The organism is Enterococcus sp. CSURQ0835, assembly GCF_902706605.1.
Taxonomy (GTDB): Bacteria; Bacillota; Bacilli; order Lactobacillales; family Enterococcaceae; genus Enterococcus_A.
Genome location: NZ_CACSLH010000001.1, coordinates 173,015 through 230,685 on the forward strand (window position 1 = coordinate 173,015; position 57,671 = coordinate 230,685).

The window sequence follows — 57,671 nt, forward strand, 5'->3', positions numbered from 1 at the left end:
TCACGAATAATTGCCCGAGTTCGGCGTGACCGCCACGTAATACATATAATGCGATATAATACAAACTGTACGAAAAAGCAAACAGCACGAAGATCTCCAATAGATTTGAAATCAACGACTGGGCATTTTCATTGGAAACGATGCTGCTGATCTGAGAAACTGCTCCCACTAACAAGACACTTAAAAATAAAATCCCCGCATTGATTCCCCACTGTCCCGACAATCTATCCCGAGCGATTTTTTTGTACTCTCCTACTTTCATAAAACTCCTCCTTGATAAAAAATTTTTAAGACCTTAAATCAAAGTACACGACCAATAACGGCCGACACCTCATTTCCCTAAAGTATACCATTCTCAAAATGAAAATCGTAATAAAAGTGCTGCTTGGCTATGGAAAGTTTCACAAAAATAAGAAATCTAAAAAAAAAATTTCCTAATCTATTCGGGTTCCGCGTTGCACACTCTTCTGCACTTCCAGCTCCAACCGCTTTGCTAACGCTTACAACACTAAAACCACAGAAACCAGTAATGTTTTGACATTACTGGTTCGCTGCTTATTCGACTTGACTCGGGTCCATTTTTTGCCATTCCCGACTCAAGAAATAGCGATCATTCAACTGATACGTGACCGGTTGAGCGGTTTTCTTTTGTAAAAATGGCGCGATTTTTTGATCCGCTTTGAGCCAACCTTTCCAACCCATATGGATCGTGTCCGCCATAAAGTAATTCGTATCTGCTTGGTTAGTAAAATCTGCTACGTGATTAAAGCCTTGTGACTTCAGCTGGTATTTGATCTTTTTGGCAAATTGATCCAGCATCGTTTGCGAGATTCCGGTGTAAGTCGCCCACCGACCATTGACTGGCGGAATGATGAACAAACACTCAGTATGTTCTTTCGCCAATTGGTTCAACGCTAATTGGAAATCAGAAAACTCAGGCGAGTAACGATAATCCCAGCCTTTTTGTGAATCTCTCAATTGATCTAACCGCGGCGCGATCCGGCGTTTATAAAAATTATTTTGAATCGCAAACTCATTCCCACCGGTTTGCTTTTCACCTAATTGAGCGGCTAAGTCATTCAATTCATCTAGATCATATTGCGCGGGTAACTCTTTAGTCGCATGATCAATCTGCTTTTGTCGACTGACCATCCCAATCGTACTAAACAATTGATCTTCTCGATTTAACATATTCAGTTTTAACTGGCTGAACCGTAGATCATTTTTCTGTGGTAAATTGCCAGCTTGGATCGCTTGTAACATACGTTCCAACCGATCATCTTTGCGAACGATCCCATAATGTAACAGCCGTGTCGCTAAATACTGATCGCTGGGCGTTACTTTTTTCAAGTTGACGACCCAGTTGAACGTTTGCTCAGGTGAGTAGTACGCATCGAAATAATCGCGTTTGATCCCTTCTTTAACAAACCATTGAGGCGAGATGATGAACACCGCTTTTTTATTTTTTAAACCGTTCCCCATTGACTGCATCATCATAAACTGGGTCAAGGATTGGGTTCCTGGTGCGCCCATCAAAAATGGTGTGTAGTCCCGATCATATTTTTGAGCTAACACAGATGGGTGAAACGGGCTGATCCGACTAAGCTCAGATGAGCCGAAAAAAGGTACGTATTTTCCAGATTCCATGGCCTCTGCTTTAATGTCATTGCCTCTCAAGACATTCCCTGACATCGAGCTGGCAGCTTTTTGGATCAACGTTTGATTATTCGTGTTGATCTTGATGGGGGAAAAGAACAAGAGTAGCAACAAGACCGCGGCTAAAACGATCGGTCCAAAGATCCCGAAAAGTTTTTTCTTCATTAGCCTTGCAATGCTTTCACTTGCGCGATGATTTTATTTGGCGTGTTCCATTGGTCGCGGTCAAACTCAGAAACTGGAACTTGGACGCCTAGTTGGCCTTCGATCTCAACTAATAATTGAACTGTTGCCAGTGAATCCATCAAGCCTTCTTCAAATAGATCGACATCGGGATTTTCCCGTACTTCATCTGTTCCTGTAATGTCTTCTAAAATATTAAAAATCGTATCTTCCATAATAAATCGCTCCTTTTTTAATTACATATGATGGAAAAATAATTTGTCTAAGAAACCTGAGAAAATCAAAAAGCTGAGACAAACAGCGTGAAAGGTCAAAACAACGGCCAATCCGTGAGTAAATTTATTCGATGGTAATTGCTTCTTGTGTTTTTTCTTAAAGCGCAACCACACATCAGTCAAGCAGATCAACGTGGCATGATAAAGTCCGTAAACGATATAATACCACGTCAGACCGTGCCAAAAGCCCATGATCAAAAACAAGGCGAAGTAGCCGATATTAGAGGCTACGATCCGGCTTTTGAAAACTTTTTTCTTGATCAGCATAAACATCAAACGCATGTAAATATAATCTCGGAACCAAAACGAGAGTGTCATATGCCAACGATTCCAAAATTCTTTGATATTCCATGATAAAAATGGTTTGTTAAAGTTCGGCGGTGTCTCGTACCCCATCAACTTCGAAGTCCCGACCGCAAACAAACTATAACCAGCAAAGTCAAAGAACAAATACATACTGTACACGTACATGTAACCTACTAACGGCCATGAGATCCCGCCACGTTCCATTGCCAAATGATCCACGACTGGCAGTAAGACTTGGCCGAAGTAATAGCCGATAATAAATTTGTACAAAAAGCCTAAGAAGATCTGATGAACACCTTGCCCTAACAACTCGACATATTTCTCTTTAGCAGGTGGCTGATCGAGATCTTTCACAAAGCGACGATACCGATCGATCGGACCAGAAGAGATCGTCGGGAAGAACAGTAAGAACTGGATATACTTGATCGGATCATATTTTTTGATCATCCCATCGCGCATCTCCATAATGATCTGCACCGACTTAAAGGTCAAATAAGAGATCCCTAAAAAGCCAAAGATCGAATTCGTCCCCGCTGCTAAAAACGGTGTGACTTTTACAAAAATCAACGGCAAGATACTTAAAAAGACCGCCAGATAAAAGATCCAATTTTGATTTTTCTGTTGCCGATAATGATGGTAACACCAAACTAATACACTTTGATAGATCACATAGCCGATCAAAGCCAGACCTTGTTTATAATCTACCCCACCAAAGGAGATGTATAAAAAGCCTAACGTGATCAATGCTTGATACCAATTGATCCGTTTGCCTCGCAACACTAAACTAATGATCAGCGGCGCTAATGCAATCAGCAGTAAAATAAAATACTTTGGTGACGCGTAAGGAACCATATGCGGGATAATCATTTAGAATTCACCTCATTTAGAATCCCTTTACGGTCGATCTTACCATTTGCCGTGCGAGGAAGTTGGTCGAGATAGACAAAACGTTGGGGGATCATATAATCCATCACGCTTTGGGCCAGTTCTTCTTTGATCGCTTTAGTCAATTGGAACGTTTTTTCAAATGGATTCTCATTAGCAACGACATAAGCGACTAACTGCTGGACTTTATGATTTTGATATTTGGGAACGACTGCCGCTTGTTTCACGTAAGAAACTTTTTCTAAATGATGATCGATGTCTTCTAATTCGATCCGAAAACCGTGAAGCTTGACTTGAAAATCAATTCGGCCATCATAAAGCAACAAACCATCGGCAGTCATTTTTCCAGCATCCCCCGTTTTATAAGCCGGCTGACCTGCTGATTCAAAGAAAGCTTTTGCTGTCTTCTCAGGATTATGCATATAGCCTTTTGAAACACTCGGTCCTTTGATGATCAGCTCCCCGATCTGATCGGCTGTGACCAGTTGACCTTCAGACAAGATTTGGACCTCAGTGTCCGCTTTGACATACCCAATAGGTACGCGATCGTATTGTGCTAAAACTTCCGGCGTCAATTTGATTTGCGAGATCGCAACCGTCGCTTCAGTTGGCCCGTATGTGTTAAAGATCCCAGCATGAGGGAAACGCTTCAATAATTCAGTCGCTGTTTTATGGGGCAATTCTTCCCCGCAAAATTGAAAGATTTTAAGCGAAGGAACATGTTTTGCATCAAAAGTTGGTTCCATCAAACAAATATCCATGAAAGACGGTGTTGAGACCCAGACTTCGATATCTAGTTTAGGTAAGAACGCAAACAACTTTTTAAAATCATTGATCACGGCTTTTTCCATTGGTACTAGGGTCCCGCCCGTTGTCAGCGCTGGATAAATACTCATCACCGACAAATCAAACGAATACGGTGCTTGAGATAAAAAGCGCATCTTTTCGGTGATCCCAAAATCAGCCAAATCCCAATTCAAAAAGCTCAATAAATTTTTATGACTGATCTGTACACCTTTTGGTACCCCAGTCGTTCCAGAAGTAAAGATGATGTAATAGTTCTCATCTTCTTTCACCGGCGTCAATGGTTTAGCCGCAGCTGTCGTCTTAAAGATCTGAGCTAACTCAGTTGGTGTGAGTACCGGAATTTCCGTGACGATTTTTTCCGGCCAAGGTAACACACTGATGATCAGCGCCGGTTGGGCTACGTTTAAGATCAATTCGATCCGTTCTTGTGGGGTAGTCGATTCAATGGGAATATAGGCGTGTCCAGCTTTGGATGCACCTAAAAAGCTGGCTAGCATCTCAAATTCTAGTTCACCAAAAACTACCACCGGGGCTTTTGGTGCGATCCGATCGGTCAAATGATAAGCTAAGTGATCGGAATATTGCTTTAACTCCGCATACGTGAATGCGGCCGTCTCTGATTGATACGCCAATTGATCGGGGGCTTTTTGCGCCCACGCATCAATTGTAGTCATGACATCGTTCATCTGCATGTCGCTTCCTCCTAAAACTCATTATAAATAAAGTTGCCGCCTTGGATACTCTTATAATGGTACAAATAAATCAAGACGAGTAAGATGCCGAAGTAAAGAATCGTTTTACCGGCAAACGTCAACCAATAGCGGGTATTGGGCCGCTTAAAAAACTCGCGCATCATGATTTCCTCCTAAATAACTACTGTCATCAGTATAGTTTTTTTCTCTGGGATTTGACATTGATTTTTCTTACACGTGGCGCTTTCAAACTAACAATTTTGTCACTTGCTTATTTTTGCACGATTTTTTTCTGATACAAACAAGTCAACCAGTAGAAACTGCCATAGACTGCAATCAAGATACCGCAAAACAAATAGACGAACCAGTAATTTGCATTTTGGACGATTTGAGTAAAGACCCGGATCGCAAACACACTATGAATGATCCCTAAGATCGCCGGCGGAAAAAAGATACTCCGATTTTCTCGATAGATCAGCTGATCGATATTTTTTTCGGGAATCCCTAAACGATAAAGTAACTCGTACTGGCCTTTTTTTCGTTCGGCTTCTGAGATTTGCCGCATGCTGACGGTACTAGCGGTGGTGATGATAAATGTCATCGCCACAAAGGTCACGATAAACAATAGCAGACCAGCACGATGGCGAGTTTGACGATACGTATCTAACCGAGCGATATAATTCGTGCGATAAGTGGTGACGATCTGCTTGTCTTTTGCCTCACCTTTTTGGACCGTACCGTGTAACTTGTGATTTTGCCATTTCAAATCGGCATGAATCGGCGCGATCCAATTACTTTTGATCGTTTGGTGCAATTTTCTAACAACTTTTTCTTCTTGGTTTACCGGTACGTTTAAAGCAGTCAAATGATAGTCTTGCCCATTTGTCTGGTCAAAGACTTCCGCTGAAACAACCAGCATATTTTCACCATAGCGAAGCGTTCGATCCCCTAAATAATTACTTTCCAAACTTTGCAATTGCAATGTCTGGTTTTGCAGCTGGATCTTTTTAGCATAGTGAACATAGTGCCGTAAAATCGTTTGAAACGGGGTCAACAGTACTGCTGAATCAGAACTTTTTAACTTCAATTCTGGCAGATAAGGATTCAACGCTTGAAATTTTTGATATTCCGGCAAAGCAATCAAATCGATCACACCGGGTTCATCATCGCTGCCTTCACCTGTAATACTCATCTTTTGTTTAGCTGGAATCACTTTAAACGTCAGCGTTTGTTTCGTGACTGCGATCCCTTTAAGTTGCGGAGCAAATGTTTGATATGCTCCTTGATCCATCATCAATGTGACGGGTGCGGCTTCATTGACTCCATTCATTTGGATCGAGACCATCGCTGCCACACCACCTAAAATAGCTAGTGCCAATCCTAAAAAAATCGTGACCGTCCCTAAAAAATTCCATTCACTTCCTAACCGCAGTTGAAAATCGCTGCGTGACAGGAGGCGTAAATTTCGATACGTCAGCGGATTTTTTTGGCTCGCGTAATAGCGTAACGTCTGAGCAAAAAAGAGATACGTCCCAATGACACATAAACTAAAAATGACCAGCATCGCAATAAAATTAGCTTGCAGCAAACTGGTTGTTTTCGTCAGCTGTTTGACTAATTTTAAATAATTTAACGCTAGCACCCAACCACTAAGTAACACGATCCCACCGAAAATCGCCACGACTTTTTGCCATGTGACGAGTTTTCTCGTTCTCATGACGGGGCGCTCTTTTAGCTGGGTCACTTTGTAACCGGCAATCTGCCAAATCATCTGGAGTGAAACAACGAGTAAAATAAAACCCATCACTAACGCAGTGCCAGCGATCGCATCAAATGAAAGAAAAAAATCGACTTGTAACGGCAATCCCATCGCTTTGACTAAGATCATGCTGAACAATTTCGAAGTCAAGATACCCAAAACGATTCCCGCGACAAACGCACTACTACCTAAAATCAACAATTCAAATAAAAAGAGACTTGCGACTTGAAAAAGTTTCCAACCGTTCAAGCGAAAGATCGCAATATCCTTTTGGCGACTTTCTAAAAAAAAGCGGCTCATGCTCGTCATAAAAAACAACAAGATCAGTACCACCGTGATACTGCCAGTAGCTAAAGTGCTGACTAGCCGGGTACTTTGTCCAGCACCTCTGATCAAAGGCTGCTCATACGTCATCGCGGTAAATGAGTAATAGACCATTACAGCAAACACCATGCTGAAAAAATAAAACAAATAGTTTTGAGCATGTTTTTTAAATCCACGCCACGCGATCTTAGCGAGCATTGATCCTGCCACCTCCTCCAATCGCGGCTTGCATATCGATCACTTTTTCAAAAAATTCTTTACGGGAAGAACGCCGAACGATCTCAGAAAAAAAGCGCCCGTCTTTGATGAACAACACACGATTACAATAACTAGCCGTGTACGGATCATGGGTCACCATCAAGATCGTCATGTCTTCTGACAAATTCAGTTCCGCTAAGTAATGTAAAAACTCCGCCGCAGCTTTTGAATCAAGTGCGCCGGTCGGTTCATCAGCAAATAAGATCTCCGGTTTGGTGATCAAGGAACGCGCGGCAGCAGTTCGTTGACGTTGCCCGACTGAGATCTCTTCAGGGTAACGCGTCAAGATCTCGGTGATCCCAAACGTTTTTGCTAAATGAGCCAATCGTTTTTTCAATTCGGTCGTCGGTAATTTGCTGACTGTCAGCGGCAATAAAATATTATCTGCCACCGTCAGTGCATCGATCAAACTAAATTCTTGAAAGATAAAACCTAATTTTTCGCGTCTGAAATCGGTCAGCTGATTTTCATTTAACTTGGCAATATCTTGACCCGCTAATTTGACTTCACCCAGTGTCGGCAATAAGATCGTCGCTAAAATATTCAGTAAGGTTGTCTTACCTGCCCCGCTAGGTCCCATGATCCCGACGAACTCGCCTTGATCAATCGTGAAGTTTAAATCATTTAACACATTGACTTGATTGAAACGATTGCCATAATTTTTGCTGAGATGAGAGACTTCGATCATTTTTTTCATTTGTTACCTCTTTTTAATGTCTGCTGGATTTCTTTTATGGTATCATATTTTGGTTGATTTGCATTTCACTAAGCCTTTCCCTCCACTTTTTTTATTAAATATTTTTCCGTTATTTTATCATCTAACAAAACCTTTTACTATCAGCTTTCACATCCTTTCAGAATACCCAACCACTACATATAGTATTGTCACACTCAACCTAACCTTAATAACACTACATCTAGTTGTAATATTTTCAAAAATCCCGTATGATAATAAGTGAACAAAATCAGAAAGGAGTTGGTTGGGATGATGGAAATCAAGACCAATGAACATTTGACACAAGCTGTCCAACCAGCCTTAAAAGAAATCAAAGTCGTCAAGCGTGACGGCCGCCACGTGATATTTGATGATCAAAAAATTTATGATGCGCTCGTCAAAGCGGAGACAAAGATCCACGGTACGCTAGATCCACTGGCTTTTGAACGAATCCAATCGTTAGTTGAACGGGTAGACGCTGAGATCGCCCAACGTTTTGCTGATAACGTTAAAATTTATGAGATCCAAAATATCGTTGAACACACGTTACTGGAAAACAACGAATACGAATTAGCTGAGGAATACATCAACTACCGAACACGACGTGATTTCCAGCGCAGTAAAGCAACAGATATCAACTTTACGATCGGCAAACTGATCAATAAAGATCAAAGCGTCGTCAATGAAAATGCCAACAAAGATAGTAACGTTTTCAATACGCAGCGCGATTTGACAGCAGGGATCGTCGGCAAGTCGATCGGACTAAAAATGTTGCCGCCCCATGTAGCAAATGCCCACCAAAAAGGTGACATTCATTACCACGATCTGGATTACCATCCTTATACGCCCATGACCAACTGTTGTTTGATTGATTTCAAAGGCATGTTGAACAACGGATTTAAAATCGGGAACGCCGAAGTGGAAAGTCCGAAGTCGATCCAAACTGCCACAGCTCAAATTTCTCAGATCATCGCAAATGTCGCGTCTAGTCAATACGGTGGCTGTTCAGCGGATCGCGTCGATGAACTGTTGGCACCTTTTGCCCAGTTGAACTACGAAAAGCACATGAAAGATGCCGATGAATGGATCGAGACGCAAGCAAAACGAGATGCTTTTGCTAAACAAAAAACGCAAAAAGATATTTACGATGCGATGCAAAGTTTAGAATATGAGATCAACACCTTGTTCACTTCAAATGGTCAGACGCCTTTTACGTCTTTAGGTTTTGGTCTAGGGACAAATTGGTTTGAACGCGAGATCCAAAAAGCGATCTTACAAATCCGGATCAACGGCTTAGGTAGTGAAAAGCGAACCGCGATCTTCCCAAAATTGATTTTTACATTACGGCGCGGAACAAATTTAAATCCGGAAGATCCAAACTATGACGTAAAACAATTAGCGCTAGAGTGTGCTACAAAACGGATGTATCCCGATGTTTTGAACTATGATCGGTTGATTGAACTGACGGGTAGTTTTAAAGTACCGATGGGCTGTCGTTCCTTTTTACAAGGCTGGAAAGATGAAAATGGCGAAGAGATCAATGTTGGCCGGATGAATCTCGGCGTTGTGACGTTGAACTTGCCGCGGATCGCGATGGAAGCAGATGGCGACCAAGCAAAATTTTGGAGCTTGTTAGAAGAACGTTTAGCTATCGCAAAAGACGCTCTTGTTTTTCGAGTTGAGCGGTGTAAAGAAGCAACGCCAGCTAACGCACCGATCTTGTATCAATACGGGGCATTTGGTAAACGTTTGAAACGTAACGGTTCTGTGGATGATCTGTTTAAAAACAAACGCGCGACTGTCTCACTGGGGTACATCGGACTTTATGAAGTGGCGTCGGCTTTTTATGGTGGTGCTTGGGAACATGATCCGGCAGCCAAAGCCTTTACCTTAGATATCGTGAAAAACTTGAAACAACACACCGATGCTTGGGGCGATGAATATGGCTATCACTTCAGTGTCTACTCGACTCCAAGTGAAAGTTTGACCGATCGTTTCTGTCGTTTAGATACGGAGAAGTTTGGGATCGTCAAAGATATCACGGATAAAGAATATTACACGAACAGTTTCCATTATGACGTGCGGAAAAATCCAAGTCCGTTTGAAAAATTAGATTTTGAAAAAGACTACCCGCAATATTGTTCTGGCGGTTTTATCCATTACTGTGAATATCCAATGCTGCAACAAAATCCAAAAGCTTTGGAAGCTGTTTGGGATTACGCCTATGACAAGATCGGTTACTTAGGAACCAATACACCGATTGATCACTGTTACGCGTGCGGCTTTGAAGGAGATTTCAAACCAACTGAGCGCGGTTTTGAATGTCCGCAATGCGGCAATCACGATCCCAAAACGTGTGATGTCGTGAAACGAACTTGTGGCTACTTAGGAAATCCGCAACAACGGCCGATGGTTCACGGACGGCACCAAGAGATTGCTTCCCGTGTTAAACATATGAAATAAAATTTTGTAACAAAACAAATCGTGTTGTAAGCGCGGTGTTTAGCTAAATGATCTAAGAAGAAGGAGTGGGGTGTTTTATTCTCACTCCTTTTACTAAAAAGAAAAGAGTGAAAGTTATGCGAGATCCAAAACCAAATGAATGGTTAGCCAGTGAGCTGAGTCAAAATCGGATCGCTGATTACAAAGCCTTTAATTTCGTTGATGGTGAAGGTGTCCGCAATAGTTTATATGTTAGCGGCTGTCTATTTGCTTGTGAGGGCTGCTTCAATGTTGCCGCGCAAAATTTTAACTATGGCAAACCTTATACAAAAGAACTAGAAGATCAAATCATCGCCGATACTGCGCATTCTTATGTCCAAGGTCTCACCCTGTTAGGCGGGGAACCTTTTTTGAATACGAATGTCTGCTTGCAATTGGTCGATCGTCTCCATGCAGAATTTGGGGACACTAAAGATATTTGGTCATGGACTGGTTATACGTTTGAAGAATTACTGCAAGATAGCGACGACAAATTGGAACTATTGAATAAGATCGATATTTTAGTCGATGGTCGCTTTGACCTCAGCAAAAAAAATCTTTTACTCCAATTTCGCGGCAGCTCGAATCAACGGATCATCGATGTTCCTAAGTCACTACAAGCCGGCCAAGTCGTGTTATGGGACAAACTGCACGATTCTGAAAAAGCCTTTGAACAAATTAAAAAGAGCGATCTAATTTGAGCGCTCTTCAAACAATGGTAAAATAATATTTTCATATGCGATGGGATCTAGATTGGTCAAGGTGACACCGACCAATCGGATCCCTTTTTCGATGCCGCCGATCTCTTCCCAAATTTGTTTGGCTTGAAAAAATAATTCTTCTTTCGTGCGGACATAATAAGGTAAAGTCGCTCGTCTAGTAACCGTCGTGTAGTCTGCATAGCGGATCTTGACGACGACTGTCTTACCATGACGCTGCACACGACGTAACGCACCTTCAACTTTTTCAGCTAGCTGACGCAATTGAGTCAAGACTTCCTCTTCGGTCGTCAAAGGTTTGCCATAAGTATGTTCTTTCCCCACTGACTTGCGTTCACGGCTGACTTTTACTGGTGCATCATGGATCCCGCGAACTTTTCGATACAATGAATAGCCCATTTTTCCAAACTCTTGGATCAACGTCATCTCACTTTGTTCATACAATTCCGCTCCAGTAAAAATCCCTAACTCGTTCATCTTCGGTACAGTCTTTTTTCCTACCCCGTGAAATTTTTCGATCGGCAAGGCTTTTAAAAATGCGACTGCTTCTTCTGGTGTGATCACCGTCAAGCCCCGCGGTTTTTGATAATCAGATGCCAGCTTGGCTAAAAATTTATTATAACTGACACCAGCTGAGCACGTGAGTTTGACTTCATGCCAAATATCTTGTTGGATCATCCGTGCAACTTTGATTGCAGATAGATGCGCTAATTTATTTTTCGTAACATCCAAGTAAGCTTCATCGATCGAAACCGGTTCGATCATATCCGTATATCGTGCAAAGATCTCCCGCACTTGGCTGGAGACTCGCCGGTATTTTTCATGATCACCTGGCTTGAAGATCGCTTCTGGACACAACTCATAAGCTTTTTGTGCGCTCATAGCCGAGTGAATCCCAAACTGGCGCGCTTTATAGTTTGCGGTCGTCACCACGCCTTTGCCCCCAGTATCAGATGGATGACGCGCGATCACTAAAGGATGGCGCGCAAGTTCTGGGTCATCGCGTTCTTCCACTGAAGCAAAAAACGCATCCATATCAATGTGGATAATCTTGCGTGATGTATCATTTTTTAATGGAAAAACTAGCCCCGCCATCTTGCTCACCTCTCCCTCATTATACTCGAACGTGCGTTTGGATTCAATCACTCAAACGTAAACGACACGAGTCCCCACGCCCATAAAAATCAAATCCTCACTTACCACTAAAAAAAGAACGAGCCGCTTAGTTAGCAGCTCGTCAAAATTTAAATGTATTGCAATTCTTTTGTCGCTTGATACGCGTGATCGATCAAGCCACCACCAAGACATTCTAAGCCGTCGTAAAAAACAACTGCTTGTCCAGGTGTGATCGCGCGAACTGGTTCATCAAAGATTACTTGTGCTCGGTTGCCTTCCATCAAACGGACAGTCACCGGGACATCTTGTTGACGATAACGAAACTTCGCCGTGCATTTGAATTCAGCTGGCTTGTCAGTTCCCGTCGTAAAATGGATCTCGCTTGCATCTAAGCTAGTCGCATAAAGCGCAGGATTGTGGAAGCCTTGATCAACATACAATGTATTCGTCGTTAAATCTTTTCCCACTACAAACCATGGTTCTTGCGTTTTACCGCCGCCGCCGATCCCAAGGCCTTGTCGTTGGCCGATCGTATAATACATCAAGCCATCGTGTTCTCCTTTGACTTCACCGCTTGGCGTGACCATCTTCCCTTTTTTAGCTGGTAAATAATGGCTCAAGAAATTTTTGAAATTTCGTTCACCGATAAAGCAGACACCAGTCGAATCTTTTTTCTTGGCTGTCGCCAGACCTGCCCGTTCAGCGATCGCACGGACTTCTTTTTTCTCCATGCCGCCTAATGGAAACATCGTCTTAGCTAATTGTTCTTGTGACAACTGACTTAAAAAATACGTTTGATCTTTATTATTATCGACACCTCGCAACATGTGGACGACACCATTTTCATCTTTTTCCACTTGTGCATAGTGTCCCATTGCAACATAATCTGCATCCAGTTCCAGCGCATAATCTAAAAAGGCTTTGAACTTGATTTCTTTATTACACATCACATCTGGATTCGGTGTACGACCAGCGCGATACTCAGCTAAGAAATATTCAAAAACACGATCCCAATATTCTTTTTCAAAATTGACTGAGTAATACGGGATTCCGATTTGCGCGGCGACTTTTGCAACGTCTCTATAATCTTCCGTTGCCGTGCAGACACCATTTTCATCCGTATCATCCCAATTTTTCATGAAGATCCCGATCACATCATACCCTTGCTCTTTTAAAAGCAGTGCTGTGACTGAAGAATCAACGCCGCCACTCATACCGACGACTACGCGTGTGTTGCTGTTTGACACAATATCACCATCATTTCAATTAGATTCCGAAAACTTCTACGATTTGAAGGTCGCAACTTTTCAGTATCATGCATTATACAACACATTTCTTAAATTTTCGACTACTAATTCTTGGTATTCATTTAAATTGCCTTTTTGTATTAGTTGTATTAATATAAATAATACAAGGAGGCGATAGAATGATCTTAGAAATCGATCCTCAGTCCGCTGAACCGATCTACCGCCAATTGCGGGAACAAATCATCATCGGGATCGCCACTGGGGAACTGAATCCTGGCGAGCAGCTACCGACTGTGCGGCAAATCGCAGACGAATTAGGAGTCAATACGATGACGGTCTCAAAAGGTTATCAGCAATTAAAAGAAGAAGGCTACTTGATCACCGATCGGCGTAAAGGAACGCTCATCAATACACTGCCCGTCAAAAAAAGTGATCCAAAAGAACAGCTGACCTTGCTGTTAGCAGAATTATTTCTTCAAGGTCACAGTAAAAAAGATCTGCAGCAGACTGTCGCAAAATTGTTGGACTCATTTAGAAAGGATGATCTGTCATGATAACATTTTCAATTATCGGGATTTTGTTCTTCGTCAATTTCGTGATGGCTGCGGTCTGTTCATTAGCTGCTAAGCCTCACAATCATGTCGTGTTAGAAAATACATTTCCTAAAGAGCAGCTCGATCACCCTGAGACTTTAGCTTTACGCAAAACCTACAAAAAACGACAATTCCAATTAGCAGCGGGCTTAAGCGGATTAGATTGTCTACTGTTCATTCCAATGAAAGATTCGTTGTTCATGCTCTTATTTTTTATTTTACTGATCATTACGTTAGTCGCTAGTTTTAGTTTACAAATTCGCTACATCCGAAAAGCACACGAACTGATCATTAAACATGATTGGCAACTCACGCCCCAACCGATCCGTGTCGATACCAAAACCGTCTTAACTAAAAATCGACGGATCTTGTCAAAAAATTGGTTTTGGTTATCGTTCGCTTTGTTTGGCATTATGAATCTGTTCCTTTTTTTGATCGTACAAGGAACACTTTCGTGGGTCATGCTGATCACCAGCCTGATCACGTGGCTATTGTTTTTAGCTGGCTGGTACGCGGTTGCTCATTTACCGGTCCGCAGTATCACAGATGATGACTCGATCAACCAACACTACAATGATCTGACAAAATTCTATTGGTCACTGCTAATGGTGAGCTCTAGCTTTACTTTTCCAGTCATTATTTTTATTCCATTGATCTCGTTGTATGTAGCACCTACCCTTTTCATGCCGATCACTATCGTGGAATTACTATTATTGATCGCATATATCGTTGGGACTTTCGTTTTACTTTTAACCTTACGTAAAAAACAAGATCAGTTGTTGAACCAAGCACCTAGTTATCGTTATTATGGAGATGATGAATATTGGCGTTACGGTATTTATAACAATCCCAATGATCCGCGTCTCATGATCCCTGATCGAATCGGGATGAATTTATCCATCAATCTCGGTAAGCCAGTCGGGAAAATTTTAGTCGCTTTAATCGGAATCATCATGCTTTTTGCCATGCTCATTTCAATCGTTCCGTTATATATTTTAGATTATCATCCCGATCCGCTGACTGATCGCGTGACCGATCAAGCAGTCGTATTAGATGGTCCCATGACTCAAAAAAGTACGATCCCGCTAGCCGACATCACAAAAGTAAACTTGATTGCACAGATGCCGCAACAGACTGTTAAAGAAAATGGTCTAGCTACACAACATTATGCGTTAGGGAAATTTCGCGTCGCGGATCGCAGTGCGTTGCTATATGTAAGCTATACCAGTCGGCCTGTCTTAAAAATCACAACTAAAAAAGTGACGTATTATTACACGAATAAGCAACCGCGAAAAACGAAAGCCGCCTATCAAAAAATTTTAACGGAAAGAAGCGAGTAACATGATTACAAGCCAAGCGATTTTCTTGATGGGATTGGCTGCTCTTTTGTGCGTCATTATCCCGCTGAGTGGATTTTTATTATTACGACGGCATCACGAAATCAAACTCTCCCCCATTTTATTCGGCGCCTTATTTTTCATTTTATTCGTGCTAGTCTTAGAGCCGGTGATGCATCAACTTGTCTTACGCCCACAAGCCAATGGTACTATCTCATTGATCAAAACGGCACCGGCGCTTTATGTGTTATACGGTGTGCTAGCCGCAGGGATTTTTGAAGAATCCGCACGTGGGATCGCCTTTACTACCTTAAAATCAGTTTATCAAACACAAGATAGCGCGTTAGCTTACGGGATCGGCCACGGTGGAATCGAAGCGCTGCTTTTAGGTGGCTTGAGCAGTCTCAGCAATCTGATCATCAGTCTGATGTTAAATACTCACCAAGCTTTACCATTACCAAAAGCGACCGTCACGCAACTTACACAGTTGCCCGCTTGGCAATTCATTTTACCGGCGATCGAACGGCTACCAGCTTTTGTGATCCAAGTGTGCCTGTCAGTGATCGTCTGGCAAGCGCTCAAGCAGAAAAAAATCCGTTTGTTTTTCACCGCGATCGCGATCCACGCTATCATCGATCTGCCTAGTGCCATGATGCAAGTCAGTTGGTTGCACAATTACTTTATTTTGTATGGTTTGCTATATGGAATGGCTGCTCTTTTAGTCTACTTTACGTTCAAAACTTATTTTTAAAAACGAATTTAAACAGCAAAAGGGAGTGGAACAGTTGATTGTTCCACTCCCTTTAGTTTAGTTCAAATTTATTTCAAGCGTCGGATCTCTTCTTCTTTGGCCGCAGCTATGACTGGAATCAAATTTTCAGAAATTGGTGCGCCAAAAGGTAGTTTCTCCGTCAAAAAATCACGTTCAGGTGCATCGACTCCAACATTGATATCTTCGGCGATCGGCATACTGTAATGATGGATATGCCCGTGAAGATTGCGGATATTATTCGTCTGGCCTAACAACATTGGATAATGCGTCAAATAATATTGAAAGTGATTGAACTTCACTAGTACGCCGACATCGTGAAATTCAAACTTTGGCGAACCGTCTGCTAGTCCAGGATCATTTTCTGTTAAATATTTAAAAAAGGCGCGACTATCATGGTTGCCCTTGATGAATATGATTTTGCCATTCAATTGCCGCAAATAAGCTAGGACTTCACCGTTACCGCGTTCATATTGCGGATGCATCGCGACATCGCCTAAATGATAGACGACATCATGCTCTTTGACGACTGCGTTCCAGCCAACCACTAATTGCTGATTCATCGCGTCGACCGTGTCAAATAAACGCGGCGCAAAATCATTCGCACCTAACAAATTTGCATGGAAATAATGGGTATCCGAAATAAAATATTTCATTTTTTCACCTACAAGACGTCTAAGGATTGTTTACTAACAGGTTTTGGAAAGACTTGATCCAGTTGCGCGTATTCAGCCGGACTTAACTGGATCTTACCAGCTGCGAGATTATCTAACACATGGCTTTTTTTACTAGACTGCGGAATCGCGATCGTCTTGCCATCGCGGATCGCCCAAGCAAGTAAAATTTGAAAAAGACTCGCTTGATGTTGCTGCGCGATCTGACGCAAAATCGTATTTTGAGATAAATTTGCACCGAGACTGTCCCCTTGAGCGATCGGTGAGTAGGCGATCAACGGCATGTGATGTTCTCTTAGCCACGGTTTCAGATCAAAGTCGATCCCGCGGCTGGATAAATTGTACAACACTTCATCGGTAGCACAGTTACGACCATTTTTCACGCTGAACAGTTCTCGCATATCACGCGTATCAAAATTCGAAACACCCCAGTTACGAATCAAACCAGAACTTTTCAAGCGTTCTAGCTCCGTCACCGTTTCAACCAGCGGGATCTTCCCGCGCCAATGAAGCAAATATAAATCTAAATAATCTGTCTGCAACCGTTCTAAGCTATCACGTAATGTCGACTCGATCTTATTTTTACCCGCATTCCAAGGATAAAATTTCGAGATCAAATACAGCTCTTCACGTTCATACGGTTTGATTGCTTCTCCCACCAAACGTTCTGAACGACCTTCTCCATACATCTCAGCAGTATCGATCACGCGCGCGCCGGCTTCGATCCCAGTTTGCAACGCTTCGATCTCTTGCGCTTTTTTTGTTGGGTCATCACCCATATGCCAAGTCCCTAGCCCGATTGCCGGAACTTTCATTTTGCCTAATAACACATCCATCTTGTTCACCTCGTTACTAGCATAATCGAAAGTCCGTCACGCTTCAACTTTTAACGTCGAGAAATACTTGAAAACTTCGGCTAGCACTTGCACCTTCAAGCTGCGAGTGATTCAATTTTTGCCGACAAAAAGACGACTGGTCTCCCAGCCGTCTCCTTGCTTATTCTGCTTTCACGAACAAGCCGCGATCGATCATGCCGTCCATCAAGAAATAAAATTTTTCTTGCAGCATCTCATGCGCACTCGCTTTAAAAATATTCACCGGCTTCAAGCCATTAGCGGTCGTCACCGACATCTTCACTTGCTTGATGTCTTTTGAAACAGTGACTTTCAATTTGAAACCTTCTTTACTTTGGGGCGTTGCTTGCAAAGGCTGGATCAATTGAAAATTTCCCGCTGATGTTTCTTTAAAGCCGTTATCACGTAATGTGTAGCGCTTAGCAGTCGGTGCTAATTTGTATTTCACTGCTGCGCCTTCGATCGTTGCTTCCGTACTAAATGCCATTGTCTTCCACCTCATTGTCTCATTTACTTGTAATTATAGAGGTTTCACAGCGCGGCTTCAATCAATTTTTCTTTAGTTCTTTGATCACTGTCACTAATGTTTCACTGAAGCGTTCGATTTGTGCTTGCGTATTCCCTAGACCAAAACTGATGCGCAATGATTCTTTGATCGCAGGTGAACTTTTTCCATACAAAGCTTCTAGGACATGGGATGGATCGACAGTACCGGCTGTACAAGCTGAACCCGTCGACACGGCGACTCCTTTTAAGTCTAATTTCATTAATAATAAATCATTGATGATCCCGTTAAAACGCAGATTCAACACGTGGGGCAATTTCTGCTCCAGGTCCCCATTCACGGAAAACTCAATCTCATTTTCTTTTAAAGCCGTTAAAATCGTGGCCGTAAACGTTTGATAGTCCGCTGCACGTTTGGCGCGTTCAGTCGGTGTTAAAAGCTGGACCGCTTTGGCCAATCCACAAATCCCAGCCAAATTTTCCGTACCAGCTCGGCGTTTTTCTTCTTGCTCTCCTCCATGGAGTAACGGTGGGAGATCAACTCCATCGCGTTTATACAAAAAGCCAACGCCTTTTGGACCATTAATCTTGTGGGCAGAAATACTCAACAGATCGATTCCTAATTCTTGCGGACGGATCGTTTGATTGCCATACGCTTGGACAGCATCGGTGTGAAAATAAGCTGGATGATCTGCTAAACGTTCCCCGATTTCTTTGATCGGCATCAAGTTTCCCGTTTCATTATTCCCGTACATGATAGACACTAAAATCGTATCATCCCGCAGTGCTGCATCAAATTGATCTAGCCGCAAGTGACCCTGCTCATCCACATCTAAAAACGTCACTTCAAAGCCCAATGTCTCTAAGTACCGCATCGTCTTCAAGACTGCCGGATGTTCGATCTTGGTCGTGATCAAATGCTTGCCACCGGCTTGACGCGCAAGAGCTGTCTCCATAATCGCTGTATTATCGCCTTCTGTGCCGCCGCTGTTGAAAATGATCTCATGGGGTTTGACCGCTAAACTTTTGGCGATCACCTCACGCGCAGTTTCTAACTTTTCGTGGGCAACTCGGCCAAAGCTGTGGATGCTTGACGGATTCCCAAATGTTTCGGTCATTACATCGCTCATCGTTTGGATTACATCTGGGTGCATCGGACTGGTCGCCGCATGATCTAAATATATCTTTTCCACGCCTTCTCGAACCTTTCTAAACTAGTAGTAGAGTCATTCTAGCACAATTGATCTTGAGAAACAAAACTGCACGCTTTGACAACGTAAAAAGACACGGAAACCATTTCCGTGCCTTTTAATGTGTTAACTTTTCATCCACGCTTTAATCAAAATCTTTTTTCTCGACTGTGAAGAGCGGGCTGACCGAAACATTTTCGTGAGTCCGTTTAACGGCTTCTCCCATCAACTCAGCACAACTAACGATCGACAGATTTTCTGGATGACGGCTTTCATCCGTCAAAACGGAATCCGTAATACAAATATCGGCAATCGCAGCATTATCTAGCATCTCTTTAGCCGGCGGTGACAATAAGCCATGGGAGGCACACGCAACGACTTCTTTGGCTCCCGCTTTTTTCAACGTCTTAGCTGCTTTGCTGAAGACTTCACCGGTATTTAAAATATCGTCTACCATGATACAAAAACGACCTTCGACATCACCGATCACATAACCGGAATCTGGATCGCCTTCTTCGGCTTGATCAACGATCGCGATCGTTGAATCCAAATATTCAGCTAAGCTGCGAGCACGCTGGACACCGCTATTTTTAGGCGAGACGACAACATAATCTTCTCCTACCATGCCACGCTTACGGTAATAATGAGCAAACAGTGGCATCGTAAATAAATTATCCACTGGAATATCAAAGAAACCTTGGACTTGAACGGTATGCAGATCTAAGGTCAACACGCGCGTAGCACCAGCGTCAGTCAAAAGGTTCGCCACTAATTTGGCGGTGATCGGTTCATGAGGCTTAGCGGTGCGGTCTTGACGCGCATAGCCATAATATGGCAACACGACATTGACGGTCTTGGCACTGGCCCGTTTCATCGCATCGATCATGATCAATAGTTCCATGTAATGATTGTTGACCGGCTCATTTGTAGATTGGACGAGGTAAACGTCACAACCGCGGACCGTCTCTTCGATATTGATTGCGATCTCGCCATCACTGAAATGTTTGACTTCGCACTTTCCTAATTCTTTTCCACAAACTTCCGCGATCTTTTTCGCTAACGGCTCATTTCCGTTTAAACTGAAAATCTTCATGTTCGTAGCGCTTTTTTGTTCTGACATGGTGTCCCTCCAAGCATTTTTCTACCCATAGTGTACCATATTTTTTCGATTTTGCTAGAAACGTAAATCTGGCGCAAAACTGATCGTCCCATTGGCCCAGCTAGCCGGAATGATTTTATCACTGTGACCCCAATTATCATGGATCTTGAAAAATCGTTCACCGCGTTCATTTTCATAAAAACCATAGGCGACGACCCAGTGATTGCCATACGTGCTGCCTAATAATTTCAACAAGCCGATCATGACCGGCTGACCGCTAGTAATGCGTTTAACCGCGCGATACCAACCGCCGACACTGGTAAAACGCACACGAGGTGCTGCCTGACTGTAACGCGCTAAAAAATGATTCAACAAAACCGCGATCTGCGCTGGGATTGTGGGCAAATCTACCGGTTGTAAAACTGGCTGTAACACACTGATCAAACGATCTGGAGCAGCTTCACCTGGGGTTCGGATCGTTTTTGGTAGTAAATCTGGCTGCAAGTGGTCTTGGGTGTATGCCAGTAAAACTGCTGCCGCATACGTTCCACACAAAAAACCGCTGGGAGTCTGCCAAGACGTGTAACGCACAAAATTTTCCGGGGACAACTCGACCCATTTGTTTTTTGGATAATACATTGACTCACTTCCTAAGTCATTTTGGTTGGCGCTTTTTTTCAAATATACCATAATAGAAGGTGAAAGTTAAAAAAAGGACGTGATGCAATGGATACAAGTTTGATCAAAGAAGATTTCTATGAAGCAGTCAATGGACAATGGCTCAAAGAAGCGACGATCCCAGCCGATAAACCGGCGACTGGCGGCTTTCAAGACTTAGTGGATCAGATCGATGATTTATTGCTGGAAGAAACGGAAAAATTCCAGCTTGATCCAACTAAATTGAACGCGGCGATGCAAGAATACGTCAATTATTTCCAATTAGCTAGTGACTACCAGACGCGAGATGCTCAAGGTGCCGAACCAATGAAGCCGTTACTACAACGCGTCGAAGCGTTACAAGATTTAACTGATTTGAATGATCAGCTAGCTGACTGGTTACTGGCGGGATTGCCTTTGCCATTTGGCTTAGACATCGATGCGGACATGAAAAACGCGCAACGTAACGCGCTGTTTGCGGCAGCTCCAAGCTTGATCTTGCCCGATAAAACGTATTACGAACCAGAGCATCCGCAAGCAGAAGCGTTAAGCGAAATCTTTAAACAGATGACCTTACAGTTGTTTGCTTTAGCTGACTACGATGCGGCGGCCGCTCAAACGATCACTGAAGACGCCCTTGCCTTTGACCGACTATTAGCGCCTCACGTAAAAAGTGCGGAAGAAAATGCGGATTATAGCAAAATGTACAATCCACAAACATTGGCAGAATTTACCAGTCACTCCCATTATTTGGCGTTTGATCAGTTAATCCTAGCTGTGATCGGTGCAAAACCAGAAAAAATCATCGTAACAGAACCCGCTTATTTCGCAGCATTCGATCAATTGGTCACTCCAGAAAATTTCACCTTGTTGAAACACTGGATGCTCGTCATGACCTTAAATGCTTTGACCGGTTACTTGAGTGAAGATTTTCGGCAAACTGGCGGGATCTACTCCCGAGCATTGTCAGGAGCAACCGAAGCGCGTCCCAAGAAAAAAGCCGCTTTTTATTTAGCTCGTGGTCGCTTTGATCAAATCGTTGGCGACTATTATGGTCAAACTTATTTCGGCCAAAAAGCCAAACAAGATGTAACGCAAATGGTGGAAACGATGGTGGACGTCTACAAACAGCGGCTGCAAACTACCAGCTGGCTCAGTGAAGCGACTCGTCAAAAAGCGATCGTTAAATTAAATACATTAGGCATCCAAGTCGGCTTTCCTGATGAGATCCCTGCGATTTATCACCAGTTCAAAGTCGATCCGGCAAAAAGTTTGCTGGAAAATGCCTTACATTTTAGTTTCTTAGTCCGACAAGATCAATTCAGCAAATGGGATCAACCGGTGGATCGCAATGAATGGGAGATGAGTGCTGACACGGTCAACGCTTATTATCATCCGTTTCGCAATCTGATTGTCTTTCCAGCTGCCATCTTACAAGCACCGTTTTACAGTTTGAAACAGTCCAGCAGTCAAAATTATGGCGGGATCGGAGCGGTTATCGCCCATGAGATCTCTCACGCTTTTGACAACAATGGCGCCTTGTTTGATGAATACGGCAACTTGAATAATTGGTGGACAGAAAAAGATCAAGCAGCCTTCAAACAATTAGCCCAAGATATGGTCGCAGAATTTGATGGCCTTGAGATCGCGGGCGGCACCGTGAATGGCAAGCTGACCGTTTCGGAAAATATCGCCGATGCCGGCGGATTGAGCTGCGCGCTCGAAGCCGCTAAACGAGAATCAGATGTCGATCTTTCCGCCTTTTTCATCAACTGGGCCACGATTTGGCGGATGAAAGCACGTGCTGAATACACGCAATTGCTGTTAGCCGTTGACGTTCACGCGCCCAATAAACTTCGAGCCAACGTTCAAGTCAAAAATTTGGCTGATTTTTATGAAACCTTTGACATCCAGCCTGATGATGGCATGTACTTGCCACCAGAAAGCCGGGTTCAGATCTGGTAAGTATCAAAAGCTAACAGAACCGGTCAGCTCTCGAAAATTAAGCCGAATTTGACGCATGATGCGCTTTATCAGGAGTCAAACTCGACTTAATTCTTCTGAGAGTTGGTTCTGGAAGCTAGACAACTTTATCATCCCTTAGGCTATAAAAAAAGTTACTCAGCTCAAAGCCGAGTAACTTTTTTAGGATTGTTCGGAATCTTTATCATCCATTGCTTTGATATTTAAGATCGTTTGGTAATTGATTGCAAAAAGATATTAACCTAAAATCAATGTTAGTAAAAACTATCCTGTGATAAAAATAGTTAGGTTTGGAAACCTATATACCAAGTTCCGTATTTACTAAATCAAGAAAAATTTTAGTCCTACCCAGCATTTTTCACATTTTTGTGAACTAAGTAGATACTGTTTAATATCTGCTAACTTTACTTAACATCTATAATTCAATGAAATATATAAACTGTTTAGGTGCATCAATCCAATATGCATAAATTTAATACGAATTTATTTTTTGCTCAGTATTGCGTTTATTGGCACGCTCACAGATATAAAATAACTTTAAAAAGACAAACTAGCCCATGATTATTATGAAACCTTAGTAGATTGATAACTGTGTACCAAAATTAATTGGAAACGCTTTATACCCCTATTATAATTACTGACAAATGTAGAAAAACTCATTAACATAGACATATATCTATGCTAATATCAAGGTGCTTCAATTACTAATTGTAAAGGTGATAAATTATTATGAAGTCAAGAAAAAAAAACAACGTTGCTCTGTCTTTTAACTACATTACTCATGTCAACTGCTCCCTTGCTGAACTTTGGAATTAATGCTGATGCTGTCTCTGCTTCAGAAAACGTTCCCTCAGAAAAAACATATATACCTAACAACCAAGACGCTATTTCACAGGCTCGGCAAGCTGGAGAATCCTTTACTAAAAAACGGATAGCTTCTGGTGATTTAGTTGTGGATGCTGAAGGAAACTTACAAGTTACTCAACATTGGATTGAAAAAATAAAGAAAAATATCTCCCCTAATTATGACGTTATTGCTGAAGGTGCCTCAATAATTCTAATAGACAAAACTAATCTCCTACTACGAGCTGGCGGAGGTGTAACTAAAATCGTTAATACTTGGAAAGGCTTTGACTTATACCTAAAAGACTCTGATGCTAAAAACGTTCCTGACGCACAACAAATAGCGGGTATCATAGCTCCTATAGTTGGCGGTCCTTTAGGAGCTGTACTTGGAGGTTTAGCTGCAGCAAGTGGCAGTAGTAATTAATAGGGTCAATAATGGAAATGGCGTAATTATAGCTTTTTTAGGAAATCAATTAAAGCCTCCCCCAATAGTGCATTGGATTGCCGCACAATAATTATTTGAAAGTTGGTTATAACATGATTGACCCAGTATTTTTATTATCATTTGGTATATTCCTGGTAGTTCTATGTTTAGGAGCTGAATATAATCCTATTATAAAAAAATACCCTATAATACAGAAAGTTATTTTAGTAATTACTGGTATATGCATGTTACTCTCACTCTTGAAAATACGATAAGACATTTATTAAGCAAGTGTAAATTTCAGCCACTTGGTAAAATTTATTAGTTATTCAGAGTTTAGTCTATTGATCATATTTTTGGCAATCAAATCTATGTTTAATAGAATTAGAGCAAAAGTGTCTAGTCAGCTGATTCACAATTAGAAGAAGATTCCCACATATATCTTAACCTCAGTCTTGGACTATTCGCTTGAATTTCACTCTGTACTTGATTTTATGACATTCACAAATTACGTCATCGTAATTCCTGTATTATTGATTGTTAGTAACTTCAATAATACAAGAGATTTTACGATGACGTTTTTGTATTTCACTAGGGTGTTTAGACTGTGCATAAAGTTTATTAATATTTTTATTTATCAAACACACCAATCAGATTCTATTCCGCTCTCCTTTCTAAATTTATTTCTGACCCTTATCATCCATCGCTTTGATCTTTAAAATCGTTTGGTAATTATAATACTGCCGAACCAGTTCTTTTTTGAAATTATTTGCAACTGTGTTAAAGATCCCATATGGTACTGCCCCACTGCGATCATCTCCAGAGACTTCCGTTTTTAAATCCGAAAGCAATTCTTTTCGCTCCAATAAATTTTTGATCACGGAGATGAACATCAAACCCGTGACATATTCAATAAAATAATTTTGATAATACATCTCGGCCAAATCAACTCCGCGATCGACATTTTGTTGGATACTCGTCTCATAACGGTTCAGTAAAGCCTGCGAATGATTGACTTGTGAGATCTTTTGCGGATCAAGCCAGCTAAGGAGTTCATCTTCAGTCACGGTGGTAGTATCACCAGTCAAAATCGCTTGTTTCAATTGATCTAAGATGATGATATTTCCTTCTGAGACATACAATAATTTTTCCGCGCTTGCTTTGACTGGCTCCGTTGCTTGGCTAATCGTCTGTGCCTCACCTGCGATCTTTTCCGCCATCGGCAATAAACGTTGCGGAGCTTCTAAAGCATTCGACAAAAAATCATTTGCTAAATTACTGACGATCATTTCAAATTGGGTCGTTTTTTCCATCTTATTTCACCTCGCTTACATTATAAAGAAAAAGCTTACATCTGGAAAATAATTGTTCTCACTCTTTGGAACGAATTTTTTTGATCAGCTGCGGTCCTTTCAAATAGCTCGTCAACCCCACCAATAAAGCTAGATAGATCCCAATCAATAGTAAGCGGACAAAGAGATGGTCGACTACTAAAAAAGAAAGTGCAAAAACGAAAAACATCCCGCCAAACATTTTGAGCAAACTTTTAGTCGAAAGCTCTTTGGTGACGAACGGTTGAATGTAACGCTGATAATTTTTAGAAGCAGTGAAACGCTGATACAACTTTTCTGAACTGCGTAACCAGAAAAAAGCAGTTGCTAAATAAAGTGGCGTCGTAGGAATTAACGGTACAAAGATCCCGATCGTCCCGATCATAAAAGTCAGCGCCCCCAAACTAGTAAAGATCACCTTTTTCATCGCGCCCCTCCTCGTAAAACTTTCACTCGCCGTGCTAGTCCTTAACTAGACCCGCCCCTATAAAATGAATAAACTATGATATAATTATGATATAATAATTATAAACTATTTAGAAGGGAGTTGCACTTATGTCGCTAGAAACCTTCGAAACGCTCCAGCACACGACCATTCGTCAAAAAGTGCTTGGCAGTTTGATTCGTTCCCAGGCCTTTGATGAAGCATTTTATTACGATGGCCCCCTCGGTGCAAGTTACACAGCTGAACAAACTACTTTTCGCGTGTGGTCACCACTAGCTGCGAAAGTCGAACTTATCTGTTACCAAGACGCGACACCAAATAGCCCCATCGCCACCGTTCAAACGATGACAGAAACTTATTTGGGGACCTTTGAAGTCACATTACAACAAGATTGTCGCAATCTCGTGTATAGTTATTTGATTTATTATGCGCCGCACGCCTCAGTTTACAGTCAAGATCCCTATGCTACGGGTGCGACAGTCAATGGGCAACGATCAGTCGTCATCGCACCTGATGACGTCGCGCTCAAAAATTTCAAGCGTCTAAAAGGAATCCCGCCGACTGATGCGGTGATCTATGAGTTGCACATTCGCGATTTTTCCATTGACCCAAACAGCGGGATCAGCCAAAAAGGAAAATACTTGGGCGTAGTTGAAGAGCAGACCACTACCCCCACGGGTCAGGCGACTGGATTTGATTATTTAAAAGAACTCGGTGTCACCCACGTCGAAATTTTGCCTTTTTATGATTTTGCGACAGTCGATGAAACACACTTAGCAGAAGCGCAATACAATTGGGGCTATGATCCTCTGAATTACAATGTCCCAGAAGGCTCTTACAGTACTGACCCTTACGATCCTTTAGTACGCATTCGCGAGTTAAAACAAATGATCAAAAAATTACACACTGCTGGGATTCGAGTGATCATGGATGTCGTCTACAACCACGTGTATGAACCAAAAGAACATCCGCTCCACAAAACATTTCCGGGCTATTATTTCCGCTATCAGGCAGATGGTGAACTTGCTAATGGAACTGGTGTGGGCAATGATCTCGCTTCAGAACGCAAGATGATGCGTAAATTCATCGTGGATAGTGTCGTGTATTGGGCTAAAAATTTCCACTTGGATGGCTTCCGATTTGATTTGATGGGCAATCTTGATCTAGAGACGATGCAAGCGATCCGAAAAGCCTTAGATGAGATCGATCCGACCATCTTACTTTTAGGTGAAGGTTGGGATCTAGCAACTACTTTACCGGCTGAAAAAAAAGCGATCCAACAAAATGCCCAGCAGATTCCGCGCATCGCCTTTTTCAATGACCGTTTGCGAGATCAAATCAAAGGCGATGTCTTTTCAGATCAACATACCGGCTTCATCAACGGCGGCGTCTTATTTGAACCCGATCTAGCTCAGCAATTATTAGCTGGCGCCTTTACGCCTACAACACCTTACACTAGTCCACAGCAAATCATCCAATATGCAGAAGCCCATGATAATCTGACTTTGTTTGATAAACTCGTTAAGACGAACCCCAACGATACACCGCAACAGCGTATCAAACGAAACACGTTAGGGACCAGTTTAGTCTTACTAGCGCAAGGCATTCCTTTCATCCAAGCAGGTCAAGAATTTTTACGGACAAAACAAGGTGATCCTAACAGCTACCGTTCACCTGATAATATCAACCAGTTGGACTGGGAGCAAGCGGCCAGTTTACACATCGTCACGAATTATTTTAAACAACTGATCGCATTGCGCCGAACGCATCGTTTGTTTCATTTAAAAAGTTACGAAGATATCCGCCATCATGCACGACTTGTTGCAGCGTATGATCAATTGATCGTGATCCGGCTATTTGATCGGCACAATGAATTTCTCCTTGCCTTCAATGCCAGCACCGCTACTCGCAAGCTTCCTCTGATCGATTTCAAACGGGCGGAGCTACTGTTGAGTAATGCGTTGCCACAAGAAAAGATCGCTGAAAAAAAAGCGCATCGTCACCAGCAATTATTACCACTTAGTGCGACTATTTTTTATCATAGCTTTTAATGTGAACTAATTATCAGCTTCAATCATTTGTTTGCGCTACTAAAAAAATCTGCTGATCGAGCTGATCAGCAGATTTCTTGTGGTTGAATTATGCATGGCCTTTTACATACGAAGCAAAATACGGAAACGAGACAAAGCCGACGCCGCCTAAAATATTGCCGAAATAAACGGGAATGATATTTTTAAAAAAGTCCACTAAGCTGATGTGGCCTTCAATGATCGCATCAGATAAAACGAACATGTTCGCCACACTATGTTGAAGGCCTAATAAAACAAAGATCATGATCGGAAACCAAATCCCTAAGATCTTACCGGCAGAGTCTTTACAGCCATAACTTAACCACACGCCAAGGCCGACAAACCAATTACAGCCGATACCTGAGACAAAAGATTGAAGCGGCGTGGCAGCAAGTTTACTGTCTGCTACATGCAACATCTCGTGTAAATAATCTCCACTAGCAGTCAATCCGACCAAATGCCCGAAAAAATACGCGACAAACACAGCACCGACTAGATTAGCTAGCGTGATCACCGCCCAATTTTTTACGACTTCCCAGCCGCTGACTTTTTTATCCAGCCACGCGATCGAGACAGCGACCATATTGCCCGTCACTAATTCCCCACCAGCTAATAAGATCACCACCAGTCCAATCGGAAAAACGGCAGCCCCTAATAACGTTCCTAAAAAACCTAACTCCACTGGTGCGGTGGCTGCGACTTTCATGTAAGCTAGATAACCTAATGAGATCATCGCGCCACCGATAAAACCTAATAAACATTTAGCAAGTAAATTCTTTTGTGTCTTTTCGATCCCTTTATGGATACAAACTGTTGCGGTTTCTGCTGGAGAAAACATTCGTTCACTTCCCTCGATTTTTTGACTGGATTTATCATACAATGCTTTCACTGATAAAAAAAGAAAGTTTTTGAGGAAGAAACAGCTTTTTTTATTGGAAGCTTTTTCATCAATTGTCACAAATTCTAATCTGTGCTAGGATAAAGGCGGCTTCGGCCAAAAAAATCAGAGTAGGAAGTAAAGCGTTAAGTGCTGAAAGGATGGGATGTTGCCTTTTGGACGAAAGAATTTTTTTCTGCGGTTTTACTTTCGCATTCGCTGCATGCAGATGTAGCAGCTCTTAAAAGGAGATGCTCACAATGAAAAAACACCTCGATGCGCGTAGCATCACGACGATGGCCTTATTGATCGCGATGATGGTCGTCATGTCTCGGCTTTTCGGAATCGAGACACAATTTTTGAAAGTCAGCTTTACCTTTGTTCCAGAGATGATCATGGGGATGTTCTTTGGTCCGTTATGGACAGGCATCGGCACGATGATCGCCGACCTAGTAGGGATGTCACTTTTTGCGAAAGCGCCGTTTTTCATCGGTTTTACGATCAACGCGTTTTTAGAAGGTGCGATCTACGGCTTTTTCTTTTATAAAAAAGAAATCACTTGGAAAAATGCGATCGGTTCAGTTCTTGTAACCACGGTCGTGATCAATTTGATTTTGACCCCGCTATGGTTAGCTATGTTATACCAAGTACCGCTGACTAGTTGGGCGATCTGGACTCCGCGGCTGATCAAATCAATCATTTGGGTCCCTTTGCAAAGTATCACGACTTACTTTTTAGGAACCGTGTTACCGTATAAACAGTGGCTCGCACGTTTTACATTGCACAGTCACTAACGAAAAAAGGAGTGGGACATTCGGCATGTCTCTCTCCCTTTTTCTATCTCTTCATGCTATTTTTTCGTTTCATAAACCAGTTGCTTTTGTTTACTTAACTTTTAGCTTACAATTAAGAAAAACTGCGGGAACCCGCAAAAAATTTATCCGATTGGAGAGTGATCGTGTGTTAAAAGAAGAACGGTTCGAAAAAATCTTAACTTTGGTCAATCAAAAAGGAACGGTCAAAGTTAACGAGATCATGGATCACTTGGATGTTTCAGATATGACTGTCCGGCGCGATCTGACTGAACTAGATCGCCAAAAAAAATTACGCAAGATCCACGGTGGTGCTCAAAGTCTCCACAGTTATAAATATTTGGAACTATCTCATACAGAAAAGAAAATTTTGAACATCGATGAAAAACAAGCGATCGTTAAAACAGCACTCTCGTTGATCAATGATGAAGATACGATTTTTCTAGGACCTGGTACGACGATCGAATTATTGGCTGAACAGATCGACCAACGAAATTTAAAAGTCGTGACCAATAGCTTGCCGGTCTTCAATCATTTGATCCATCATGAAGACATCAAATTATATTTGTTAGGCGGGGCGATGCGGCAGCGAACCAATGCATTTTACGGTGAACTAGCGAATGTGAATCTCGCGCAAATGTTTTTCCACAAAGCCTTCATCAGTTGCAACGCGATCGAAGACGGCAATGTGATGACCGCAAGCTTTGAAGAGGGTCAAACCCAAACGATCGCCTTTAATAATTCCCAAGAACGCTTTTTACTTGCTGATACTTCTAAACTCAATCAACGCGACTTCTATGCGTTTTATCAGCTCGATCAGTTAAGTGCCGTCGTGATGAACCAAGACCCTGAACAAAGTTATTTAGAATTAGCGGAGCAAGTCAAAGTAATCACCGAACCCATCACTAAAAAATAACGAATATCCGCTAGCACGAAAGCACGAACGTTGTCTTTCGTGCTCTTTTTTTGTAGATTTTTGTTTGGTTTATCCCCAAAAAGAAACCGTTTACGCCAATAAAATTTAATTTTTCTTTATTTACAACTATTTCAAACAAAAAAAACGAAAAACGTGTTGACTATTGTTTGAAAACGATTTATTATGAACTCAAGAAAAATAAATCAATCATATTTCAACAAATAATTTGAAATGTAATCGGTTTAAGGAAAATTTTTTAGGAGGAACAAGAATGAAGAAGGAATTGAAACAGCGGTTGGCTTATGCGTTTGGAGCATTCGGACACGACACGTATTACGTAACACTCAGCACTTATTTTATGATCTTTGTCACTAGTTGTATGTTTGCTGGTACCGATGCAAAAACAAATGCTAAAATGATCGGGATCGTCACTAGTTTAGTTGTTGGTATTCGTTTGATCGAGATCGCCTTTGACCCGATCATCGGTGGTGTGATCGATAATACGAAAACAAAATTTGGAAAATTTAAACCGTGGTTAGTCATCGGCGGATTGGTCAGTGCCGTCTCACTCGTTGCGATCTTCACCAATTTCTTTGGTTTAGCAACACACAACACGACCCTTTTCATCATCGCTTTTGTAATCGTTTTTGTCATTTTGGATGCGTTTTATTCATTTAAAGATATCGCGTTTTGGTCGATGATCCCAGCGATCAGTACCGACAATAAAGAACGTGAAAACTTGGCAACTTTCGCGCGTTTAGGCTCTTCACTCGGGGCAAACGGTACGACGTTAGTAGTGGTTCCTTTAGTTACATTCTTCACCTTCATGATGACTGGTAACCGTGACCAAGGGGCTTCAGGTTGGTTCTGGTTTGCCGTGGTGGTCGCTGTCATCTCAGGTGGTTCCGCTGTCGTTGCGGCTTTATTCACGAAAGAAAATGATAGTGCGATCCGTCAACAAAATGCTGATGAAAAAGCTGGGATCAAGCAAGTCTTTGAAGCAATTTCTAAAAATGATCAATTATTATGGTTAGCTTTGTCGTATATCGGCTTTGCCATCGCCAATGTAACGACGACAGCCGTTTTACTTTACTTCTTCAAATATGTGTTGAACATGGCAAATAAATTCTGGTTAGTCGGCTTGATTGCTGCAGTTTTAGGGTTCATCTCCGTCTCACTATTTCCGATCTTGACGCGGGTCTTAACCCGGCGAATCATTTACTTAGGCGGGATCGCCATGATGTTACTGTCTTACGTCTTCTTACATTTCGGAGCAAGTCACTTATCAATGGTCATCGTTGGTTTAGTCTTATTCTACTTCCCGATCCAGTTAATCTTCTTGTCGGCTTTAATGACCTTGACTGACTCAGTGGAATACGGTCAATGGAAAAATGGGACTCGTAACGAAGCTGTCACGTTATCGATTCGGCCTTTACTAGATAAAATCGCCGGTGCTTTATCAAACGGGATCGTCGGATTCGTTGCTGTTGCTGCCGGTATGACTGGAAATGCAACCGCTCATGACATTACATCAAAAGGTGTTGCAACCTTTGAATTCTATGCTTTCTTAGCACCTGCGATCTTACTGATCATCTCAGCTGTGATCTTCGCCAAAAAAGTTACGCTGTCTGAAAAACGCCACGCTGAAATCGTTGCGGATTTAGAAGCGTCACTTTCAAAAGAAAACAGCCAACATGTAACAGCTGAAACTAAAGAAGCCGGCAACTTGGCTTAAGCTTAATAAACAGGACTAAAAAAGGATTCTCCGCAAGTTGGAGAATCCTTTTTTAATTGACTGAAAACTGACTAGCTTTAACAACGCATTCATTGGCGTTTACCCAGTCAATCACTCAATCACTTAAATAAATTTTCTGTAATGCCTTCAATTGCTCGTGATCAAAACCTAGCACTTGCGCATAGTGTTGAAAGGTCCCAAATTTTTTTTCGATCAATTGGAAAGCCGAAACTAAATAATCTTTTTTGACTTGCAGCGTAGTTTCGATCACCGCTAGTTTTTTAGGGTCAAAGCCTTGTCTTTCTAAAACTCCCAGCAATTCTAAATTCGCTTGGCGGCGTGCGTGGTTCGTTGCCAAGTAATCCTCAAAGATCACTCGTGGTTCAACTTCCAGCAAAGCCAGTAACAAAGCAGCCGCAAAGCCCGTCCGATCTTTCCCAGCAAAGCAATGGAACAACAGCGCGCCTTCTTCCATCTCTAATGCATGTTCTAAAAATTCGCGCCATCCTGTCTGAGCAGCTGGACTCAAGATAAGCTCCCGATAAACACCTAATAGGTAGCAATCGACTTCTTCAACTGATGAAAGCTTTAAGAAATCAGTGAAACTAGCATTTTTAGCATCGATCCGACTTAGTAGATCGATATTGACGTAAGTCGCACCTGGCAAGACCGTATCCGGCGCGTACTCAACTTCAGCTGCCATCCGAAAATCAATGATCTTCCGTAAATGATAGTCTTCTGTTAGCAACTGCCGATCTTCTTTACTGACATTAGTGAGTTGACCTGAACGGATCAATTTTTTATCTTTGATTTTTTGGCCTTTTTGATTGCAGATCCCGCCGAGGTCTCTGAAATTGGTGATTGAAATCTCCATAGCTTAGCTCCTTTGACTCAGGCCTCTTGATGTGATTTTATTGCTATGTAATAAGAGAACTGTTGATTGAAAGAAAGTCCTTTCATTGGGAATGTTACTGGGGTGAGCAAAAGAAGTAAATGTTCTTTTTTAGATTCTATTTAAATTCTTTTTACTTTTTCAGCAACCTCTCGAAACTTTTTATAGAATTAAAAAAAACAAAAAAAGCGAAACATTTCTGCTCGCCTCTTTCTATCAGATCTACGGTGTGTGATCAGCAAATCTTTATTTAGTCGCACGCTTCAAATACGTACCTTCTTGCGTATTGATCTCCAGTAATTCGTCAGTCTCGATAAAATCCGGTACATTGACGACTAAACCGGTTTCCATCGTAGCAGGTTTGCCAGAACCAGTCACCGTTGCACCTTTGATTGAAGGTTGCGTTTCAATGACCCGTAACACTACAGTCGTTGGTAATTGGATCCCAATCACTTCTGAACCGAAAAATTGGATCTTAGCTTCCATGTTTTCCAATAAATATTTCATGTCTTCTACGATGGTAGCTGTTGGGATCTCATATTGTTCATACGTTTCCAGATCCATAAAGATCGCCATATCATCTTGGCTGTACAAGTACTGCACATTTTTCGTATCGATCATCGCTTTTTCAAATTTTTCATCTGGTCGCAAAGTCGTATCATACGTCGCACCCGTCCGGACATCACGCAATTTCATCCGCATCACGGTATTCCCTTTTCCTGGTTTGTGGTGACTTGCCTCTAAGACTTTGATCAGTTTGCCATCTTGGACAAACGTCATGCCAGAACGTAAATCATTTGCTGCAATCATAGGACACTCTCCTTTTTCTATCAATCATTTCAAGCTTTCTTATTGTAGCAAATAACACGAGAGCTGACTAGTTAATCTCTGACAAAACAAAACTGATCTGAGCTAATAAGCTAAAAAGCTCCTACTCAGATCAGTTCAATCAACTAATAAATCATTATTAAACTGCTAGCGGCAGAAAAACTAAGCTAAAGCAGCTTTGTCTTCTTCAGCTAACACATCGTTCATTCGACCAGATTTGAAACCATCAACATCAATGGTTACATAATTAAAGCCTAGTTCTTTCATGTAAGCAGAAATTTCTGCTTTTTGATTCAACAATGAAAGCAATTGATTTTCTGGCACTTCGATCCGAGCTAAATCATGATGGACCCGAACTCGTACAGTCGCAAAACCAGCTTCGCGTAAATATTTTTCCCCGGCAAAGACTTGATCCACAGCGGCTTGCGACAATTTTGTTCCATAAGGGAAACGAGAAGCTACGCTGCAAGATGCGACTTTATTCCAGTTCGCTACACCAGCTGTTTTCGCTAACTCGCGAATCTCGCGTTTATAAAGATTGGCTTGTTGTAATACGCTCAGCACGCCTTCTTCATCCCGGGCTTTAAGACCTGGACGAAAATCAGCGTTGTCATCCATGATCATGCCATCGACGATCACTTCAAAGCCTTCTTTTTCAGCGTAAGCCCGAATCGTTTGATACAATAATTTTTTACTGAAAAACCAGCTGTCAGGAGTGTTAGCGGCAATTTTACTGTCGGCTAGTTCACTCATTTCAAGCCCTAACACTTGTGCGCCCATTTCATCAGCTAAGTCGACTGCTTTATTGAATTCATCATCGGAAAATAATTCAGAATTGACGACGACCGCTAAAACATTTTCAGAACCTAAAGTATCAAGGGACACTTTCAATAAATATGAGCTGTCGATCCCGCCGGAATACGCGATTGCGACTTTACCTAGTTCTTGGATTTTTTGGATTAGATTTTCTTCTTTTGCTTTTGCGAAACTCACATGAAACATCTCCTAAATTTTTACTGATTGACGAGTGTAAGTATATTGAAATCTACGGCTAGTGAAAACCGCCATTGATAGTCACAATTGTTACTACCATTTTTAAAGTATCAGCTTAATAGTTGATCAGCTGTTGATACAGTGTCGAATCAGCGGTGATCTCTTCAGTCGAATATTTTTTGATTGGATCGGTGAACAATAAAACCGCGTCGGCTTCGTGGGCGATACTCACGTAATCATGGGAAGATAAAATGATCGTCTTGCCTAACTGCTGGAGCTGTTTCAAGATTTGCTTAAATAATTTTTCGGTTTCTTTCGTCAAGCCATTGAACGGTTCATCCAATAAATAAACAGCCGGATTCATTGCTAAGATGCTCGCGAACGCAACTTTCTTTTTTTCACCACCAGACAATTGATACGGCACACGTTTTTTTAACGGTTCCAGTTTTAGCAGTGCCAGACAATCATTCACCCGTTGCTCGACTTCTTCCGGTGCTAATTGTAATTGACGCGGACCAAAAGCAATCTCATCATAGACGGTGGAATTAAATAGCTGACTGTCGGTTTCTTGAAATAAAATTCCTAAGTGACTGTAAAATTTCTTTTTTTGAACGGTATTTGCTTGCCACTTGGTCAAATCTTTTCCTTCAAACCAGATCTCGCCAGTTGCCGGCGTCAAAAAACCGGCTAGTAAATTTAAAAAAGTTGATTTGCCGCTACCATTTTCTCCCATCAAGGCCAAATATTCTCCCGACTCGATCGTCAAATCAAACGCAGGAAATACTTCCGTTTGGTAACGATACGTTAGAGCTTTGATTTGATACATCTTAAATCCTCCCGATCCAAAGTAATCCAATAAACAACATACTGTGTGCTAGGACGAACAACTGATCTTTTTTGCGCAACGGTTGACGCACACCATAATATTCACCAGTAAAACAGCGCGCCGTCATCGCCCGATCCAATTGTTTTCCATACGCGATCGCTTTTAAATAAATCAGGCCGATCAAATTGCTGCCAACTGCCAATTTGATTTTCCCGCCTACAGCTCGGGCTTCCACCGCTTGTAACATCTCAAGGAGCAAATGACCAAATAAATAAATATATTTGATCGTGATATCCAGCTGCAGCAAAATGACGTTAGGCAAATGTAGCCGTTTCAACGTCACCAATAATTCATAGACACTGGTGGTCTCCGTGTAATTAGCGAGGGTGATACTCAGTAACGGCAAACGCAATAAAAATAAATGACTACCTTGATTGAACAATAAAGTCGGTAAATAAATCATTAGCGGCATCACAAGCAAGAGGCCAGCTTTTTTGCAGACTAGGCGCAAACTGACGGGATCAAGGAGCAGTAGCAAGCCACCTAAATATAATCCGATCAACCATAAGACGATGACTTGTCGCGTCAAGCTGATGAGGATGATCAAAAAGAAAACAGTCAATAATCGGACGGTCGGATGGATCGTCCGCAGCGGATTTCCAGCTGTCTCTTCCTTTTTTTGAAATTTACGCAATAGAAAAAGTAAGCCTTTCTGATTTTTGATCAGAAAAGCCTCTTTTTTATTCGGAGTGAATTCAACTTGCGTTTCTTTCAGCCAATCAGGCATTAATTTTTCCTTCTTTCAAAGAGCAAGCGGTACACTAAAAGAAATAGAACAACCGCCGTGGCCGCACTCAATACATAACCCAGAGTCACGGGCAGACCGGGGATCGAGTAATCACTGAACAACGAATGAAACGAAAAACCATGGACCATCCCTTTTGGTTGAACAGCAGGTAAGTGATAAGCTTTCAACGTTTGCGTCAATTCCGAAAGATCCCACTCTCCCCAAGCGGTCCCTTGTGCTAACAGCCCCAGCGGTGACAACACGACGAGCACTAATAATAATTCTTTTAAGCGGTGTAATTTCGTTTGAGTCTGTTTTTCTTCAGTGTATAACGAATTACTTGAAACATTTTTGACCAACTGGTAGACCCCTACGGTAAAGAGGCCTTCCACAACACCAATGACTAACAGATGGACACTCATCATCGCTGGGATCGTGATCGCTAGCCCATACGGATTATACAGCGGTGTCCCATTGGCTTCATGAAACAGCAGTGGCTGGATGCCTAATAAGACTGACGTCGAAAACGCCGCGACATTTACCCCCACATAACCGCCTAAAAAAGCACCGACTTTAGACCATTTCGATTGCGCGAACAAACGATAGATCCCATAACCGACAAACGGCATCACAAAAGCCATCGAAAACGCGTTGGCACCAAAGGCCAAAATCCCACCATCACCAAATAAAAAAGCTTGCAGTAGCAACGCGACCGTCACCGACAGGCACGCCGCCCACGGCCCCATCAAGATTGCTAATAGTACCGCGCCAACTGCATGAGCGGTGGTTCCGCCAGGCACCGGTAAGTTGAACATCATGATCAAAAAAGATAATGAAGAGGAGATACCCAGCATGGGGATCGTCTCTTTTTTTAATTTGATTTGCGTTTCGACTTTGCGAACTGATTTATACCAAACAGGGACCATCACCCCGGCCATCACGGCACACGTTTGGGGACTTAAATAATTTTCTGGAATATGCATAATACGCTCCTATCTTGCAGTGTAATCGGCCAAGTATTCTTGGTCGTAGATGATGATTTTTTGTTTTTCGATCCCAATGACTTGTTCTTGTTTCAAGTCATGGATGATCCGGTTGACACTATTACGGGTAGAGATTCCGCAAAAGCCAGCGATGTCTTCATTAGTTACTTGGAAATCAATCAAAAGACCGTCTTTAGTTTTGACACCAAACAGCTGGATCAATTTATAAATGAACGCACAAACGGCACCTTTTTTGCCATTCATCGTCATGTTTTGCAACGCCTCGATATTTTCCGATAATTTTTGACGGTAGTAATCGCGGACATAATCTTGCAAAACATTATCTTTTTTGACATATTCCCAAAAAACCATGCGCGGCACGCGATAAAAACTTGCTTCTTCCGATTCGATGCGGACATTGAAAGGTGAAGACGTATAATTTGAAACTTCATCGCGTAGTAATGAAATAATATCTGGTGACACAATATAAGCTAAATTAAATTCACGACCGTCCTTCAAAATAATACTCGTCTTCACAACGCCTTCTTTCAGCACATACGTGTAGGCTTCTTCCAACCCATGATAGGTCAAATATGTATGGCGTTTTTTCTTGATGATCGGCGTCTGTCGTTCTTCTAAAACTGAAACAAGATAATCTGACTCCATTTTTACTTCCACTCCTTTTTCACACTCAATGTAACAATTTTTTTGATAAAAAATTCTACCGCTGTTCAAGCCGTATACCATTCGGCTGCTACACTTTGTTACGCATACAGAAGCCACTAATAAAACCAAAGTGGCACTAGCATAACTTGCTAAAGCAGGCAGACGAACTGGCATCCTTTTTCACACTCAATGTAACAATTTTTTGGTAAAAAATTCTACCGCTGTTTAGGTTGCTACCCTTTACTCACTATTTTTGGAAAATATCCGTTTCCTATTATCTACGTTTGACAAAAACGCTTGTTATCAATTGTTACTACCAATCGTGTGAACGTAGATTTCTCAATTCATTATACTGGTTTTCGTCAAGATTTTAACAAGGAGATGACTGTTGTGGTAGAAATTAAACTGCCCTATGACAAACAAATGATAACAGCCGAAATTCCGGATAAGAATTTCGCTGGGCTTTTAGAATCGAAAGCCGAAAGTTTTTCCAATCCGCTTTCTGAACAAGAAACGGTGGAAAAATCAATGGATAATCCCATTGGTAGCCAATCGCTAGAAGAATTAGCGAAAGGTAAAAAAGATATCGTGTTGATCAGTTCCGATCACACGCGTCCAGTCCCTTCTCATATCATCACACCGATCATTTTACGACGGATTCGGTCGGTCGCACCAGATGCGCGCATTCGAATTTTAGTGGCGACTGGTTTTCATCGCCCTTCTAGCCGCGAGGAATTGATCAATAAATATGGTCAAGAAATCGTCGACAACGAAGAGATCGTGATGCACGTTTCTACTGATGATGCTGCGATGGTCAAAATCGGTCAATTGCCTTCTGGTGGTAATTGTATCATCAACCGAATCGCTGCTGAAGCAGATCTACTATTAGCAGAAGGCTTTATTGAATCGCATTTCTTCGCTGGTTTTTCTGGCGGTCGTAAATCTGTTCTGCCTGGGGTCGCATCTTACAAAACGATCATGGCCAACCACTCCGGTGAATTTATCGATTCGAACAAATCACGGACTGGTAACCTTGAACACAATCCGATCCATGAAGATATGTTGTATGCGGCTCGCACTGCTAATTTAGCTTTCATCGTCAATGTAGTCTTAGACGGCGATAAAAAAATCATTGGTTCCTTTGCAGGAGACATGGTCGACGCTCATAAAGTCGGCTGTGATTTTGTCAAAGATTTGGCCAGTGTCAAAAAGATCCCAAGTGATATCGCAGTTTCTACGAATGGTGGTTTCCCATTAGATCAAAATATTTACCAAGCCGTTAAAGGGATGACCGCAGCCGAAGCAACCAATAAAGAAGGCGGCGTCATCATTATGGTCGCCGGCAGTCAAGATGGTCACGGCGGTGAAGGGTTTTATCATAATATCGCAGACGTTGCTGATCCAAAAGAATTTTTAGAAAAGGCGATCAACACACCACGGTTAGAAACTGTACCTGATCAATGGACCTCACAAATCTTAGCCCGGATCTTAGTTCATCATCACGTGATCTTTGTGTCAGACTTAGTCGATCCAAAACTGATCACTGATATGCACATGGAACTTGCGAAAACATTTGATGAAGCACTTGCACGAGCGTTAGAAATTGAAGGCCAAGACGCAAAAGTTACCGTGATCCGTGATGGGTTATCTGTAATCGTTGAATAATTTTTAGCATCAGGATCGTTAGCAGCTCAGGAGCAGGACATCAGCTAAGTCCTACTGCTGGGTTGTCTGTTTGAAAGGCAAAGCAAGGAGTTTTTAAAATGGAAACAATTGAAATTTTACAAGCCGTCAAAGCCGGTAAACTATCAGTCGCACAAGCGGAAGAAAAATTAGTCGGTTTCAATGAGTTAGGTTTTGCAAAAATCGATACGGATCGCAACGTGCGAAATGGTTATCCTGAAGTCATCTACGGCGAGGGCAAAACGAGCGAACAAATCGTAGGCATCATCCAAGTCTTGTTGACAGAGCAAAAACCGATTTTAGCTACTCGGATCGCCCCTGAAAAAGCGAGCGCGTTGCAAACTAGTTTTCCGGCCGGTCAGTATTATGCGTCGGCGCGTTGCTTTGTCTTGAACCAAACAGACGTAACGACGGATCATTACATCGCGATCGTCACTGCCGGAACATCTGACATCCCAGTAGCTGAAGAAGCCGCCGTTACCGCGGAAACTTTTGGCAATTCAGTTAAACGCATTTATGACGTGGGCGTTGCCGGTATCCATCGGCTATTTGCTCGGCTGGAAGAAATCCAAAATGCGGCTGTCGTCATTGTCATCGCCGGGATGGAAGGTGCGCTCGTCTCTGTGATCGGCGGATTGGTCAGTGTTCCTGTGATCGCAGTGCCTACTAGCATTGGCTACGGAAGTAATTTAAATGGTGTCACCGCATTATTGGGCATGCTGAACAGTTGTGCATCCGGGGTGAGCGTCGTCAATATCGACAACGGTTTCGGTGCCGCCTACAACGCCAGCATGATCAATCAAATGAAGGAGTAAGCAGATGAAAAATTTATATTTAGAACCTTTTTCCGGTTTGAGTGGTGATATGTTGAACGGATTGTTGCTTGATTTAGGCGGCGATCTCGCTTTAATGGAACAAGAATTGAACAAGCTATCCGTCAAAGGCTTTCATTTACACGCCAAACGCATCGAAAAAAGCAGTATTTATGGCACGGACTTTGATGTGCATTTGACAGCAGGATCAGCAGAAAAAGATCACGGGATCAAAGGTGATTTTGCTGACAGCCACGCTGAGCATCCCTCGGAAATGACGCACGAACACCATCACCACCACGCAGAACAGCTCCATGATCATTCGCACAGTCATGGTCATGCTCGAAATCTGCAAGATATTTTACAATTGATCGAACAAAGTGACTTATCGCAAACGGTCAAACAACACAGTACGAATGTTTTTACCGACATCGCAAAAGCAGAAGCCGCGGTCCATCAAATGCCGCTTGATCAAATCCATTTTCACGAAGTCGGCGCCTTAGATTCGATCGTCGATGTCATCGGCTTTTTCATCTTGTGGGAACAATTGGACCTCCAACACGTTTACGCTACCCCAGTTACAGAAGGCAGCGGCACGATCACGGTCGCTCATGGTGTCATGCCGGTTCCAGTCCCCGCTGTGATGCAGTTGCGAAAAAATAGTCAGATTCCGATCCAGCAAGATTTTGAGATCAAAACGGAACTCGTGACTCCCACTGGACTTGCGATCTTTAAAGAATTAGCACCGCGTTTTACGAAACCCCTCGGCACGATCGAAAAAGTCGGCTACGGTTTTGGCAAACGTGAAACAGGAAAATTCAACGCACTCCGCGGTTCATTGTTGAGTGCGACACATAGCAACCAAATCGTCCAAGCTACTGGTGATCAAGTTTTGCAGATCGAAACGAACATCGATGACCAAACACCGGAACAGTTAGGCTACGTCATGGATGTGCTACTTGATCAAGGCGCTTTAGATGTTTTTTATACATCGATCCAGATGAAAAAAAATCGGAGCGGTATTTTATTGACCGTGCTGACTACCCCAGATCAAAAAGAATTTTTTACGAAGCTCTTATTCAAACATACTTCAACGATCGGGATGCGCTTTGCAACGTTAGATCGCACGATCATGAAACGCAGCTTTGAAGTGGTCAAGACGACATATGGCGCGGTCCACATCAAAGTCAACACCTATCAAGGCATCACCAAAAAAACAATTGAATACCAAGATTGTGAGCAGATTGCAAAAGAACACGACTTAGCGATCGCTGACGTCTATCGGCTCGTTGAAGCCGCAATCAAATAATTTATCGATAAGGGAGAGTTTTTAGTTATGTTGCATCATGTTTTAGCAGAATTTATGGGGACCGCATTAATGATTATCTTCGGGGTCGGCGTCCATTGTGACGATGTCTTGAAAAAAACTAAATACGCTGGATCAGGTCATTTATTTGCCATCACAACTTGGGCTTTTGGGATCTCTGTAGTGCTGTTCATCTTCGGCGGCGTCTGCATCAATCCCGCAATGGCGTTAGCGCAAGCGATCTTAGGAATGATTCCTTGGAGTTATTTTATTCCTTACGTTGTGGCTGAAATGCTAGGCGGCTTAGTCGGTGCCATCATCGTCTATATTATGTATGCCGATCACTTTAAAATTTCAGAAGGTACCGTTGATCCAATTGCGATCCGCAATATTTTCTCAACGAATCCAAACCAACGGGACTTACCACGAAATTATTTTGTCGAAACCTTTGCGACGTTCGTCTTTTTAACTTCCATTTTAGCCATCGCGCACTCTTATGAATCTCAATTACCGATCGCAGTCGGACTTTTAGTTTGGGCCATCGGGATGGGGATGGGTGGTACCACTGGTTTTGCCATGAACCAAGCGCGTGATTTAGGTCCGCGGATGGCTTATCAAATTTTACCCATCAACAACAAAGCGAACAATGACTGGCAATATGGGTTGATCGTTCCTGGGACTGCGCCATTTGTCGGTGCTTTATTCGCCGCTGCCTTTGTGCATTTCTTCTTACATTTCTAAGCAAACAACTAAAAAAACGGATGAAGGCTGAACCTTCATCCGTTTCTTTTTGCGTTAAAATTCTTGATACACCGCTGGATCTTGGTCTTTATTACGGCCATCAACTTTCGTCAAGCCATTGATCTGTTCTAGCTCCGTTGCAGTCAGCTCAAAATCAAAAACTTGTAAGTTTCCAATCTGGCGTTTGCTGTGAGCGGATTTTGGGATCGGCATCGTACCTAATTGCAGTTCCCAACGTAAAATGATCTGGCCGACATTTTTATGATATTTTTCAGCTAAGTCCCGTAATAAAGGCTCTTGCAAGACGTGACTCGCACGCCCTAATGGACTCCACGCTTGGGTCAAGATCCCTTTTGTACGATCATAATCACGCTGCGTTTTTTGATTGAAATACGGATGTAGCTCCACTTGATTGACGGTTGGCAACACACCGGTCTCTTTTTCTAAGCGATCGATCTGTTCCGGCAAAAAATTGCAGACCCCGATCGAACGGATCAAGCCAAATTTTTGTGCCTCGATCAAGGCTTGCCACGCTTCTACGTAATGATCTGCTTGTGGATTTGGCCAATGGATCAAATATAAATCATAATAATCTAAGCCAGCGCGCCACAGTGATTCCTGGATCGTCGTAATCGCTTCTGAGTAACGATGATGACGTCCCGGTAATTTAGACGTGACGATGATCTCAGAACGTGGCACACTGGAACGGCGAATCGCTTCCCCAACGGCGCCTTCGTTTTCATAATTGAACGCCGAATCCAATAAGCGATACCCATTTTCTAGCGCTGACGTCATGGCATTGACGCCGATCTGACCATTTAATTGATACGTTCCAAAACCAATCTTAGGCAATTGCAGCCCATCACGTAATTGATATGTTTCCATGCAAGCTCCCCCTTTTTCTTTACTATAACGCGCGTTTGAAAAAAAAAGCTACTGAGAGCTCCTTTAATCTTGGGGGAATAAATAAATTTTAGTAAATGGTGTGCCGGAACGGATATTAGATAATTGATTGGCCGGAAAAGTACTGTGCCAGAATCGATCATGACTTGGATCGTTGCCCCAAAAAAATCCTAAATGACAATCTGGATTAGGCTTGCTGCGATCAGCTTCAAAATAAATGATGTCCCCTTTTTTTGCTAGGCCGCTTTGCAACAGCTCACCGACTGAGTTAAAAACATGATGCGGACATTTTTTGGTTAGTGCGTCGCGCCAATTATAGCCGTTAGCGACACCGCCCCACGCATTGGCTAGTTGGGTAACACGTCCAATATCACCACCGGATCGCGCCATCACCGTCGCTACAAATCCCGTACAATTCATCCGAGGTCCAAACTGATTCGGTGCGCCATTAGGACTCATAGAAGTTTGGGCATTTGCCGTTAAACTCCGCGTCGGCGTCGTCAAATAAAATTGATCGTTTTCATGGGCGGACAACTCGTTTAGGACCCGCGCCCGACTGGTCCCTAAAAAACGCGCGGCAAAGTTTTGGACCGGCGGCGGTGGCGGGACTGCCGCGGTGACACTATACCAACTGACACCTTCTGCTTGCCAACCACTAGCAACTAAATGATCGCGTTCTTCACTTGCCATCGTATAATGATGGGCGCCAGCTCCGTGATCATTAGGATTATAAACGCGGTAGACAGGATAGTCACTTGTTGCCACTGTCTGCCAGCCGATCCCTTCTGCTTGCCAGCCTTGACTGACTAAATGAGCTTGTTCTTGTGCTTGATGGGTATAAAAATGCTCACCTGAATTAGGATTATAGAGCCGGTAGATCGGCGTTCCAGTAGCTGTCGCACGAAACGCGATCCCTTCATACCACCAGCCCAGTTCGACTAATTGATTCTTTTCGTAGCCGTTTAGCGTATAAAAGTGCTCACCTGAATTGGGATTATAAATGCGGTAAACATCGATCGCGTCAGCCGTTGCATTTACTGGAGTAGCAGTTTCAGTCGCTGCATTTTGGTCGGCTCCCTCAACTTGGGCTACCGGTTGTCCATTTGCTTGATCGATTCCATTTGATTCTGCTTGACTGACCGATGGATTAAGTAGCAACCAAATACTGACGAGCCCTAAACTTCTTACCAACTTCCACACTTGAGACTTTTTCATCTTACCTCCTCCTTTAAGCTTTTTCACCGAAAACTCGTGGAATCAGCCAACGATCCAGTAACGGCGTCGTACAATTCATCAACAAGATCGCAAACGTCATTCCTTCTGGCATTGAACTAAACAAACGAAATGCCATCACCACTACACCACAACCGATCCCAAAAATAATTTCTCCAGTAGGCGTACTCGGAGACGAACAATAATCCGTCGCCATAAAAAAGGCGCCTAGTAGTGTCGCGCCCCCTAATAGATGTCCCGCTACTTGTGTGAGATCGCCATGACTAGTAAAAAGTGCGATTACTGAAATCGTAGCTAACATGCTGACTGGGATCTGCCACGTGATGACTTTTTTTATCAAGAGAAAAATCCCACCTGCTAACAATAAAAGCGCTGACGTTTCCGCATTTTTTCCAGCGACAAAACCCACGATACTTTCCAGCAGCTGAGACAGATCCAACGATTCACCTTTTTCCACGATCATCAACGGTGTCGCCGAACTCACCACATCGACTTGCGGCAAACCAAACGGTAATTGTGGTTGGACATTTTCCGTCATTTCTTTGGCAAAGACTAAACGCAACACGGCCCGCCCAGCTAAAGCAGGATTCAAAAAATTTTCCCCCAAGCCGCCAAACAGTTCTTTTGCTCCAATGATTGCGATTGTGCCTCCAATGACCGGATACCAAAACGGGACACTCACTGGTAAGCTCATCGCTAACAGCAGCGCCGTCACCAGCCAGCTGCTATCGGCTAAAGTCTCTCGCTTTCGCCATTTACGCCAAATAAATTCTGCACTGAAACACGTGAGGATCGAAGCTACATAAATTTTTACCGCTGCTAATCCAAAGAAAAAAATCGACGCAAAAATTGCGGGCAAAAGCGCGAGACACACTGTTCTCATAATGGTTGAAGTCCGTGTTTGAGTAAATAAATGAGGAGAGGCAACCTGAGTCAATTTAGTCGGCATGTTGTTTTACCTCCTTTTGTCCGGCTACGATATGTTCAGCCAAATGACGACGCGCCGGACAGACTGTCGTACAACAACCGCAATTGATACACGCGGCGACTCGTAACTTTTGTAACCGGGTATGATCGTTTTTCAAAGCGGCTTTTTCTAACCACAACGGTAATAATCTCATGGGACAGACCGCCACACACCGCGCACATTTGATACAAGGTTTAGGAGTGCGATCTTGGTCATGGGCCTTATTGATCACGATCAAGCCATTCGCCGCTTTAGTTAAACTAGCATGCAACGTATCGATACTTTTCCCCATCATAAATCCACCAACGATCACTCGGCTTAGCTGGCCTTCCACTCCACCGCACGCCGCAATCAATTCCTCAGCAGTCGTTCCAAGGGGAAATAAAATATTTTGCGGCATTTTGACATCTCCCACGACTGAACAGATCCGGTGACTCAGCGCTCGATCCAAATGCAACGCATCATAGACCGCTACTGTCGTCGCCACGTTAATCATCAAGATCCCTAAGTCCCTAGCCGATGCTCCTAGTGGCAATTCTTTGCCTGTAACGGCTTTGATCAGCATCTCGCTAGCTCCTTGCGGATAAACTGATGGCACTTCGACCACCGTCAAGCGCGGTTCAGCTTGCGCAAACACTCGCATCACGGCTAGCGCTTCTTGCTTATCGGATTCAATCGCCAAAACACCGCGCTTTGCCGCCACTGCAGCTAAAACTAATTGGATCCCACCTAATAACTTTTCACCGTCATTGACCATCAGTGCTGCATCAGCCATCAAAAGCGGCTCGCATTCAGCACCGTTAAAAATACACCACTCGACTTGTTCAGCCGGATCTAATTTCACATGACTAGGAAACGTCGCACCACCTAAACCGACTACGCCAGCCGCGCTGACTTGGGCTAAGATCGTTTCCCGGTCAAACGTTTCCGGTACTGTTTGCTCAGCCAGCTGATCGTGGAAATCATTTTCGATCACGACACACGTTAAAGCTTCCCCTTGGCCTTGATCACGCTTTTCGATCGCACGAACGGTTCCCGAAACACTCGCATGGACATGAGCACCTAGATTGTCACCGATATCTGCGATCTTTTGTCCTAGCAACACGTGTTCACCTGGCGAGACCACCACTTCCGCTGCATCACCGATATGTTGTTGGACGGGTAAATAAACTTTTTTCGGGGCGATTGTTCGAACGTTTTTATAATCAGCTAATCCTTTTAACGCTAAGGGAGTCTCGTGAAAATCAATCCCTCCATTAAATGTTTTTTTCATCTCCTCTGATCCCTTCATTCTTCTTACTAAAAGTATAGCATGAAGTTATTTTTTGAGCGAAAAATAAGCCAATCCAATCACTTGCTTCCATCCAAAAACTTGCGCTTTCACGACGAATAAAAAAACGACCAGCTACACGCTAGTCGTTTCAACCGCTTAACGGCGTTCTTCAATTGGAAAATACAATTCAACTTCATTTTCTGAAAAACTTGGTAAATAATGTTCTTGGACTGCGCCCGCTAACTCAACTTTTTCCAAATCAAAAATATCACCGAGCATCAGTTGCGTTGCTTGATCGATCTTATCCCCACTCGTTCGGATCGTCAAAAATTCTAGCGGCGGCATCTGCCATTTGATCCAACCCGCTGGTGCGATGGCGTCCGGTTTGACTTGCACACCGGCTAAGTAGCGCCCTTCTTTTTGCCAAGGAGCCAGCCACTGATACTTATCGCTCATCAAGCCCCATAAGTGAAGGTTTTCCATCTGGCTCGCGTCGATCAAATCAGCTAATTCTTCAAAATGTTGATTCAATTGATCCCACAGCAAAGGGACCCATGAATCAGCTTCTGTTGCTTGCCCATTGCCTTCTTTACCGATCACCGTAAAGCCGGGGATCTGCTTTCGTTCTACACCTTTTAACTTCACACGCCTCTCCTCCTCTTATTTTATTGTAATCGAATTCCCGTTGAAAACCAATTCATTATGCTTTTGACAGCGGAATTTTACGGCTTTTTGCTATACTAGAAACATGAAGGAGTTGTTTTTGATGGAATGGAAACGCGATTTGATTTGGCTAGGAGTTTATTTAGTCATTTTTGCTTGGATCATCTTTAAAGAAAAAAAGCGGCCGGAATTTTTACGTCACAGCCTGTTGTGGACAGGAATCTTTTTTTTGAGTTATTCATTATATTTAGAGCTTGAGAACCGTTCATTTTACCTCGTCGTCCCGCTGTTATTTTTGCTCTTATTTTGTCTGCTGTACTTTCGTAACAAAACCCGCTTGATCAATGGCTTTGTCTTCAATTTATTTTTGATCAGTCTACTCGTCTATTGGTCCGTCTTGTTCGTCCTCCAGCAATCGATCTTACTAGGCGGTGTGTTAGGGATCTTAGCCGTGCTGTTGATCTTGGCACTTGCGTTTGGCATCTACGGCTTGATCATTTTTTTGATCTGGAACAGCGTCCAAGTATTACGCCGCGAATCCCGCTCACTAGCCAATTTATTGACCTTGCTGTTGGCACTGGGATTGATCGCGCTTTTAGTCATCAATAGCTTAGGTCCCCAACTTTTTCCTAGTTGGCTAGTTGCCTTGCTCACGTTGCCATCGATTATTTTGTTTTATTTCGCGTTTGTCTTTTGGAACTTTTTATCGGTCTCACTTTTATATCAATTCAATTCACCGAAACTCGAACAAGATTTTATCATCGTTTTAGGCGCCGGCCTGATCGATGGCAAACGGGTGACTCCGCTGTTAGCTAAACGAATCGAGCGGGCGATCACCTTTTATCACTTGCAAAAACAAGTCACACAAAAAGCGCCTAAACTTTTAATGTCTGGTGGTCAAGGTCCTGATGAAAAAATTTCCGAGGCTGCCGCGATGCGTAACTACGCAATCGAAAAAGGAATTCCCGAAACCGATATCGTGCTAGAAGCCAATTCCACCACGACTTATGAAAATATGAAATTCAGTCGTGAGATCATCGTAAAAGAAGTGCCTGATTACCACGCGATCTTCAGTTCTAATAACTACCACATTTTTCGCGCCGGCATCTTTGCCCATCAAGTCGGTTTAAAAGCCGATGGGATCGGTGCCAAAACAGCTTTTTACTATTTGCCGAATGCTTTTTTACGTGAATTTGCGGCCGTGATCTTACTAAACAAAAAATTGCATTTCATCGTTTGCGGCGTACTGACTTTCTTTGTCGTCTTAACCGCTGTGTTACAACTGTTTATTCACTAAAAAACGAGCGATACAACTGAATCCAAAGCAAACAAAAAAACGATCGGCTACTAGGAGTCGATCGTTTTGTTTAGATAAATTCTTTTTTCAAGCGTTGTTTGTACGCGTGCCACTTAGCAGTGTAAGGCATTGCTGCTTCTTTGATCGCGCAATACTTATCCACCATCGTTACGATATAACCTTCTTTGTACTTCGGTGGTGTGATCGTCGCACCCCACATATGTTTGATGATGATATCTTTTTCCAGCGGTGACAAATGCGTGATCTTTTCCGCATTTTTTACTGCGATCCGCGGATGCATGTACGCATGACTGCCTTCATCAAATTTCGTCTCGCGCCAATCATAATAAAAAAGATCATGCAAAAGACCTGCCCGCGCCGTTGCTCGAGCGTCGCCAGAAACTTTTTTTGCGATTTTATAACTATTATAAGAAACACTGATCGAGTGTTCCAAACGAGTTGAATTCATATGTTGAGTGTAATTTGCTAATTTTTGAACTTCATCGGTAGCTAATAAATCCTCAATGTAAGACATATATTCTTGATCTTCACGCCATTTTTCTGTCATGGATAATTAGGCTCCTTTTTCTTTCGTTGAAAAAAGTATAGCACGGCTTTTGTGATTAAACTAGCTTACAGAAAAGCCGACCGGGAAGTTTAATACATCCTTAAACAGCGCTAACAAAACGTAATAAATGTTTCATGTTTTTATAATTGTCTTTACGAATTGAGCAAAAAAGCGATCAGTGGTTTTTTCTCAGCTTATTTCCGAAGCGTACTAGTTCATACGGCTAGACATCTTTAGACTTGGGATCATAAAAAGCAGCAAGTAAATTTTCAAAGCAAAAATTTACTGCCACTGCTTATCGGTTCAACTGAAACAATAAGATTCCAGCCGCAACGGCCACATTCAACGATTCCGCTGCACCTTTGATCGGAATGTATAAATTTTGATCGGTCACCTTTAACAATTCTGGCTGCATCCCATTGCCTTCGTTGCCCATGATCAATGCAAAATCAGTTTGCGGTGCCACTTCAGAAAAGATGACAGCTGCTTGATCCAACGCGCTGCCGTAAACCGGCACGTCACTAGCTTTGAATTCTTCGATTACCTCAGCTAATTCACGGGAAATGATTGGCAGATGAAACTGACTGCCTTGCATGCTACGCAATGTTTTAGGGTTATACAGATCCACCGTTCCACTACCTAAAATTACTCCGGTCAGTCCCGCCGCGTCTGCCGTGCGGATCATCGTCCCCAAATTACCTGGGTCTTGGATCGTATCCAATAACAACCAACTTCCACTGGCTTTAAAGGCTGCTTCTGTCGGCAACTCGCACACTGCGATCATCCCTTGCGGCGTTTTTTCAGTCGCTAAAGTTTTCAACACTTCATCGGTCACTAAATAATACTCTTCACCAAAAGTTTCCAACCATTCCTGCCACTCACTGACTCCCCGTGCACTGACAAACAGCGCCTGCAGTTTGCTACCGGCTTTGACTGCTTCTTCGATCAGATGGAAGCCTTCTAACAAATAGGCGCCGGCTTTGAGTCGATATTTTTTTTGCTGTAATTTTTTTGCTTCTTTGATCACTTGATTTTTAACGGAAGAAATTTCTTTCACCTGACTTCACCTCTTTGGCATTATATCATTTTTTCGGCTATCATTAAGAAAAGAGTGAGGGAGGATTTTTTATGAAAGTAAGAATCAAGGCATCCGGTCGTGTGCAAGGCGTCGGCTTTCGTTATACCACAGTCCAATTAGCACAAGACGCCGGGATTTTTGGAACAGTCAAAAACGAAACTGATGGCAGTGTCACGATCGAAGCCGTGGGCGAAAAAGCGGCGATTGATCACTTCATCGCTGCTTTAAAAAAACAACCCCGCAATCCATTTGCGCAGGTTCAGCACTTAGAAATCAACGAAGACGAGACGATCAAAGATTACACTTCATTTAATGTGATCTACTATTAAGAATTTGTGAACCTTCCTGCATTTTTCTGAATTGGATTGAAAAGCCGTAGTATTTTTAGTATAGTATCTCTTGTGTGAATCCAATCAGAAAAGGAAGAAATCAATTGAATAAATTAAAAAAATGGCTCTTAGGCTCAGGCCTATTGAGCATGATCATCTTTTTGTCCGGCTGTGTACCGCATAACAAAGATGGCAGCCCCGACACTAGCAGTTTTATGTACCGCATCTTTGTAGTTCCATTAGAGAACTTTTTGCAATGGATGGTGCAAAACTTTGACTGGTCATACGGTTTGGCGATCATCGTCTTAACGATCATCGTGCGGATCATCATTATGCCACTTGGGATCCATCAATCAAAAAAATCATTGATCCAAACTGAAAAAATGGCCGCTATCAAGCCACAAATGGATGTCGTCCAAGCAAAAGTCAAAGCAGCTAAAACGCAAGCGGAACAGATGGAAGCCCAACAAGAAATGCAAGCTTTGTACAAAGAAAATGGTGTCAGTATGCTTGGTGGGGTCGGTTGTTTGCCCCTTCTGATCCAAATGCCGATCTTCTCTGCCTTGTATTACACCGCGCGCTTTTCTCACGGTATCCAAGGTTCGACTTTCTTAGGGATCGAACTGTCAAAACCTAGTTACATGCTGGTGATCTTTGTTGGTGTCGCCTACTTGCTTCAAGGCTACATCTCACTGATCGGTGTCCCTGAAGAGCAGAAAAAGACGATGCGTTCCATGATGATCGCTTCACCATTGATGATCGTCTTCATGTCGTTCACCTCACCAGCTGGGGTCGCGTTGTATTGGGTCGTCGGCGGGGTCTTCAGTTGTATCCAAACGTTCATCACAAACGTTATGATGCGACCACGGATCAAAGCGAAGATTCAAGCGGAACTAAAAAAGAATCCACCAAAACAAGTCGTGAAGCCTGTCGTCAAACAAGCTGAACCGATTAAAGAAAAACCAAAAAATATTCAAAATCCCGCAAAGAAAAATAACCGAAACACAGGGAAACAAACCGGACGCAATGCCGGAAAGCAACCTAATAAAAAATAACATCGCACTTTCATCCCACTCGAAGCTGAGTGGGATTTTTTTATTTCTCCAACTTCCGCAACAAGCAAAAAACCAAACGCAGTTTGCATTTGGTTTTTACTTTAACTATTTAGTTATTGCTGTCAGGTAAATTTTCTGCGCCTTCTTCATTTGTCGTGTATAATATCGGCTTGTCAGTTTTAGCGGGTACTTTTTTCAAGCCATTGTCATTCAACAGATCAGGCAATGTTTTTGTGGCGAAGATCTCCACGATCGCATCGACTTGCGCTTGACTGTATGTTCCATCATCCGCACCTGCGATCGTCTTGCGCAGTAACGCCAGTGAAGTAGGATAAGATGCTTCCGCTCCAAATTTGAAATCGGTCGCAGCATATTGCGCGGCAACTAGTGCTTTCAAGTAGCCGACATACACCACTTTATCGTAAGCTGTTTTAGCAGCTGGCGTGTATGCATTGCTGGCTGCCGTGACTTGTTTGTTCGTAACCGCTGGATCCGTAATCAACTCACGTAATTTTACTAGTTCGGGCGTTGCTAAAAAGTTTTCAAACGAACGCTTGCCATAATCTTCTGCTTTTAACTCATCCACTTTGCGCAGCAAGTTTTTTAATTCACCGATCTTCGCTAACTGTTCAAAGGCAGCCGACAATTCTTTAGCTGAAGCATCGACTTGGGCTTGTGTCGCGTTTTGATCTGCTAAGACAGCTTCCGCTTTTTTCAAGACGACTTGATAGGCTTTCAATGAATCCGCACCATACTCTTCAGGGTCCATCTGTTGGCCAAAGCTGACTTGTTCTTGCAATGATTCTTTGTCCACACTATTTATTTTTCCTACAGCATAAAACGCTGTGCCTTCATCTTTCCAGCCTAAATCAACGATCGTTTTTTGTTCAGTCGAACTGATCGTAAAATTATGCGTCCCGCTTTGCGCGTTGGGATTGTATGCCCGATAGACGGGTTCACGATTTTGCTGGGTTTGATCGGCAGAATAAAAACTTTCTCCTTCACCTTTCCAACCTAGACGGATCAAATAATCATACTCGCCACGGTCAGAAGTATAATGATGATCCCCAACATGTTCATTGTACAAACGATAGACAGCATCTCCTGTAGTCGGCGCTTGCCAACCGATCCCCTCATCATGCCAACCTTCTTGGATCAATAACTGTTTCTCGCCTAGATCTTCCGTGTAAAAATGTTCACCAGAATTCGGATTATATAACCGATACAAAGCAACAGATGACGCAGAAGCATCTTGTACTGCCATCACAAAACTCAGCCCAATCATGGTACTCAAGCCTAACAAATAACTTTTTTTCATCTTCTTACTCCTTATTAAAATAATCGTAAAAATTTCTTCTTATTAATAAGTTACCATTCGCTAATCAGTTTTACAATAACATTTAATCAAAAAATAGTTTGGCTGTAAGCTTTGTTCGAAGTACAAAAAAATCCCCCAGAATAAACTTCTGAGGAATCAGAATCTACGCTTGTGCTACAGCCGTCAACGCATCATAGAGTTTATTGGCGATCGCATCGACTTCGGCTTGTGTTGCATTCGTATCATTATAGACAGCTTGCGCATCTGGCAAGAGCTTAACAGCAACTTGCCATTCAGGTTTTGCTGTGTAAGCAGAATTTTTACTGAAATCATTATAACGATCTAAAGCACCTTTTAAAGCAAATTTACTGGCTTGTTCGACTAACTTATTCATGTAGTCCGTTAATTCAGTTGTCATCTTTGCATAATCATCCTTGGTAGAATTATCCGCCGTTAAGATTCGTTGTGCTTGAGTCAAGGCAACCGCAAAGCCTGCCCAAGAATCACTCGTATAATTATTTTCGTCTAAAGCTTTCGCTTCGTTGATCACATTGGCTAATTTGTTTTTCGCTTGGTCCGCTACATAATCATTGCCGTAAAACGCAACGCCTTCATCAGTCCAACCATTTTTCGCTAAGAAAGTTTGTTCATTTTTATTCGCGGTAAAATTATGGCTGCCGATCTTCGCATTTTTATTATAGGCGCGGTAGATCTCTTGACGATTCTTCACACTCTTATCCGCCGAGTAAAAACTCTTGCCTTCACCTTTCCAACCCACTTTTTCCAAGAAATTATATTCGTCTTGGCTCATAGTGTAATGATGATCACCAGAGTTTGGATTGTACAAGCGATAGACTGTATCCCCTTTATCTGGTGTGAACCAGGCGATTCCTTCTTCATGCCAGCCAACACTAGCTAAGCCATCTTTTTCAGCCGCACTTTCCGTATAAAAATGTTCGCCAGAATTAGGATTATACATCCGGTACAACAAATTCGAATCCGCTTGTGCTTCATGCGCACCCGCAAAAACAACTCCGGCTCCAAACAACACACTTAAACCAATCAAACTTTTCTTCATCAAACTGCTCCTTCCAAACTTTTCCGTCATTACTTCTATTTAAGCAAAAAAAATGAAAAGACGCAAACAATTGCCTGAGAAAACAAAAAACCAACCTCATCAAAATGAGATTGGTTTTGAAATTCAAATAAATTGAATTATTGTGCTGCAACAAAAGCTGCTAAGTCAGTGTAAGCAACAGTTGGTTCTTTAGCATTGGCATCATCAATTTGAGCTTTTTTAGCTGCTGCTGCTGTTTTATCAACGTTAGCAGTTAATTTAGCAAGTGTGTTGTAAAGTGTAGTTTCTTTAGCTGCAAGTGCATCTGTCGCAGTTTTATCACCTTTAAGTGCTACGTCTTTAAGACTTTGAGCTAAGTCATCAGCTGCTGCTGTGTAAACATTGTAGTCAGCTGCACTATCAAATTGATTTTCAGCGTAAACGTATTTGTCAGCTTTTTTACCAAATTGATCATTGTAAGATTTAGCGGTATTAATGAAAGCTAAAGCTTTATATTGAGTATCCAAGTTAGTCAATGCTGTAGTTGCAGCAGTTTCATTTTCTGGAGTATCTTCAGTTGCTTTCAAAGCTGCTTGAGCTGCTGGTAAAGCTGCTTGTAAGTTATCCCAAGTAAGTTTTGTGTAGTTATCAGCTTTAAGCGTTGCTAAAGCTTTCACTGCTTTATCTAAGTTTTTATAAGCATCAGTGCTTGAGAAAGGTTTTTTAAGCGCTGCTTTAGCATCTGTTAAATCATAGAAAGCAGTTGTAAGTTGTTCAGGTGTTGCTTCAGGATCATCAAGAACTTTCTTCGCTGCATCAACTGCTTTTACATAAGCATCAGCAGTTCCAGCAACAAATTCTTCTGGAGTATATTTAGCATCAATATAATCTTGACCATCTAAACCATCAACTAAACCTTTTAATGCAGTAGCATCTTTAACAGCTTCGAATTCTAAACCTGCAGCAGCTTTGTCTAAAGCTGCTTTAGCTGCATCTACATCAGCTTGAGTTGCTTTATCGTCAGCAGCTACTTTTGAAGCTTCGTTAAATGCTACACGGAATGGAGCAAATGAATCAACTGTGTAACGATCATAGTTATCGTTAGCACCTTTAACGTCAGCAATCGCTTTGTTCAAAGCGTCTTTGTTAACTTTTTCGTCTTCTTTGTTAACACCGTAGAAGCCGATACCTTCATCGTCCCAACCTTTAGCAACTAAGCCAGTTTGTTCATCTTTACTTGGTGTAAAGTTATGAGCACCTGCTTTAGCGTTAGGGTTGTAAGCGCGGTAGATTGGAACAGTCTTAGCAGTGTCTGACTTGAAGCTTTCGCCTTCGCCAGTCCAACCGATTTTAACTAAGTTGTCGTATTCACCTTTGTTATCAGTGTAATGGTGGTCGCCAGCATTTGGGTTGTATAAACGGTAAACAGTGTCACCTTTTTCTGGTGTGTACCAACCAATGCCTTCATTGTTCCAACCAGCTTTAACTAAGCCATCGCGTTCGCCTGCGTTTAATGTGTAGAAATGTTCGCCTGAATTTGGATTGTAAAGACGATACAATTCGTTAGCAGAAGCTGCAGATGCGTCTTGGCTTGAAGCCATAACTAGGCCTAACCCAACGATAGCTCCTAAACTTAAAATAACTTTCTTCTTCATAAAAATCTCCTTCCGAATTCAAAAAAGTTTTGATAAACGATAACTTATATAACGTTTATGTATATAGAATATCACATTACCAAATTTTTGTAACCCAAAATCAACTTTTTTTTTAATTTTTTTCTAGCGCTTTTCTACTATTATATAGCGCCTACTCTTGACACGAATCAAAAAAATTAATTGTATTTTCATAAAAAGCAAACCGTGTAATAACGCGTAATTTACGACAGAATTTTTTTTAATTTAATGAGAGAAAAATTTCAATAACCAATAAAAATGGTAATTTTCGTAACATTTCATTGGCTTTTCATCTATTTTTTACAAAAAATAGTAGTTTTTTGTTTTGGAAAATGATTGTTCAAAAAGCTGGCTTCACCTATTTAGCTAAAAATTTTCACTTCATTTATTGGAATGATACGTAGTTCATCAACTAGTTAAAGCGGGATTTTCCATTCAAAAAAATCCCCCAATCAACTTGGAGGATTTGGTTAGTTGAAATTTAGTTTTGTTGTTTAGTGAGCAGTTGCGGTTTTTCACTTTTAGCAGGTACTTTAGTTTGAGCTGCTTGCGTGAGATCTACTTTGACTTTGACGATAAAATCTTGGACGAAGCGATCGACTTCCGCTTGTGATTTTTTCCCCGCGTTAGTGTCTGCTAACATTTGAGTCAGTGCAGGGACTAACTTATCAGTGTAATCGTTTTGAGCTGTGCTTGAAATAAAATCACTTGCTTCATAGGTCATTTGCTTTAATTTGTTCAAGTCACCACTGTAGACGACATTGGCATAGCCGGCATTGATTTTTTGGATGGCGTCTGTAACTTGGGCTTTTGTTACGTCAGGATTATTGAGAACGTTTTGGAAGATGTCGCTAAACAATTCACTGCTTAAAAAGGCGTTGAATTGCGTAGTCACGAATAATTCATTGGCGTTGTGATCCATCGACAAAGCACCCAGCTGGTCGAGCATCGTCTGTAATGGCATTAAGGAAACGAGTTCATTGACTGACGTCGTTAATTTTGCAGTCGCCCCATCGACTTCTTCTTGAGTGGCAGCATTATTTTGAGCAACCGTTTGAGCTGTCGCTAATGCGGCCTGGTATACTTGATATGATTTTTTAGTATAGCCATCTGCTGGGATCGTTTTATTTTTTTCAATCGCTGCGTTCAATTCATTTTTATCGACTGCATTTTGAGCAACGCCGTAAAAACTAATTTTCTCA

Annotated in this window: 55 protein-coding genes and 1 riboswitch (2 of these 56 running past the window's edge); of the genes, 18 read left to right on the plus strand and 37 right to left on the minus strand. The window is 42.3% G+C overall.

Annotated elements, in window-relative coordinates; genetic code table 11:
- From GVJ38_RS00900 to GVJ38_RS00935, 8 genes are all read right to left on the minus strand, one after another.
- On the minus strand, positions 1-262 hold the beginning of the coding sequence (locus GVJ38_RS00900; RefSeq protein ID WP_159721279.1) for a DUF975 family protein. The gene continues 518 nt to the left of window position 1, outside the view; 262 of the gene's 780 nt are visible here — the first part of the coding sequence; the start codon lies at positions 260-262; its stop codon lies beyond the left edge, outside the window.
- A 293-nt stretch (positions 263-555) separates the two neighbouring features.
- A complete protein-coding gene (gene dltD / locus GVJ38_RS00905) occupies positions 556-1,821 on the minus strand; it encodes a D-alanyl-lipoteichoic acid biosynthesis protein DltD (protein ID WP_159721280.1) in 1,266 nt (421 codons plus the stop codon).
- Positions 1,821-2,054, minus strand: coding sequence for a D-alanine--poly(phosphoribitol) ligase subunit DltC (gene dltC / locus GVJ38_RS00910; RefSeq protein ID WP_159721281.1), 234 nt, complete (start codon positions 2,052-2,054; stop codon positions 1,821-1,823). The genes dltD and dltC overlap by 1 nt, the downstream gene beginning before the upstream one ends.
- Before the next feature lie 21 nt (positions 2,055-2,075).
- Entirely contained in the window at positions 2,076-3,287 is a 1,212-nt protein-coding gene (gene dltB, locus GVJ38_RS00915) for a D-alanyl-lipoteichoic acid biosynthesis protein DltB (protein ID WP_159721282.1), read from the minus strand.
- A complete protein-coding gene (gene dltA / locus GVJ38_RS00920; RefSeq protein WP_159721283.1) occupies positions 3,284-4,804 on the minus strand; it encodes a D-alanine--poly(phosphoribitol) ligase subunit DltA in 1,521 nt (506 codons plus the stop codon). The genes dltB and dltA overlap by 4 nt, the downstream gene beginning before the upstream one ends.
- Before the next feature lie 11 nt (positions 4,805-4,815).
- Positions 4,816-4,965, minus strand: a complete 150-nt coding sequence (locus tag GVJ38_RS00925; RefSeq protein ID WP_159721284.1) for a teichoic acid D-Ala incorporation-associated protein DltX — start codon at positions 4,963-4,965, stop codon at positions 4,816-4,818.
- Between the two features lie 110 nt (positions 4,966-5,075).
- Positions 5,076-7,085, minus strand: coding sequence for an FtsX-like permease family protein (locus GVJ38_RS00930; RefSeq protein WP_159721285.1), 2,010 nt, complete (start codon positions 7,083-7,085; stop codon positions 5,076-5,078).
- Entirely contained in the window at positions 7,075-7,842 is a 768-nt protein-coding gene (locus tag GVJ38_RS00935) for an ABC transporter ATP-binding protein (RefSeq protein ID WP_159721286.1), read from the minus strand. The genes GVJ38_RS00930 and GVJ38_RS00935 overlap by 11 nt, the downstream gene beginning before the upstream one ends.
- A 291-nt stretch (positions 7,843-8,133) precedes the next feature.
- Between GVJ38_RS00935 and nrdD the strand changes: the two genes are divergently transcribed.
- Together nrdD and nrdG are read left to right on the plus strand one after the other, a co-directional pair.
- Positions 8,134-10,323, plus strand: a complete 2,190-nt coding sequence (nrdD, locus tag GVJ38_RS00940; protein WP_442895991.1) for an anaerobic ribonucleoside-triphosphate reductase — start codon at positions 8,134-8,136, stop codon at positions 10,321-10,323.
- A gap of 116 nt (positions 10,324-10,439) precedes the next feature.
- A complete protein-coding gene (gene nrdG, locus GVJ38_RS00945; protein ID WP_159721288.1) occupies positions 10,440-11,042 on the plus strand; it encodes an anaerobic ribonucleoside-triphosphate reductase activating protein in 603 nt (200 codons plus the stop codon).
- On the opposite strand, the gene dinB is transcribed toward nrdG, so the two are convergent.
- Positions 11,034-12,155: a DNA polymerase IV gene (dinB, locus tag GVJ38_RS00950; protein WP_159721289.1), complete on the minus strand. Its 1,122-nt coding sequence runs from the start codon at positions 12,153-12,155 to the stop codon at positions 11,034-11,036. The genes nrdG and dinB overlap by 9 nt on opposite strands.
- A gap of 149 nt (positions 12,156-12,304) precedes the next feature.
- The gene (mnmA, locus tag GVJ38_RS00955) at positions 12,305-13,426 is read right to left on the minus strand and encodes a tRNA 2-thiouridine(34) synthase MnmA (protein WP_159721373.1); all 1,122 of its coding nucleotides are present in this window, start codon (positions 13,424-13,426) and stop codon (positions 12,305-12,307) included.
- Positions 13,427-13,602: 176 nt separating this feature from the next.
- On the opposite strand from mnmA, the gene GVJ38_RS00960 reads away from it, so the two are divergent.
- From GVJ38_RS00960 to GVJ38_RS00970, 3 genes are read left to right on the plus strand one after another with little or no spacing between them, the layout of a single operon-like run.
- Complete coding sequence (locus GVJ38_RS00960) at positions 13,603-13,977, plus strand: GntR family transcriptional regulator (protein WP_159721290.1); 375 nt, start codon at positions 13,603-13,605, stop codon at positions 13,975-13,977.
- Positions 13,974-15,356 (plus strand): DUF5808 domain-containing protein, encoded by a 1,383-nt coding sequence (locus GVJ38_RS00965; RefSeq protein WP_159721291.1) that lies wholly within the window; start codon positions 13,974-13,976, stop codon positions 15,354-15,356. The genes GVJ38_RS00960 and GVJ38_RS00965 overlap by 4 nt, the downstream gene beginning before the upstream one ends.
- 1 nt (position 15,357) lies before the next feature.
- Positions 15,358-16,104 (plus strand): YhfC family intramembrane metalloprotease, encoded by a 747-nt coding sequence (locus GVJ38_RS00970; protein WP_159721292.1) that lies wholly within the window; start codon positions 15,358-15,360, stop codon positions 16,102-16,104.
- A 68-nt stretch (positions 16,105-16,172) separates the two neighbouring features.
- Here GVJ38_RS00970 and GVJ38_RS00975 read toward each other — a convergent pair whose 3' ends face one another.
- The 6 genes from GVJ38_RS00975 to GVJ38_RS01000 all read right to left on the minus strand — a co-directional run bounded on the left by GVJ38_RS00975 (position 16,173) and on the right by GVJ38_RS01000 (position 21,082).
- Positions 16,173-16,778, minus strand: coding sequence for a metallophosphoesterase family protein (locus tag GVJ38_RS00975; protein WP_159721293.1), 606 nt, complete (start codon positions 16,776-16,778; stop codon positions 16,173-16,175).
- A gap of 8 nt (positions 16,779-16,786) precedes the next feature.
- The gene (locus GVJ38_RS00980; protein ID WP_159721294.1) at positions 16,787-17,632 is read right to left on the minus strand and encodes an aldo/keto reductase; all 846 of its coding nucleotides are present in this window, start codon (positions 17,630-17,632) and stop codon (positions 16,787-16,789) included.
- A gap of 160 nt (positions 17,633-17,792) precedes the next feature.
- Positions 17,793-18,137, minus strand: coding sequence for a DUF1831 domain-containing protein (locus tag GVJ38_RS00985; RefSeq protein WP_159721295.1), 345 nt, complete (start codon positions 18,135-18,137; stop codon positions 17,793-17,795).
- Positions 18,138-18,198: 61 nt separating this feature from the next.
- Entirely contained in the window at positions 18,199-19,347 is a 1,149-nt protein-coding gene (locus GVJ38_RS00990) for a cysteine desulfurase family protein (protein ID WP_159721296.1), read from the minus strand.
- Positions 19,348-19,489: 142 nt separating this feature from the next.
- The gene (locus tag GVJ38_RS00995; RefSeq protein WP_159721297.1) at positions 19,490-20,464 is read right to left on the minus strand and encodes a ribose-phosphate diphosphokinase; all 975 of its coding nucleotides are present in this window, start codon (positions 20,462-20,464) and stop codon (positions 19,490-19,492) included.
- A gap of 54 nt (positions 20,465-20,518) precedes the next feature.
- A complete protein-coding gene (locus GVJ38_RS01000) occupies positions 20,519-21,082 on the minus strand; it encodes a hypothetical protein (protein WP_159721298.1) in 564 nt (187 codons plus the stop codon).
- An 87-nt stretch (positions 21,083-21,169) separates the two neighbouring features.
- Here GVJ38_RS01000 and GVJ38_RS01005 point away from each other — a divergent pair, with 87 nt between their 5' ends.
- A complete protein-coding gene (locus GVJ38_RS01005; protein ID WP_159721299.1) occupies positions 21,170-23,065 on the plus strand; it encodes a M13 family metallopeptidase in 1,896 nt (631 codons plus the stop codon).
- An 814-nt stretch (positions 23,066-23,879) separates the two neighbouring features.
- Complete coding sequence (locus GVJ38_RS01010) at positions 23,880-24,353, plus strand: hypothetical protein (protein WP_159721300.1); 474 nt, start codon at positions 23,880-23,882, stop codon at positions 24,351-24,353.
- A 680-nt stretch (positions 24,354-25,033) separates the two neighbouring features.
- Here the strand turns inward: GVJ38_RS01010 and GVJ38_RS01015 are convergent.
- Together GVJ38_RS01015 and GVJ38_RS01020 are read right to left on the minus strand one after the other, a co-directional pair.
- Positions 25,034-25,666: a hypothetical protein gene (locus GVJ38_RS01015; RefSeq protein ID WP_159721301.1), complete on the minus strand. Its 633-nt coding sequence runs from the start codon at positions 25,664-25,666 to the stop codon at positions 25,034-25,036.
- Between the two features lie 58 nt (positions 25,667-25,724).
- Complete coding sequence (locus GVJ38_RS01020; protein ID WP_159721302.1) at positions 25,725-26,111, minus strand: YbaN family protein; 387 nt, start codon at positions 26,109-26,111, stop codon at positions 25,725-25,727.
- A gap of 128 nt (positions 26,112-26,239) precedes the next feature.
- Between GVJ38_RS01020 and pulA the strand changes: the two genes are divergently transcribed.
- The gene (gene pulA, locus GVJ38_RS01025) at positions 26,240-28,180 is read left to right on the plus strand and encodes a type I pullulanase (RefSeq protein WP_159721303.1); all 1,941 of its coding nucleotides are present in this window, start codon (positions 26,240-26,242) and stop codon (positions 28,178-28,180) included.
- Positions 28,181-28,268: 88 nt separating this feature from the next.
- Here pulA and GVJ38_RS01030 read toward each other — a convergent pair whose 3' ends face one another.
- Entirely contained in the window at positions 28,269-29,036 is a 768-nt protein-coding gene (locus tag GVJ38_RS01030) for a formate/nitrite transporter family protein (protein ID WP_159721304.1), read from the minus strand.
- A 164-nt stretch (positions 29,037-29,200) separates the two neighbouring features.
- Positions 29,201-29,299, plus strand: a riboswitch (THF riboswitch).
- 36 nt (positions 29,300-29,335) lie between these two features.
- Here GVJ38_RS01030 and GVJ38_RS01035 point away from each other — a divergent pair.
- The 3 genes from GVJ38_RS01035 (at position 29,336) to GVJ38_RS01045 (ending at position 32,538) form a co-directional block, all read left to right on the plus strand.
- Positions 29,336-29,869: a folate family ECF transporter S component gene (locus tag GVJ38_RS01035; protein ID WP_159721305.1), complete on the plus strand. Its 534-nt coding sequence runs from the start codon at positions 29,336-29,338 to the stop codon at positions 29,867-29,869.
- 166 nt (positions 29,870-30,035) lie between these two features.
- Positions 30,036-30,803, plus strand: a complete 768-nt coding sequence (locus tag GVJ38_RS01040; protein WP_159721306.1) for a DeoR/GlpR family DNA-binding transcription regulator — start codon at positions 30,036-30,038, stop codon at positions 30,801-30,803.
- Positions 30,804-31,074: 271 nt separating this feature from the next.
- Positions 31,075-32,538, plus strand: coding sequence for a glycoside-pentoside-hexuronide (GPH):cation symporter (locus GVJ38_RS01045; RefSeq protein WP_159721307.1), 1,464 nt, complete (start codon positions 31,075-31,077; stop codon positions 32,536-32,538).
- A 115-nt stretch (positions 32,539-32,653) separates the two neighbouring features.
- Here GVJ38_RS01045 and GVJ38_RS01050 read toward each other — a convergent pair whose 3' ends face one another.
- The 7 genes from GVJ38_RS01050 to GVJ38_RS01080 all read right to left on the minus strand — a co-directional run bounded on the left by GVJ38_RS01050 (position 32,654) and on the right by GVJ38_RS01080 (position 38,513).
- Positions 32,654-33,412, minus strand: a complete 759-nt coding sequence (locus GVJ38_RS01050) for a tyrosine-protein phosphatase (protein ID WP_159721308.1) — start codon at positions 33,410-33,412, stop codon at positions 32,654-32,656.
- Positions 33,413-33,676: 264 nt separating this feature from the next.
- The gene (gene efp, locus GVJ38_RS01055) at positions 33,677-34,240 is read right to left on the minus strand and encodes an elongation factor P (RefSeq protein ID WP_159721309.1); all 564 of its coding nucleotides are present in this window, start codon (positions 34,238-34,240) and stop codon (positions 33,677-33,679) included.
- A 180-nt stretch (positions 34,241-34,420) separates the two neighbouring features.
- Entirely contained in the window at positions 34,421-35,251 is an 831-nt protein-coding gene (gene larE, locus GVJ38_RS01060) for an ATP-dependent sacrificial sulfur transferase LarE (RefSeq protein ID WP_159721310.1), read from the minus strand.
- Between the two features lie 115 nt (positions 35,252-35,366).
- Positions 35,367-36,077 (minus strand): energy-coupling factor ABC transporter ATP-binding protein, encoded by a 711-nt coding sequence (locus tag GVJ38_RS01065; RefSeq protein ID WP_159721311.1) that lies wholly within the window; start codon positions 36,075-36,077, stop codon positions 35,367-35,369.
- Between the two features lies 1 nt (position 36,078).
- Complete coding sequence (locus GVJ38_RS01070; protein WP_159721312.1) at positions 36,079-36,864, minus strand: energy-coupling factor transporter transmembrane component T; 786 nt, start codon at positions 36,862-36,864, stop codon at positions 36,079-36,081.
- Positions 36,864-37,847: a cobalt transporter CbiM gene (cbiM, locus tag GVJ38_RS01075; RefSeq protein ID WP_159721313.1), complete on the minus strand. Its 984-nt coding sequence runs from the start codon at positions 37,845-37,847 to the stop codon at positions 36,864-36,866. Before cbiM ends, GVJ38_RS01070 begins: the two co-directional genes overlap by 1 nt.
- Positions 37,848-37,856: 9 nt before the next feature.
- A complete protein-coding gene (locus GVJ38_RS01080; protein WP_159721314.1) occupies positions 37,857-38,513 on the minus strand; it encodes a Crp/Fnr family transcriptional regulator in 657 nt (218 codons plus the stop codon).
- Positions 38,514-38,903: 390 nt separating this feature from the next.
- On the opposite strand from GVJ38_RS01080, the gene larA reads away from it, so the two are divergent.
- From larA to larD, 4 genes are all read left to right on the plus strand, one after another.
- Positions 38,904-40,178, plus strand: a complete 1,275-nt coding sequence (larA, locus tag GVJ38_RS01085; protein WP_159721315.1) for a nickel-dependent lactate racemase — start codon at positions 38,904-38,906, stop codon at positions 40,176-40,178.
- A 98-nt stretch (positions 40,179-40,276) separates the two neighbouring features.
- Entirely contained in the window at positions 40,277-41,011 is a 735-nt protein-coding gene (gene larB, locus GVJ38_RS01090) for a nickel pincer cofactor biosynthesis protein LarB (RefSeq protein WP_159721316.1), read from the plus strand.
- A 4-nt stretch (positions 41,012-41,015) separates the two neighbouring features.
- Positions 41,016-42,317, plus strand: coding sequence for a nickel pincer cofactor biosynthesis protein LarC (gene larC / locus GVJ38_RS01095; protein WP_159721317.1), 1,302 nt, complete (start codon positions 41,016-41,018; stop codon positions 42,315-42,317).
- 27 nt (positions 42,318-42,344) lie between these two features.
- Positions 42,345-43,055, plus strand: a complete 711-nt coding sequence (larD, locus tag GVJ38_RS01100; RefSeq protein ID WP_159721318.1) for a D/L-lactic acid transporter LarD — start codon at positions 42,345-42,347, stop codon at positions 43,053-43,055.
- A 54-nt stretch (positions 43,056-43,109) separates the two neighbouring features.
- Here the strand turns inward: larD and GVJ38_RS01105 are convergent, their stop codons facing one another.
- From GVJ38_RS01105 to GVJ38_RS01125, 5 genes are all read right to left on the minus strand, one after another.
- A complete protein-coding gene (locus GVJ38_RS01105) occupies positions 43,110-43,940 on the minus strand; it encodes an aldo/keto reductase (protein WP_159721319.1) in 831 nt (276 codons plus the stop codon).
- 63 nt (positions 43,941-44,003) lie between these two features.
- Positions 44,004-45,173 carry a hypothetical protein gene (locus GVJ38_RS01110; protein ID WP_159721320.1) on the minus strand — a complete coding sequence of 390 codons (1,170 nt, stop codon included), beginning with the start codon at positions 45,171-45,173 and terminating at the stop codon, positions 44,004-44,006.
- A 13-nt stretch (positions 45,174-45,186) separates the two neighbouring features.
- Positions 45,187-46,140, minus strand: coding sequence for an RnfABCDGE type electron transport complex subunit D (locus GVJ38_RS01115; RefSeq protein ID WP_159721321.1), 954 nt, complete (start codon positions 46,138-46,140; stop codon positions 45,187-45,189).
- On the minus strand, positions 46,130-47,431 hold the full coding sequence (rsxC, locus tag GVJ38_RS01120) for an electron transport complex subunit RsxC (protein ID WP_159721322.1): 1,302 nt from the start codon (positions 47,429-47,431) through the stop codon (positions 46,130-46,132). The genes GVJ38_RS01115 and rsxC overlap by 11 nt, the downstream gene beginning before the upstream one ends.
- A gap of 156 nt (positions 47,432-47,587) precedes the next feature.
- Complete coding sequence (locus tag GVJ38_RS01125; protein ID WP_159721323.1) at positions 47,588-48,076, minus strand: GyrI-like domain-containing protein; 489 nt, start codon at positions 48,074-48,076, stop codon at positions 47,588-47,590.
- A gap of 121 nt (positions 48,077-48,197) precedes the next feature.
- Here GVJ38_RS01125 and GVJ38_RS01130 point away from each other — a divergent pair, with 121 nt between their 5' ends.
- On the plus strand, positions 48,198-49,391 hold the full coding sequence (locus GVJ38_RS01130; protein ID WP_159721324.1) for a YdcF family protein: 1,194 nt from the start codon (positions 48,198-48,200) through the stop codon (positions 49,389-49,391).
- Between the two features lie 70 nt (positions 49,392-49,461).
- Here the strand turns inward: GVJ38_RS01130 and GVJ38_RS01135 are convergent, their stop codons facing one another.
- Positions 49,462-49,959 carry an HD domain-containing protein gene (locus GVJ38_RS01135; protein ID WP_159721325.1) on the minus strand — a complete coding sequence of 166 codons (498 nt, stop codon included), beginning with the start codon at positions 49,957-49,959 and terminating at the stop codon, positions 49,462-49,464.
- Between the two features lie 295 nt (positions 49,960-50,254).
- Positions 50,255-51,016 (minus strand): TrmH family RNA methyltransferase, encoded by a 762-nt coding sequence (locus GVJ38_RS01140; protein WP_159721326.1) that lies wholly within the window; start codon positions 51,014-51,016, stop codon positions 50,255-50,257.
- Positions 51,017-51,087: 71 nt separating this feature from the next.
- Here GVJ38_RS01140 and GVJ38_RS01145 point away from each other — a divergent pair, with 71 nt between their 5' ends.
- Positions 51,088-51,366, plus strand: a complete 279-nt coding sequence (locus GVJ38_RS01145) for an acylphosphatase (protein ID WP_159721327.1) — start codon at positions 51,088-51,090, stop codon at positions 51,364-51,366.
- 104 nt (positions 51,367-51,470) lie between these two features.
- A complete protein-coding gene (yidC, locus tag GVJ38_RS01150) occupies positions 51,471-52,421 on the plus strand; it encodes a membrane protein insertase YidC (protein WP_159721328.1) in 951 nt (316 codons plus the stop codon).
- 109 nt (positions 52,422-52,530) lie between these two features.
- Here the strand turns inward: yidC and GVJ38_RS01155 are convergent, their stop codons facing one another.
- The 4 genes from GVJ38_RS01155 to GVJ38_RS01170 form a co-directional block, all read right to left on the minus strand.
- Positions 52,531-53,739 (minus strand): FIVAR domain-containing protein, encoded by a 1,209-nt coding sequence (locus GVJ38_RS01155; RefSeq protein WP_159721329.1) that lies wholly within the window; start codon positions 53,737-53,739, stop codon positions 52,531-52,533.
- A gap of 163 nt (positions 53,740-53,902) precedes the next feature.
- Positions 53,903-54,817: an FIVAR domain-containing protein gene (locus tag GVJ38_RS01160; protein WP_159721330.1), complete on the minus strand. Its 915-nt coding sequence runs from the start codon at positions 54,815-54,817 to the stop codon at positions 53,903-53,905.
- A 137-nt stretch (positions 54,818-54,954) separates the two neighbouring features.
- A complete protein-coding gene (locus tag GVJ38_RS01165; protein WP_159721331.1) occupies positions 54,955-56,451 on the minus strand; it encodes an FIVAR domain-containing protein in 1,497 nt (498 codons plus the stop codon).
- A 499-nt stretch (positions 56,452-56,950) separates the two neighbouring features.
- Positions 56,951-57,671, minus strand: the 3' portion of a protein-coding gene (locus GVJ38_RS01170; RefSeq protein ID WP_159721332.1) for an FIVAR domain-containing protein. Its footprint extends 458 nt past the window's final position; only the last 721 of its 1,179 coding nucleotides appear in the window; its start codon lies off the right edge, out of view — the gene reads right to left on this strand; it ends in the stop codon at positions 56,951-56,953.

Excerpts from the sequence above, each read along its gene's own strand:
- GVJ38_RS01050 (WP_159721308.1), bottom strand. The coding sequence starts at position 33,412 with ATGGAGATTTCAATCACCAATTTCAGAGACCTCGGCGGGATCTGCAAT.
- nrdD (WP_442895991.1), top strand. The coding sequence starts at position 8,134 with ATGGAAATCAAGACCAATGAACATTTGACACAAGCTGTCCAACCAGCC.
- GVJ38_RS00930 (WP_159721285.1), bottom strand. The coding sequence starts at position 7,085 with ATGCTCGCTAAGATCGCGTGGCGTGGATTTAAAAAACATGCTCAAAAC.
- pulA (WP_159721303.1), top strand. The coding sequence starts at position 26,240 with ATGTCGCTAGAAACCTTCGAAACGCTCCAGCACACGACCATTCGTCAA.
- nrdG (WP_159721288.1), top strand. The coding sequence starts at position 10,440 with ATGCGAGATCCAAAACCAAATGAATGGTTAGCCAGTGAGCTGAGTCAA.
- larB (WP_159721316.1), top strand. The coding sequence starts at position 40,277 with ATGGAAACAATTGAAATTTTACAAGCCGTCAAAGCCGGTAAACTATCA.
- GVJ38_RS00935 (WP_159721286.1), bottom strand. The coding sequence starts at position 7,842 with ATGAAAAAAATGATCGAAGTCTCTCATCTCAGCAAAAATTATGGCAAT.
- GVJ38_RS00965 (WP_159721291.1), top strand. The coding sequence starts at position 13,974 with ATGATAACATTTTCAATTATCGGGATTTTGTTCTTCGTCAATTTCGTG.
- cbiM (WP_159721313.1), bottom strand. The coding sequence starts at position 37,847 with ATGCATATTCCAGAAAATTATTTAAGTCCCCAAACGTGTGCCGTGATG.
- dltA (WP_159721283.1), bottom strand. The coding sequence starts at position 4,804 with ATGCAGATGAACGATGTCATGACTACAATTGATGCGTGGGCGCAAAAA.
- dltD (WP_159721280.1), bottom strand. The coding sequence starts at position 1,821 with ATGAAGAAAAAACTTTTCGGGATCTTTGGACCGATCGTTTTAGCCGCG.
- GVJ38_RS00925 (WP_159721284.1), bottom strand. The coding sequence starts at position 4,965 with ATGCGCGAGTTTTTTAAGCGGCCCAATACCCGCTATTGGTTGACGTTT.
- GVJ38_RS01070 (WP_159721312.1), bottom strand. The coding sequence starts at position 36,864 with ATGCCTGATTGGCTGAAAGAAACGCAAGTTGAATTCACTCCGAATAAA.
- dltB (WP_159721282.1), bottom strand. The coding sequence starts at position 3,287 with ATGATTATCCCGCATATGGTTCCTTACGCGTCACCAAAGTATTTTATT.
- dinB (WP_159721289.1), bottom strand. The coding sequence starts at position 12,155 with ATGGCGGGGCTAGTTTTTCCATTAAAAAATGATACATCACGCAAGATT.
- GVJ38_RS01005 (WP_159721299.1), top strand. The coding sequence starts at position 21,170 with ATGGATACAAGTTTGATCAAAGAAGATTTCTATGAAGCAGTCAATGGA.
- GVJ38_RS01145 (WP_159721327.1), top strand. The coding sequence starts at position 51,088 with ATGAAAGTAAGAATCAAGGCATCCGGTCGTGTGCAAGGCGTCGGCTTT.
- dltC (WP_159721281.1), bottom strand. The coding sequence starts at position 2,054 with ATGGAAGATACGATTTTTAATATTTTAGAAGACATTACAGGAACAGAT.
- GVJ38_RS00960 (WP_159721290.1), top strand. The coding sequence starts at position 13,603 with ATGATCTTAGAAATCGATCCTCAGTCCGCTGAACCGATCTACCGCCAA.
- GVJ38_RS01160 (WP_159721330.1), bottom strand. The coding sequence starts at position 54,817 with ATGAAGAAAAGTTTGATTGGTTTAAGTGTGTTGTTTGGAGCCGGAGTT.
- GVJ38_RS00995 (WP_159721297.1), bottom strand. The coding sequence starts at position 20,464 with ATGTCAGAACAAAAAAGCGCTACGAACATGAAGATTTTCAGTTTAAAC.
- GVJ38_RS00975 (WP_159721293.1), bottom strand. The coding sequence starts at position 16,778 with ATGAAATATTTTATTTCGGATACCCATTATTTCCATGCAAATTTGTTA.
- GVJ38_RS01155 (WP_159721329.1), bottom strand. The coding sequence starts at position 53,739 with ATGAAAAAAAGTTATTTGTTAGGCTTGAGTACCATGATTGGGCTGAGT.
- GVJ38_RS01110 (WP_159721320.1), bottom strand. The coding sequence starts at position 45,173 with ATGAAAAAGTCTCAAGTGTGGAAGTTGGTAAGAAGTTTAGGGCTCGTC.
- GVJ38_RS01135 (WP_159721325.1), bottom strand. The coding sequence starts at position 49,959 with ATGACAGAAAAATGGCGTGAAGATCAAGAATATATGTCTTACATTGAG.
- GVJ38_RS01045 (WP_159721307.1), top strand. The coding sequence starts at position 31,075 with ATGAAGAAGGAATTGAAACAGCGGTTGGCTTATGCGTTTGGAGCATTC.
- GVJ38_RS01030 (WP_159721304.1), bottom strand. The coding sequence starts at position 29,036 with ATGTTTTCTCCAGCAGAAACCGCAACAGTTTGTATCCATAAAGGGATC.
- larD (WP_159721318.1), top strand. The coding sequence starts at position 42,345 with ATGTTGCATCATGTTTTAGCAGAATTTATGGGGACCGCATTAATGATT.
- GVJ38_RS01000 (WP_159721298.1), bottom strand. The coding sequence starts at position 21,082 with ATGTATTATCCAAAAAACAAATGGGTCGAGTTGTCCCCGGAAAATTTT.
- GVJ38_RS01115 (WP_159721321.1), bottom strand. The coding sequence starts at position 46,140 with ATGCCGACTAAATTGACTCAGGTTGCCTCTCCTCATTTATTTACTCAA.
- GVJ38_RS01015 (WP_159721301.1), bottom strand. The coding sequence starts at position 25,666 with ATGGAAAAAACGACCCAATTTGAAATGATCGTCAGTAATTTAGCAAAT.
- efp (WP_159721309.1), bottom strand. The coding sequence starts at position 34,240 with ATGATTGCAGCAAATGATTTACGTTCTGGCATGACGTTTGTCCAAGAT.
- GVJ38_RS01035 (WP_159721305.1), top strand. The coding sequence starts at position 29,336 with ATGAAAAAACACCTCGATGCGCGTAGCATCACGACGATGGCCTTATTG.
- GVJ38_RS00980 (WP_159721294.1), bottom strand. The coding sequence starts at position 17,632 with ATGGATGTGTTATTAGGCAAAATGAAAGTTCCGGCAATCGGGCTAGGG.
- larC (WP_159721317.1), top strand. The coding sequence starts at position 41,016 with ATGAAAAATTTATATTTAGAACCTTTTTCCGGTTTGAGTGGTGATATG.
- GVJ38_RS01105 (WP_159721319.1), bottom strand. The coding sequence starts at position 43,940 with ATGGAAACATATCAATTACGTGATGGGCTGCAATTGCCTAAGATTGGT.
- GVJ38_RS01080 (WP_159721314.1), bottom strand. The coding sequence starts at position 38,513 with ATGGAGTCAGATTATCTTGTTTCAGTTTTAGAAGAACGACAGACGCCG.
- GVJ38_RS01020 (WP_159721302.1), bottom strand. The coding sequence starts at position 26,111 with ATGAAAAAGGTGATCTTTACTAGTTTGGGGGCGCTGACTTTTATGATC.
- GVJ38_RS00985 (WP_159721295.1), bottom strand. The coding sequence starts at position 18,137 with ATGGCATTTAGTACGGAAGCAACGATCGAAGGCGCAGCAGTGAAATAC.
- GVJ38_RS01165 (WP_159721331.1), bottom strand. The coding sequence starts at position 56,451 with ATGAAGAAGAAAGTTATTTTAAGTTTAGGAGCTATCGTTGGGTTAGGC.
- GVJ38_RS00970 (WP_159721292.1), top strand. The coding sequence starts at position 15,358 with ATGATTACAAGCCAAGCGATTTTCTTGATGGGATTGGCTGCTCTTTTG.
- GVJ38_RS01065 (WP_159721311.1), bottom strand. The coding sequence starts at position 36,077 with ATGTATCAAATCAAAGCTCTAACGTATCGTTACCAAACGGAAGTATTT.
- GVJ38_RS01130 (WP_159721324.1), top strand. The coding sequence starts at position 48,198 with ATGGAATGGAAACGCGATTTGATTTGGCTAGGAGTTTATTTAGTCATT.
- rsxC (WP_159721322.1), bottom strand. The coding sequence starts at position 47,431 with ATGAAAAAAACATTTAATGGAGGGATTGATTTTCACGAGACTCCCTTA.